Below are 57671 nucleotides of genomic sequence, written 5' to 3' on the forward strand. Positions count from 1 at the left end.
TATAAAATTTTAAAGTCTTTTGCTCCCAATGGGCATATCTGACCTCGCTATTCTTAACATATCGCATCACGTCATAAACATATTGAAATAACGACTTAAATCCCTTATAAATAGAGCTTGTAATCAATTAGAGAGGTACCTTCGTGGCAAAAAGAAAATTTAAAAAACAGATTTACAGATATGAGTGCACAATGACGGGTGAAGCTTTCAAAACAACAAGAGAAGCTCCAAATCCGAACGATCTTGTATCAGTAAAAGCTTACTACGAATTAAATCCTGACGAAGACGACAGACCAGAAGAAATTAAAAAGCAACTTCAAACGGAAGAATAGAACTTAGTACGCAGAAGGAATTGAAAATGGAAAAAAGAAAAGTCATTATCATTGGCTCTGGTCCTGCTGGTTATACAGCGGCCCTTTATACAAGTAGAGCAAACCTTGAGCCCCTAGTGATCGAAGGTCACGAGCCAGGCGGTCAGCTTACAACAACTACTGAAGTAGATAATTTCCCAGGATTCCCAGAAGGAATTATGGGCCCAGAGCTTATGGCCAATATGAAAAAACAAACGGCACGCTTTGGTACAGAGTATCTTTCAACACACGTTACAAAAGTTGACCTTTCTAAGCGTCCTTTTCATGTTGTGTGTGAAAATGGAAAAGAATTTCTTGCTGAAACACTTATTATTTCAACAGGTGCTTCTGCAAAATACCTAGGTATTCCAAATGAAAAAGAACTTATTGGTAGAGGTGTTTCGGCCTGTGCAACTTGTGATGGGTTCTTCTACAGAAACAAAGTTGTTCACGTAGTTGGTGGTGGAGACACGGCCATGGAAGAAGCAACATTTCTTACAAAATTTGCTTCAAAAGTTTATATCATTCACAGACGTGATACTCTTCGTGCAAGTAAGCCAATGCAACAACGTGCTTTTGATAATCCAAAGATCGATTTTGTATGGAACAGCGGCGTTGAAGAAATTATTCACGACCAGACAGGTGTAACGGCCATCAGAGTTAAAAACTATGAAACAGGTGAAGAAACTGTTAGACCAACAGATGGTCTATTCATGGGTATTGGTCACAAACCAAATACTGATTTCTTAGGTGGACAAATTGAGCTAGATTCTCACGGCTTTATTAAAACAAAAGCGGGAACTCCAGATACAAACGTTCCAGGTGTTTTTGCTTGTGGTGACGTTCAAGACTCTTACTATCGCCAGGCGATTTCAGCTGCCGGTAGTGGATGTATGGCGGCCATTAGAGCTGAGCGCTGGATGGAAGACCAACATTAAAAAAACAAAAAAGGTACCTTACGGTACCTTTTTTTTATCGTGGAAATGGTGAAAGTGATTCGCAATTGTATGTTTTAATTAATTCTTGAAGCTTAAGTGCTTTCTGTCTATTAGAAACGACATTCATCATCACAGGGCCCAAATAATCTTTGCGAATCCCAACGGCCCCATATTCTTCTTCAAGATATTTTTCGGCCTCATCTATAGTCATAGTCTTGCCATAAAATTTAACAGGACTACCACTTTCTCTTGCACTCATTATTCGTCTCGCAAGAATGGCAGAATCATTATGGGCCTTGATTTTCTTTCTATCTGAATTGTCGGGATCACCAAAAATATCACTGTTTGTCGATAAGAAGTCATATCCAAGTTCTGATAATTTTTGTGAATAAACCCAAATCTCACGCCCAGTATTAGCATCAACACAGGCATTTAAAATTTTATCTTCATATAGAGAATCTTTATCCGCAATAGTTCCATTTGAAAGATAATTTTCCTCTATATTCTTATAATACTCATTGAAATTTTTATTTTGCGAGCGAGATAAATCTCTCATCTTTTCAATGAACTGCTTACCATACTTTCCGTAGACAAAGTTTCTAACAGTATCAAGAGATTTAATAATTTCTCTAATACCACCATCTTTACTATCATCTGAAGTATATTCTTTCTTAGCAATAATCGCCTTTAATCGAGCGGCAATATCATCAACAACTTTTTGAGCACCTTTTAATTCTTCCTCTTTCTTTTTAAAATCCTTTCCATCAACATAATCGCGAATGTCTTTATAAGAAATAATTTGAGAGAAAACAAAAAGTTCATTGTTTTCATCAAATTTTTCTTTTACGTTTTCTTTTTTCTTCGCAATTGTATCGAGAACACGTTTAAATGAACTAGCAAGATCTTTTAAGAAGAGGTCATTGAAATCCTTGACTGAAAACTCCATCAACTCTTCTGGCGCATAAAGCTTTTCCAGTTGTTTCTTGAAAAGAATATTTAAAAACCTTTCAGGTCCACTAGAGGCCGTAATATAAGGGTTCAGTTTAGATACTAAAATATCTACAGAATATGAAAGCTCACCGATAATTTCGGCCTGCTGATAAACAGCAGACTTACCTGGCTGATCACCGATTGGAGACTTGATCTTTTCGTAAATAGGAGAGATAAGTTTTTCTAAGTCTTTATCAACTGAATTGATAGAATTCGTTTGTTCTTTAGAAATTATTTCTAGAACCTTTTTCTTATCTTCTTCAAGAGTCTTTAATTTTGTTTTGATCTGATTTGATAAATCCGACGCAATCTTTAAGTCCTCATGATGAACTCCGGTATCGATATCAAAAATCTCTAAGGACTTAACCTGATTTCTAACATCATAGTAAGCACAATTAAGCTTGATAAAAGTTTCAATGTCAGATTCGTTTTCAAACTCAAATCTCTTATCAAAAATATTACTTATAAATCTTAGAATTGAAGAAACCGCTAGACCACCATAAGCGACAATCACCCCAGAAGCAGAATAAAGTCCAAATTGTGAAAACGTCTGAATGATGTCGGCCGATCTTTCTAACAAAGGTGTTTTAGAAAGATTTGTACATTTATTATCACTAAAAAGAACATTGATACCATTCATAAACTGCGAAAAAGGAATTCCATTTACTTCGATTTGACTCTCTTCTTCAGTTGTAGAAGATGAGCTCACAGGATCCTTACCTGTTTCTTTCGCCATTTTATTCAATTCTTCTTCTAGCGTTTTTGAGCTTGTTAGGAGTTCATCAATAAGGGCCTTATTTCCATCAAAGCAATCGTCTTGAAAAACTGCGACAATTGATTTTAAGCTCTCAACTGTTTTTTGATATGTTGCTGTATTATTCAAAGGGCAAAAAGCAGGTCTTCCAGTTGCAAGTTGGTTTCTCTTGCTTAGGTCTTTGATTTCATCTTTAAGCTCTTTAGTTAAAGCATGATCATAAAGATTTTCAACTCTAGAAGTTAAAGAGTCGGCCAAAGAACTAAATGAAAGTGTTCCGAGGAGGATTAAGGACAAGGCCCTATTGTGGCCACAGTTCATAGTTGTCTCCTTTTTTTAATTTGACACTATGCAACATATCATTTTTACAAAACTGGGCCATGAAAGTGAAAAAGTTATAGAGACTGTCACTGAACTCACGAAGCAAAAAAGCACATTGATTATGTAATAACAATAACTTAAAAAGGACCCATGGGGTCCTTTAGTTAAATATATAAAATCTTTGGATTAAACTGAGAAGTTTTGCGCTTTAACGATACTTTTTAAAAAGTCTTCAAGATCAAAAGGCTTAGTGAAAACTTCATCGGCCCCGGCCTTCTTTGCCAGTTGTAAATAAAGATCGGCCGGATAGATCCTACCACCAGAGATGGCCACAATCCTAATATCTGGGTAACTGGCACGAACTTTTTGAACCAAAGAAACACCGTCTAAATTGGGCATGGCCATATCTGTAACAAGGCAGCCAATGGTTTCGTCAATCAGTCCAATGGCCTCTTCACCATCTTCTGCACAAACAACTTCCACGCCTTCATTGAGAAGAAACTCATGAAGGGCGTCGCGTAAAAATAAATCATCATCAACTAGTAATACTTTATTATTCATATTTTTATAATAAACTACAATACTCAAAAGATTAAATTTAAAATTACCTTAAGTTAAATATTTTTTATCAAAAACGAGGATAATAGTCACTTAGCCCATATAGATTAAGGTCAACTACAACAGGACGGCCGCGCTTTACTGTGATGGGAATTTCACGCTTTAAATAAGCGCCTCTAACTCGGACACTTAAGATCACGTTTCTTTGCTGCTCGTGTTTAAGCTTACCGGCCAAGATGATATCGACATGACCTTTATCATCATTTTGGGGCGCTTTGGTTTCTACGTTAAAAAAGAAGGGGTCTCCAGCGATTAGACGATTATCACCAAGAACTGGGCTCAATGTAATATCGTAATCGTCCTTATCTTTCAAAATTGTGTACCTAGAAGTTTTTGGAATATGCAGTCTTAAATGAACATAAAAACTTTCAGGTTCGTAAAAGTCGATATTAAGCCCGTCCATATTATCTGAGAAAAAATGGGACATGACTTGAAACCCTTCATGGTCACACGAAAAATCTGTAATACATTCTTTTGGCACTTTAACCAGGCCTCTTTTTGTCAAAGAGATATGAGGCCTCGCGAGCGTGAAAGTTCTTACACTGTGATGTTCAAAATGTTTCAATTTTTTATTTGGAGAAAAAGGATCAGGTAATGAGCGGTCAATATAATGATCAAAATTCAGACTCGCAGAAGGAACAGGAACTGCAAGATCGTCTTCTAGCATAAAAGACAAGCTAGAAGTTTTCGCGAGTTGAAAATTTCCTGAAACATTCAAAAGTTTGATATGTGAGATAAATTTTTTAAAATTTTCATCATAAAAAAATGTATCTCTTAGATTCGTTAGCATTTGTGAGCCAAACATCATATCGCGAAGTTCTTTTTTTCCGAAAATAAAATCTTTCAACTTCTTTAAATAAAGTGGAACACGAACAATTTGTGTTCCAAAATATGGTGTGCCGAAAGTCGCCATTTTATCCATTTGATTTTCGATAATTTCTTTGGATTTAAAAATCCCTAGTCCATCATTTGAATAATTGAACCTAAGCCAATTCATAGCAACGAGGCCGCCTTGAGAATGACAAATAAATGAAAATTTATCATTTTTTTCAAGTGGCAATTTTGCCATAAAATCTTCGAGCATTTTTGCGAAATCAAATGTGTCATACTGATCTTTACCTGTTGGATAACCAAATGAGGTCGAAACATATTGAACTTCATTTTGTATGCTATTTAAATAATTTGGTAAGGCCACTTGACCACTTGCAAACGTTCCCTCATCTGAAGCGATTCCATGAATGAAAACAAGGTAATGCTTATTTGCATATGAAGATACAGACAAAAAGACGAGCAAAAAACTCAGAGATAATGATTTCAAATTCATTATTTAAGTTTACGTAATAATTCTATGGGCCACAAGAAAAATTTAAGAGGCGAGTTTTTCAATCTCTTTTAAATCTATATCAAAATACTCTTTATAAAGTCTTTGACCATGGAAAAGAGTTTGTCTCAAACGCTCTTCACTCATTTTAAAAACTTCACTAAGATTAGAAATACTCTCCCCTTTTTCAAAGAACTTTTGAATAAGAGTGACTAAATATAAACTTTCAAGATCTTCTAATGACAGTCCTTCGAGCTTACTCGTACTGACGGATCGTAAAATATTTTGATAGATACGATATTGACCTAAATCGACATCAATAACTGGCGCAACATCGGGAGAAATGTCTTCAATATAATGAAGAGAGCCATGATAGAGAACCAGTCGATCTATTGCGGTTTTTAACTCTTGGACATTTCCTGGCCAATCGTAATCTTTAAAAAATTCTACAATTTTTGGTCCGACTCGTTTTACATAGAGACCATTGGCATAACATACTTTTTCTAAGAAAAATCTCATTAAGGGAACAATGTCTTCTTTTCTTTCTCGTAATGCAGGCACACGAACAGAGCGTTCAGAAATCAATTCAAACAAAGCTATTGAGAAGCGATTTTCGCTTACCATCAATTCTACATTGCTTGGACTCGTCGTTATAAAACGAATATCCTTTCGAGAATTCATTATTTCAAGTAATTTTAGCTGAGACTCCATTTGTAGAGAACAAACGTCTTTAATGATAATTGTGCCACCAGAGTATAACTCAAGTTTTCCAACATGATTCTCATCACCATTCAATATGAAGCTCAAATCATTAGCATTTAAAATATCATGGGAATTGACAACCCCAACCCCCATTTGTTTTCTATCACTATGATGATGAATAATTTGGGCCATAAGCTTTTTACCAATTCCGTACTCTCCAAGAATAAGAACATTATGGTTTGTGTCTTTAACTGAATTTACAAATCGTTTCAAATTTAGTGTTTCTTCGCTTACACCGATGAGTTCAAACTCACTTGTATTTAGATACTCTAATTCACTATCTTCCAAAGGCTCGCGATGGAAATCTTTCCAAATTGATGTAATTGTAAAAGAAAGGATTTCACACAAAAGCAAATCTTCATAAGTAAAAAAGTCATCACCCTTTTTATTTGCAAATTCCATAACAGCACAAATAGTCCCTTGTTCATCATACACAGGAACAAGAATAAGTGTGGTTGTTTTGATATCGAAAAGTGAAAGAAGCTCATTGTATAAAGGATCACTATCTAGGCGACCAAGTTTCGTATTTATAATTCGTCTCTGATTAAGAACCTTCTCCATCAATGTCCCCTTCAAAGAGAACTGATTTTCTGATGGGGCCTCTTTTTCAAAGTCAAAGAGATTAAGATTGTCTCTATTGCGATCTACTAAATAAAAGTGAAAACGAGATGCTTTAATGAGTCGTGATGTTTCTTTGAAAATGATTTTCAGAAATCCATGTAGTTCATCAAATTTTCTCATATCTTGATACAAATTTTTTAAAAGAGAAATCTTATCTTTAGAACTTTGTTTACTGGCAATTCCTTGATCATGGAGAAGATCAATTAAATGATCTTTAAGACGACGACTCGAAAAACTTGAAACAAATTTTTGTATGAAAGCACGAGACATTCTATGATCATCTACATCAAATTCTAGTCCGCAAAAATACTTTTCACATTCTCCATAATCGTTCACAATTTCACTCAAGCGAGTGATCCTACCTGGGATATGAAAACTTGAACCCTTAAAGGCCAGGTTGGCATAAACACTTTGACCCACTGTAATTTTCTTTCTTGTATAGAAACCTAGACCGGTTAATGACAGATTCACAAGTTCAATACTTTTGTATTGTTCAGAGTCTAAATCTTTACCCATAAATAGAGAAAACTTTATCTTATCCTCTTCAGTTACAGGGACTCTAAAGGAGCGATGTGATCTCAATTTATTAATATTATTCACGGCCAATTCCTCATATTATTAAGCCTAATTTCATTAGAAAATATCGTCATTTTTTGGGTGAAACTTTATTAATTAATCCTTCAAAAAGTCGATAAGTATTGGCAGGAGTTCATAATGGATAAAAGTTTATTAAATTATCAATTTTACAAATCTTTCAGAATGCCTATTCACAAAAATGACAAGGTATTTTTGAAAATTATAAAAGATCGTGATGGTGTCAACAAAACCATCTTTGCTGGTGATATTGTAAATATAAACCTAACTGGACTCAATTTCTCAACTAATAAAATTTTACGTGATGGTGAAGAAATTTCTATCATGATTTATACAAAAAGATTCTTCAACAACTGGGACTTTGAAGTTAAAGGAAAAATTGTTCGCTCATTCTACGAATCACCAAATTCGCGAAATATCGTTTATGGAGTTCTACTCGATTCAGTGGAAGAAGATTCCGAATTGGCCTATTTCTTAAAGGATTTCATTAATAGATTTTCATCATCTCGATTGAAAGAATATCTCTTAGAATCTGCAGTTTCAGAAAAAAAGATTTCAACTAATGAAGGAATTGAACTCTACAGCTTGATGAGCTCCCTATACATCACAAGCTCAAAAGATCCTGTCATTGAAAGTTTAACAACAGCAACAGAAATTCTAGATTGTGAATACGCAAGAGTCTACAAAATCAATCTTGATGCCCACGTATTAGAAAATACCTTTTCAAGCAATAATGAAAAAGTGAAAGATACTGATTTTAGGCATGGCCTCATCGGTAACGTTTTTACTTCTGGCTCTGTTGTAAATCTTGACCTAAGAAGGCTTGAAAAGCACCCGTACAACATTCATGATATGAAAACGGCCCTTGCCCATCCTCTTTACAATCGCCAACATAAAACAATTGGTGTTATCGAATTTGTTAATAAAAATGGTGGTAAAAAATTCACCATCAAAGACGAACGATTTATAAAACTAGTTGCAAGTTTAATTTCACATCATTTTGATGATTTTGTTCCTCATTCAAGAATAACCCAAATTGAAGAGCTAAATCCCATAGAGAAAAAAATTGAGCCACTCTATATTGGTCAAAGTCTCGAGTCCATCGAGATCAGAAAAATTATTAACTCACTCAAAACCAAGGCCGACAATATTTTAATTGTTGGCGAAGATGGAGTTGGGAAAATTGAACTAGCAAGAGGAATTCACAATCAAGGATCGACTGCACTTCAAGAAATATTTCACTTAAATTGTAATAATACACATGAGGCCAGTAAGCATATCGCTCAAAACTTAGAAGAAGCACATCTTGCGACAGAAGGTGCTCTACTCTTAGAAGAGCCTGGAAAATTAAGTATAAAAGATCAAAAAATACTTTTTGAACTTATATCGAGATCTAAAAAAAGAGTTATCACAGTTTCATCAAAAGACTTACAAAGCCTCGTTGAAAGCGGCCACTTTTTGAAAAAACTATATTTCTATATTAGTAAGGCCCACTTACATTTAAGGCCACTTAGAAATCGCAAAGATGAGCTTATGGATATTGTTCATGATCTTATCAAAAGAGAAGCTGATCGCAGAGAAATTACTCCACCTAAATTGGATGAAGAAACTGTTGATCGTATTATGAGCCATACATGGCCAGAAAATATGAAAGAACTTAAGAAAACAATTAAAAAGGCCATGATGAAATTTGACCCACAAAGTGAAATTTATATCGATGTTATGCCATTAAGCTCGCGCCACAGACCGAAGAAAAATACAAAGATGTATGACATAATTAATGAACTGGCACTGCATACTGATCGCAGTATCTATTTCAATAATCACAAGCTCATGCTAAACGATATTATTCGAAGAAAGCTTGAAAAATAGCACCAATATCCGACTAATAAATACGGAATTATTTTTTTTTTGACAGAGCAATCAAACCTTTGAAAGAATAGATTTAGGATATCAATGAATGATGTCCTATAAATTAAAATGACCAAGGAAGGTTGAATGGAACTCTTTAATTTCAATACATTAAAGACTTCACTGTGCAAAAGCACTAAGAGTCTTACTATCTCTTTAAATCGTCCAGAAAATAACCAGACAATTAATAAGGAAATGTTATTTGAACTTGAATCAATCATGAATTGGTTAAGCTCAAAAGTTGAAATTAGCTCAGTTCTTCTCACTTCAACATCTTCACAATTTTGTACAGGAATTGATCTATCTGAGTGGAAGAGTTCAACAACTGACGAACTCTTAGCTTTTCAAAAAAGAATTACAAAAATTTCAAAAAGTTTTTCTTATCTTCCACAAATCGTTATTTGTGATTTAAAACAAAATGTAAGCGCAGAAGGTATTGAGCTTGCTTGCGGTGCCGATCTAAGATTTTCAAGATCTGGTATGAAAATGAAATTCAATTTCTTAGAACGTGGCCTTATGCCTAGTAGTGCTGTTTACCAAAGTTTTTCAAATCTCTTTGGGATGCAAAATTTAAAGAACTGGCTTTATACAAACAGCATCGTTCACACAGACTCTCTCGTTCACAGTGGTGTCTTAACAGGTCTATACTTTGAACAAGAAGAGCTAACAGAGAAATTATCTCATATAGAGTCTCTTTCCCCACTTGCTCGTATGCAGAGTAAACTTGCATTTAAAGTATTTGATGTTGACCTTGAGAAAGTTCAAGACGAAAGAATTACAACAATCACTAAAGCGCTTTTATCAATTGAAGATTGGAAATCTGAAAAAGGCCAATTCACTGCTGCCAGAGAAATTGGCTCAAAATTAAAGCGTGAAGAAATGAACAGACAATTTGCTTAAAATCTAAAGAGAGGTCGTATCTCGTGTCCACTTAGCGCTTGTACGGCCTCATCAAAATCTTGAGTCATTCCCAAAAGAAATCCTCCTCCACCAGCGCCACAAAGTTTAAGATAATAATTTTCATACTTAAGACCATCGGACCAAATTTCACTAAATAGTTTTGGAATCATTGGTGTGAAATGACGAAATTGAAAGTCAGATAGTTCACGGAAAAATTCATAAAGAGAAAGATAATCTCCCTCTAAAAAAGCACTCACGCAACTGTCATTTATTGGTAGTAAAACATGATCACACAACTTAGAGAAGGCCTCAGTTTTACATTTTTCTAAGAACAAATTTACTAGTGGTTCGGTTTTACGATCCCTTCCTGTATTAAGAAGAAAGATGGCACCCTTGCCTACTTTGCTTTCAGGAATATCAGCTGCGCCAATATTGCCTTCACTATCAATAATAATAGGACGATTAATATAACTAATAAGTGGATCAATACCAGAGCTTGATCCATGAAAATGAGATTCAATTTGAGAGAAAATACTCTTTAATCTAGGAATGCTCTCATTCTCGTCAGAAATTTTGTATCGATCATATACGGCAGCTACGACGGCACCAGAACTTCCGACTCCATAGCCTTGAGGAATTGTAGAGTCAAAATAAAGTCCTTGACCAACATCGAACTCAAAGCTTGAAACATCTAGATCACAAAGTAGCTCTCCATTTTTTTTAAGGCGGGCCAAATATGTAGAAAGGGCCTTTAATTCTTGATCGACTCTCCCCTTGTCATTGGGAAAGCGAAGAGAACCATCAAAAAGCGGATATGGTATACACAGAGCATTTCCGTGTCGAACAACGGCATACTCTCCAAACAACAAAATTTTAGAGTTAAAAGTTTTTCTATTCATGCTTATAAATCAAGGGCCCCTAAACCGACTCTATCATAAATAACTTGGCCATTTTCTAAAAACGATACAAGCTCATCTTTGATAAATGTTCTTACCTCTTCTTTAATATTGGCAGGGTAAAGAAGATGGATATTTGGACCAGCATCAAGCGTGAAATATACAGGAAGCTCGGTTTGAGCTCTGAACTCTCTAATCTTCTCGATTATAACAAGTGTGTTGGGTCTCATTAAAATAAATGAAGGTGTTGAGTTCATCATCAGACCATGAAGCTCCAGCGCTTCTTGCTCAAGAATTTCACCAAAAACCTTTAAATCACCATTTTCAAGGGCCCATAGGATCTTTTCAATATTTTCTTTTGCATGATCAAAACGAACACTCGCAAAAGGATGATCTTTCATCAATGAGTGACCCACTCTTGAAGAAACGGCCTTTTCCTCAGAAGAAACAATCAAAATTGAATCTTCATATGTCTTAAAAATATCATGAATCTTAGTCAGTGGACTTGCAAAATATAAGGAGCTATTTTCATTGGAATACTCTCCCCATGTGGCCGCATAAGGGTAAACTGAGCGGCATGCACTTCCAGAGCCAAGTCTTGCGATATATGAAGCTTTTTGTAGAAATTCGGCCTCATCTTGTAAATTTCCAAATAGCTCACGCTCTAAAGAACACAAGCACAGTGCAAGGGCACTCATACTAGAAGCACTTGATGCGATCCCTGTCGAATGTGGAAAAGTATTTGATGAATTAAACTCAAGATCGAGTTGGGCCAAAAAAGGAAAAATATCGAGAATACTTGTTAGAAATTTTTCTATTTTCTCTTTAAACTTTGGAGCCTCTTTATTCTCAAAAAAATAACTTAAAGAAATATCTTTAGATTTAAAATCTTTGAATGAATAAGAAAGATCCATAACTGTTGTGCTCTCACTTAATGTTAGAGACACAGAGGGATTACAAGGAAGCTGTGTTGCAAACTTTCCCCAATATTTTACAAGAGCAATATTAGAAGGCGAACGCCATGCGAATCGCCCAGTCTCTACTTCTTCTTTGAGAAGTAGATTTTTATTAATGTAATGTTTTTCCAAGTTCAACTCCACTATTATCAACTTGAGAACCCGACATGATTAATTCGCGATAAGGAATAACAACATTGAATCCTTTGTCTTCGAAGTACTTCATGGTTTCAGACTGGTCTTTATGAGATGTAACAAGAACAAAGTCACCACCCCATGCGCCAAGAGATTTAACCTCGCCCCAATAATCTGAAAAATATTCAGTCTTTGCTGGTACTAAATCTAGAGTCTTTGAAACAAAAAGCTCGTGTGCACGAATCAAAAATTCAAATTCAGAAAGAGTCTCACATTTTACAAGATCTGTAGTGATACTTGAAAGAGTTGAAATAACTTCAGGAGCGTAAGGACGCATTTTATTATAATATTCAATCGCCTTTCTTGAGTTCTGCTTCTTTCCTAAGTGAACAAAAAATAATTGTTCTTTAAAGCTTGGATTAAATAACGTTTGAGACCACTGAGGACCTGTTGAATTCTTTTTATAAAGAATAGGGCCTTCTGACTGGGCACACGCGATGTCATAACCAGACCCGCCTTGAGTTTTAAATAATAATTCAAATGGAGAAACGTAGGCCCATTGTGCAAGATTGTAGATAAGAGTTGAACTTGATCCTAGCCCCCAATCTCTTGGAAAGTCTAAAACAGTTTCAACGTAAACATCAACATCGTCTCTTAGAAAATGTGAATTTTGAGATCTCGCCTGACGCAATAGCTTTTGCAATTCGACCATATCATCAGATGGATTTTCATCTAAAATATTAAAACGCCAAAATTCAAAATTGGCCTCAAACCACAATTTGCCATGGCAATCATATGACTTCCAATTAAGTTTAGGCTCAAATGAACTTGAATAGCGCACACTTAATGATTGCCCTAGTTTAGTAGGAAGGGCCAAAGCATCAGCACCATCAAGGACGAAATACTCACCAGAAAGAAGAAGCTTTCCATGACCAAAAAAGTATTGGTCTCTGCCCGTGCTAAGAAGCCCAGGATTGTTCCCTATATGACGAGATAGGATTTCGTTTTCAGTAAGCATGTCTATCCTTTTACTGTAAATTTCTTAATTTCGCTAAAGTCGCTCTTACACCTTGAAAAGACACAACCTGATTTTCAAACTCTCTTTTGACAACTTCTCGTTCTTCTTCGGTTGCCTCAAGTTGATTTAAAATATTGATAAGGTGCATTTTCATATGACCTTTTTGAATACCAGAAGTCACAAGAGAGCGAAGTGCTCCAAAGTTTTGCGCAAGACCTGAGGCCGCAACAATCATCATTAGCTCTTTAGCTCCAGGTCTTCCTAGCATATCGAGTGAAATTTTTGCCATTGGATGTAGGGCCGTGAGTCCGCCAACTGTTCCAAGAGCAAGAGGAATATCAATCCAAAATTTGAACATGCCATCTTTTACTTCACAGTGAGTAAGAGACTTGTACTGTCCATCTTTTGCGGCATATGTATGACCGCAGGCCTCAATCGCTCTGAAATCATTACCCGTAGCAAGAATAACAGCATCAATTCCATTGAAGATACCTTTATTGTGTGTTGTTGCGCGGTTTACATCGATATGGGCAATACGAACTGCTCTTTGAAATTTCTCAACAAAAAGCTCGGCACTCATTTCTAACCCTGAATCTTCTAGTTCTTTAACAGGACATTCAACCCATGCTTGGACACGACAATTTGGTGTGTAATTAGATAGAATGGCCATTACAACTAAAAGTTCTTTTTCTGTACCAACAAAAAGTTCACTTTCAAAAACTTGATCTCTCAGTGATTTTCCAATGGACTCAAGAACAGAGTTGATAAAATTCGCTCCCATGGCATCACAAGTTTCAAAAGTGGCCCACACTTGGTAATAACCATCTTCTTTATCTGTGTGATCACGAAGTTCGATATCTTTTAAACCGCCACCTCTTTTTTCCATATTTTGAACAAGAGGTTTAACGTATTCAAGAATTTTTGGTTTTGCAGTTTCATTGAAGAAAGAAAATAATTTTTCACTCTCACCTTTCCAGATGAAATGAACTTGGCCAACTTTTTCAGTATCAATAATTTTGGCCTTAAAACCACCACGATCTTGCCAAAACTTAGCAGACTTTGCACAAGCTGCGACAACAGAACTTTCCTCAATAACCATAGGAACACAGTAAATCTTATCATTTAAAAGGAAGTTCGGTACAACACCATAAGGGGCGTAAAAATTTGTGATGGTATTTTCAGAAAAGTCATCAAAAATTCTTTGTGCTTCAGCATCATCATGCCAAAAGCTTTTGATCGTTTCTGAATTTTTAGAAGAAGATTGAAGATAATTCTCAACAAGGAAATTAATCTTCTCAAGCTTAGTTAACTTTGAAAATCCTGATACAGTTTTCAAATCTAGCTCCTTACTCTTAAGAATTGATTGGCCATCTTTAGTCCATCAATTTGTTGTTTACAGTAATATTTTAATTTTTCGTAGTCTTCGTTTGCATAAGTCAAAAAGCTTCTCGCCTGTCCGTAAACGGCATTTGCGTTGATCTGTGACAATAGAAAATGACCGTCTAAGAAGTCCTTAACCCCACCTGAGATTATAAACTCTCGGCAAAGAATATCTTTTTCATTCTCTAAAATAGAGTTTACAAAACCAACCATCTCAAGGGCGCTGTGGCCGACAAAAGAGAGAGGGCCAAAACCTGTTTTGACATTCTCTTTATCACGCAACATTTCTAATTTTGAAAAGTTTGTGCCACCAAGAGCGCCAAATTCAATAGCACTGATGGGCATTTTCATAAGAAGCTTCAAACTCTCAGGGCCCATCCCCTGACCAACTTCTTTTACAATAATTTTGCCTTTATAAATTTCAAGAAAATCTTGAATAACTTCTAAAGACGGGCGAGGCAAAAAGTCACCTTCTGGTTGAAAGAGCTCTTGCATTGGGTTGAGATGAATAATTAATCCATCAACATCCAGGCGCCCAAGAACATCAATAAGCTTAGAAACCATGCCGTTTATTAGCAATTCATCTATTTGCACAATTCCAAGATTTGCAAAAAAAGGAAGATCCTTTCCAAGAATAGGCCTTAAATTGAAATCGTTAAAATACTCATCACTTTCTAAAAGCGGACGACACGAACCGAGCCCCATACCGAGACCAAACTCATTGGCCGCGTTCGCAAGATTGCGATTTATATGTCTCGCCTGACCCGTTCCCCCAGTCATCGAACTAATCCAAAGAGGATTTTGCATTTTCTTACCGAGAAAATTAAGTTCAAGTGAAGTGTTTGTTTGATGTGAACCAAGAAGTGGCTCGTAATAAAAACGACTATCGGCCAAAGAAGCACCAAACTGTGCCTTCTCAGTCAAAAGGATGTGATCTGTTTTTCGTTTATCTATCGTTGTCATGACGGGGTTTTTCTACCACGTCTGACGGGATTCGTCATGATTTTTTTCACCCAATATTTGTCATAAAATCAATGAGTTAAAAACAAAATCAGGTAAATAGGGCTTGTTTCCTACGGCACGGTCCTCTCATGGGGCCAAAACAAGAATAAATTCTCTTTTAAACTCTTTTAATTTTGAGCGGATCTGCTTAACAGGCCCAAAGAGAAGTTCTTCATTTTCACTATTTAAATCCATGGCCAAAAAGACATTGCGCTTTTTATCAATTTTATTTTCGAGCTCCTCAAGAAGCTTTTTTAATCGGTAAGGAGTATCCATAAGAACTGTTGTGATCTTATTTCCGACAATTTCATCCATGGCCAATGCACGTTCAGGATCTTTGATGGGAAGAAAGCCTGCAAAAAGAAACTTATTATGATCAATACCTGAAAGAGCAATGGCCAATGAAATTGAATTTTGAAATGGTGTTGCAGTGACCTTAATATTTTGCTCATGACACAACTTCACAAGATTTTGACCAGGATCGCAAAAGGCCGGTAAACCACCATCACTCATAAGATAAATATTGTGACCAGACTTTAATTTCTTTATAAGATCAGGGGCCAATTTTTCACTGGTGTGTTCATTGAAAAGAACAAAATCCTCTACAACCTCACGAGGAAGCTTCCATGACAACCATCGACGACGACCAGGCTTTAAATCCTCTATGACAAAAATAGAATTTTCTAATTCATCAGTAGCGGCCTTTAACAAAAGTGCGTGGGCGACTCCCTCTAAAGGGTTTGTTTCATCAATAGGTGTTGGAACTAAAACCAGTTTTCCACTCATGGGGCCTCTCAAAAATTTGTTTTGTAGATCATAGCTTTTTTTTTATCAGACGTTGAGGTTCATTGAGTCATGAAGACTTTTAATGAATCAATAGCGCCACTTACGCTTATGCCTTACAACGACAGGTTGTGGCAAAAGCTTACGGCCCAATTTATAGGATAAAATGGACAATGGAACGGCCGCCAACAGATCAAGGGTATAGTGATAGCGAAGAGAGACCGTAGCAATGATCATCCCTAGGCCAACAGCGAGAAAGAGATAGCGGTAATGGTTTTTAACACGAAACATCCATCCCGTTACAAGTAGGGCAATTCCTGTATGGCCTGAAGGAAAACAATCAATAAACGTGGGTTGTCCCGATCTTATTAGATTGTTAAAAAACTCTCCGACAAAAGAAAAAGGAAGAGCAGTCGTGAAAAATTCTTTTTGAAAAAACTGAGGCCCACTGACTGGAACCAAGATATACAAGAGAAAGTTGATATTAAAAAAAATCAAAATACTTGAAAGGTAGCGCCCTATTTTAGGCCTGCGATCATCTTCAAGTTGTATCCAGTAAGCAATTCCTCCAAAAAAAGGAAACAAAAAGTATGTGATATAACATGATTGGATATAGTCATAAAAAATCGTGGAAAATACACCGTGACCTGCCATAAATCTTTCAATAACAATTGCAATTGGCGCTCCATATAGAGCTTCATCAATCTGCGCAAACAAAGAGTCATATCGTCTGAGTCCTTGGGCCATTTCATCAACCATGCCACAAAAAGTGTAGTTAACGACTATAACAATCGTCATGATAAGGGCATTGAGAACAAAGATTGAAGTAGGACTTTTACGCACAATCTGATCGCGAAAATAGTAGAAGAGCATGGCCACAAAAATTGGAATGAGGGGAATAAAACTTATTTCACCATAATTAATGGCACTTAGAAAAAAAAGAAAAGTATTTAATGCACAGGTGAAAAGGATTATTCGCCCAAGGCCAAAGTCTTTGCTATAATCATCCCAAGCAAATTGGATCTTTTGTTCAAACATAAAAATAGTATGCCATATGACCGATCAAAAAATAAAGAAGACATTTCATATCATTACGCCTGTGGGTTTTGAGAATTTAGCAAAAAATGAACTCCTGCACTTGTGGCCCTGTGCACCTATTACAAAATTAGAAAAAGGTGCCCTTTGTATTGCAAGCGAGGAAATGGAATTTTTTCGCCATATCCCCTATTTAAAGATTCCGACTAAAATACTCATGGAGATCGACCAGTTTATTTGTCGTGACATAGTTAAATTCTACAACAAATTGACTAAAGTTAAATGGAATCAATTTCTTTTTGGACAAATTCCAGAATTTGCCATTAGTGCAAAAAACTCTCGTCTGTTTGATTCGAGAAAAATTGAAGATTCTGCAAAAAAGGCCATATCAAATTATTATAAGGCCCAACCGCCACAAAAAAAGTATGCAGATATTCTTGAGTCATTACCTCCAAGTACAATTCACGTTCGAATTTTAGATGATAACTGCACACTCTCAGTTGATCTCTCTGGTGAAAGATTAGATAAACGAGGACTCAAACTATTTACAAGTGAAGCCCCTGTGAGAGAAAACTTAGCGAGTGCTTGCCTCCAATTTTCTTTTGAACAGATAAAAAATCAAGGTGATGAAATAGAGAGTATCATTGACCCTATGTGCGGATCTGGAACTTTTCTTTTTGAAGCTCTCATGAAAGATTTGCCACAAAAAAGAGAATTCTATTACAAATATCTATCAAGCTATAAATTAGAAAAAAAACATGTCTATAACTACCAGGGGCGTATTACAAAATTCATTGGCAATGAAATTTCAGAAAATACCTTCAAGGGTTTAGAAAAAAATATTAAGGTCTATCAATCGCTTTTTACCCAGACACTACCAATTCAGGTCATTCATGGGGATGCGACTCATTTTGTCTCAACAGACTCTACAAGTTCTCTACTCATTACTAATCCACCTTATGGAAAAAGAGTAAAAGTCGAAGGAAGTACTAAAGATTATTTTGATGAGCTAATGGATATCTATGATAAGAACTGTGCTCCAAATTATATGGCCTTTTTAATCCCAAAAATTATTCCAAATCCTAAGAATAAAAACTATCGATTTTTAGATGCTCTAAACTTTTCAAATGGTGGGATTGATGTAAAACTTCTGTTATGGAAACGAAAATAGCAAAAGTTTTAATCACAATATTATTCTTTAATTTATCGGCCTTTGCAGGTGACAAGGATGATAAATTCCTGTGCACCATGTTCAAGGCCTATGAGTACAAAGACATAGTCGTCAATATGCCAGGTATTGATAAAACAAAACACTGCTCATTTTCATGTATCATTGCTCTTGATTGTGGTGTTGTTGAAAGCTATATCGCTGGTGTCGCCAAAGAAATATACGATATTTTCACACCAGGAACTCCTGATATAAAAGATATAGAGGCCAATGTTCATGGAATAAAACTGGCGGCAAAGAAAATTGCAACCTCAGAAGAACAATGCATGAATATTTGCCATGAAAATTATGGCCTGGTTAACGACTAAGAAGTTCGTAATTCTCTCGCTGTAGTCGATCGAGTGTACCGTCCTCGTGCATTTGAGCAACACGGGTATTGATATATTCGAGCAATTCTTGATTGGCCCACTTAGAGGCCTTAGAAATAGCAAAATACATCCCGGTTGAAACGACCCGTGTTGGAAGAATATCAATTTCATCATTGATTTTCATTTTACGAGCAATCACTAAACCAGCATTAAGGCCGGCCACAAAATAATCTGCCCTATCTTTTAACAAAAACTCAAAACACTGCGCTGTTTTCGTCAGACGAGTCATATTGAGCTTCTTTTTAGAAAAATTATCAAATTCTTGTCCAAAACTATCATTAATAATACTGACACCTTTCTTGCCAACAAGATGATCATATTTATCAAAGTAAAACGGACGACCACGTTTTACAAAGATAACTGTATCGTCCATAAGAAATGGAGCTTTTTGAAAAGCATAAACTTTTTCTCTATCTGAAGTTTTATATGGAGGTAGAAGCATATCCACTCTGCCTACACGAACTTCTTCCTGGGCCCTGCCCCAAGAGTTGACATTAACGCTCTCAACTTTAACTTCAACTTCATCAAGAATGAGACGTAGAAGATCAAGAGCGATCCCTTTCATTTTTTTATCTTTATGATCAATCCATACAACTGGAGCGTAATCGGGATGAGACGTAACTTTAAGGGTTCTATTATTAGGAAATTTTGTCTGGATTAGTTTTTGCTTCAAGGCCTCATTTGCTGAAGCTCTAGTTATGAAAGAAAATATAGAAAAAAGAAGAATCGCTATTTTCATGCGTTCATTATACTCAGTCAAGAAAACTTAATAATAGTAGAAACTGAGTCTTAAGATAAAATTGAGTTAACTCACATAAGAAACCTATTAGTTATTGAATAAATTACAGGGCCTTAGCAGTCATTAACCGAAAGACCCTTAGAGAAAACAAAGTTTAAATTTCAGATAGAAAACTCGCCACAATTGTTGCCAGTGTCGACTCTTGGTCGCATGGACCTTCAATAGCATCAATCCATTCTTTAGCATCGACCGACTTGAAGATATGATACACACATTTATTAAAAACGCGCTGGCCTGAGACTGATAGGCTGTCATGGGAATAAGTATTCATCTGCATAAAAGAACTTTGATCTTCAGTATACTGTCCACTCACAAGGGCGATGGAGACTTCCTCTTCACTAGGAATATTTCTTTGAGGTAAGTCCTTCACATGAGTAATTCTAGTGACATCTTCACCACGACATTCATCATCAGCACAGGTGAAAACCTTACGACATGAAACACCATTTTCAGTGACTGTAATGTAATCATTTTCACCACGAACAAGAATCCCCTCCACGATTCCTGTAGCGGAATCAAAAACTGGCGATCCAGAGTTGCCTCCAAATGTATCAAGATTTGCAACGAAAAAAACATCATTGTCCACACTACGAACATTGGCCCCATCGGCGACTTTAACTGGAAGGCCTGAGGGATGGCCAATGACCACAAGAGGAGCGTTATCAGAAATTTCACCCTTCGTTCTAAACTTCAAGGCCTTGCGATCAGTAACTTTCCTGTCCAGACGAATCAAAGCATAATCCATTTTTGTAGAAGAAGATAATTCACGCGAAACAATTTCCTTACAATTAAATACACTTTTGTCTTTATCAACTTTCTTTGTATCGTCAGAAAAATCAAAAACCCATGCATAACGTTCGCAATCACTTGAACCAGTAACACAATGTCCTGCTGTGACAAGGAGATCTTCTCCCACTAAAAAACCTGAACAACGAGCAGGATTAATCTGCTCTACAAAGCGCTCACTCTTACAAAGTCCCATAGATGAACCTATCGTTGATGAGCTTAATGAACCATCTGCACTAATTTTATCTTTACTAATGTGAGCGGCAACAGATTGGGCCAAATCTCGATGAAGAGGGTTAGAAACAAATTGCAGGTCAACTCTATTATCTTTGCCATAGACGACTTCAGGAGTAATCAAATTTTTCTTTTTCGCACTAGCGCTGTTGCTAACACTTATAAGAGACAAAATGCGTGTGGCCTCTTTTTTAAATTCAACAATCTTTCCAGTTTGATCTGTACAAGAGGCCAAATCTCCTGCAACAGTAGTTAACTTTTGAACACTTGTTTTAAATTGATCAATTTGAGAATGTGAAACCTCTTCTTGATGAAGAGTTTGAAACTGAGTTTCTAGGTCAGAAATCGTTTTTAATATATCTTCATGACAAGCAACTTTCTCTTCGCATGAAGTCAGTAAGAAAACAAAACTCAAGGCCAGTAATAAATTCAATCTTCCCATGATTCCCCCTTGGTGAGATCATTATAGAAAGTGAAGAGCAAAAATAAATCTCAAGTATTTAAAAAGGCCAAAAATAAGGTCTAATGTCAGAAAATATTATGAACTAGGGCCTTTGTGCCACCAAAAGGCCCATTTTATTAAAGAAATGGAGACTCAAACGCCTTGGCCGATAGAGTTTTACCCGTTTTAGGGTGGCGCACATTTCGATTGAGAACAAAATGAAATAGAAGAGGATTTACTCCATAGATTTCATCATAGGCCTTTTTCTCATCAGAACTAATAAGACCCATATTAAGCAATTGTGAAGTTCTATAAATCCAATTAATCGCAGGTAATGGATAATCTGAACCGTAACCAATGCGATGGTGAAACTCAGGATGCTCCATTAGAAAATAGAGAGGCTCTCCAACACGTGCATGGATCAATAAGCTCGACATTTCAGCGAACATATTTTTCTCATACTTTTTATCTTTGAAAAGACGCCAAAATAAGTCGTGGCAATCAACAATAATATCATTATTGTCATAATCATGACATGGTCCGCGGCTGGCAAGATGTGCAACTAAAACCTTCACCCCTAAATCAAGAGGAAGCCTCAACTTAAGTGGGTTTGCTAATTCTTGATAGCTCTCACCTTCTACGGCCTTCTCCTCTCCGGCGTGTGTAAGAAGAATCATATTATACTTCATCATCATTTTGTAAAAAGGAATAATGTCTTTATCAGAAGGATCCATGCCCATAGCATTGGGTAACCATTTTACAAAACGGATTCCTTTTTTCGCATACTCTTCGAGTTCGATTAGCGCATTTTTTTTATAAGGATGAATCGAAACGACGGCATTGAATAGCCCTGGATGTTTTAGGGCAATATCATAGACATAACTATTGGGGACATAAAACTCAGAATGTTTATAATCAATTGAACCATCTTTTTTATAGTGATAATCGAAGGCCAAAATATTGGCCTTAATCTTTTTAGGCATATTCTTTTGCAAATCGACAAGCCTGGCCACAAATTCAGCATCAGCATGATTTTTATTTTCTACACCAGATGCACTTAAATAGACATTGAAGCGATTATACTTACCAAGATGGGCCCACCACTTTTTCATATCAGGATTTAGCCACAAACCACTGTGATCTGTCCCCATACCCGCCACATGGGCATGAAGATCCACAACTTTTTCCATGTCGATACCCTGAAAACTCTTTTCAATTAGCTCATGGGCCTTAGGAGATAAACGTTCATTCCATTGATCTGGTCTAGCGTTAAATTTTCCACCAAGATTTCCATATAAAAGGCTGCATGAAGTTAGTAAAAAAACTGTAATAAAAATCGTATATTTCATTAAAATAACCTTAAACCGTTTATTAAATTATATTTAAGAAGAAATAGTGCACTACCATGAGTGTGATCTTCAATATTTCTAAATAATCCAACACCAAGACCATAGCTCCATACATTTGACGTTTTCTGCATGAGAAGACCTCTATAAGAACTGAAATCATCAGTGTTCTTACCTTTTGCATAGATTTGCAAACCACCAATCAACCATTCTTTGTAGGGCCTAAAACCAATAACAAGAGTATGAATATCTTGACGATCACTTCTTGTGAGTAGAACTCCTGAGAACTCGTCTGAAAATAATGACGCCTCATCTTTGTAGCTTATAAACTCTCGCCTAAGTTGATAAAGCATGACCCAGTCTTTGTAGGCCAGGGCCGTGTTCAAAGAGAAAATATTTTTCCCAACAGAACTGCTACAATTAGTGGCCTTACAATCACGACCTTGCACTTCTTTCAACGTACGATGACCCTGCATTCTTGTGTATGAGAATCCAAAAAATGAAATAGGAAAAAATTCGACACCTGCACTTGCACTATTTACAAGTAGGCTTGATTTGAGATGCACAAAAGGCCTGATATATCCGTAAAGAATTTTGTCTTTATCCCAAATTTTTTGGCCATAACCAAACTCTCCTTCGATGGCCGCTCCTGAAGGATATGATCTTGCGCTAGCTCCAAGTCGAGTATCAAGTTGGGCCATAACCTCGCTTCCCATAAAGAAAGCGAGCAGGGCCAATACACTAATCCAGGTAGACATTAGACTTCACACTTATACCAGAGACATGAGGAACAAAAACAACCATACCATTGGTCGCCTTATCCACATTCATGTGAGAAGAATTTTTGATTTCTGTAACTTCTAGTGTTTTTTCTTTCCCTTCCGGAGTTCTAAAGCGAATGTTTTGCCCGACGACGAGCGCCCTTTCACTATTGCGAATAAGAATACCAATATGTTTTTTCTTATTCACTTCCATGACATCACCTAAATAGCTGCCATCTTTTCTAAGAATCTTAGTATTTTTAAGCTTTGAAAAAAGAGCATCAGACTTATTCACATTGTAGTAACCACGAATAACGGGAACGCCATAAATCTTTTTACAGACATTAGCTAATTCAACATCAGGAGAAGTCGCGAGCTTTGCTATTTCTGGCAATAAAGCTGACTTATTTTCAAAAAAGCGAAGATCGATGCGAACATACTCGAGGCCCATTTCCTTTAACTCACCAAAGTTTTCAAGAAGGCAGTGGTCCTTAATATTGAACATAAATGTTCCATGCATATTTTCAACAATAGGAAATCCACTATGGGGAGATTCTTCACTTGATCCCTTAATCTCGATTGGTCTTTCATGAACACTTATAACTTCACTATCGTCGTGATCTATGAGATGCGGAGTCAAAAGTGATCTAGGAGTATAGAAAAGTAGAATTCTTCCTAATCCTAAAAATTCAATCGGAGTTTTTAATTCTTGCAAATAACTAGCAAGTTTCTCTTTTGGAAATTCGATTGAAAGGACAATCCTTTCAACTCTATCTTTTGCTAGAGAAATCCATCTTTTAATCCCAATGAGATTATGATTTCCCGTTTCTAAATTTAGTTGAATTTTATGATTTGGCAAATGTTCAATAACATAGTTGATAGCACCGGGATCTTGTACGCGAATGGCATCAAATAGAGAAAGGTCTATTTCTTTAAGCCTGCTTACGATGGCCTGAAATCTAGTTTCAACCATTAAAACATCCCACTCAAAAACTGGTCGAATACCATTTTCTTTTAATTTTTTTGCGAGCTCATTTACTTGATCTATTTTGATTCGACCAAAACGTGAAAACAAATCTACACCAACAATGGCCTCAGTGATCTTATTTTCAACAAGTACTTCAACTTCATCAATATGATTTATGTATGTGATAATCTTCATTTAAACTCCGGCAACAGCAAGACACTTTGCCCTTACAATATTCCACTGCATGGCCCCATCTACGTAAGGCACTTTTACAAGATAGCCTGGTTTCGTTTTTTCATAAGGCTCATCCATAATTGTTGTAACGAAATCAACATTAAACATACGAGCATTACCTGAGAATGGAACTAATTCAAGAGAATCATTTGGCCTAAACGCCGAGCGCACTTCTAAAACCATGTGATCATTTTTTACGACATCTAGAATAACACCGGCAACAACATACTCGTTATCATCGTGCTCTCTTTCTGTATAAATTGAATCTGCACCGGCCGGCTCGACTAATGAAGCAAGCGTATAATCTCTATGAGTGATTTTACGAAGTTCTGTTTCCCATTCTTTAATATCTTCACTCAAAAGATGGCCATGTTCTTTATAAAAGTTAAGAGCATCTGAATAGACTTTTGAAATCGTCCCGACATAGTGGTGTGACTTCATTCTTCCTTCAACTTTAAGTGAATCAATTTCACCTTCAATGAATTCCTCTAGAACGCGAATCCCTTCTAAATCCTTTGAACTCATAAAATAGGCCTTAATATCTTGGGCCTTAGCTCTTTGGTCGTCAGAAAAATCCAGACCATATTCAAAACGACATGAGTGAGCACAACCGCCGCGATTACTGTCTCGCCCTTGCGTATAATTAGAAATGACACAATTTCCAGAGTAGGCCATGCACATTGATCCGTGGATGAACATTTCAACTTCAAGACCAGATTCTTTTTTAATTTTTGCTGCTTCTTTAACAGAAACTTCACGCCCTAGAACAACTCTTTTAACACCCATCTTTGCCCACAGCTTTGCGGCCTCAACATTTAGGCAACTTGCTTGAGTCGATAAGTGAACTTCTAGATTCGAATTTTCAGTTACCGTACTGATGACACCCAAGTCTGATACGATAACAGCATCTACATTTACTTCATCAAGAAATTTTAAGAACTCAGGCAGCTCATCAATTTCTTTGTCATGTAAAAAACTATTTAAAACAACATATACTTTTGCATTTCTTGCGTGGGCAAATTCAACCCCTTCAACAAGCTCTTCAAGTGTAAAATTATCGGCCGCAGATCTTAGGCCAAATTTTTGACCACCAAGATAGACAGCATTCGCACCATAAAGGATGGCGACTTTTAATTTCTCTAAATTTCCGGCCGGCGCCAGAAGTTCTGGGACCCAACGATCACTCATAAAATACCTCAAAAATAGGACAGAAAAACCCGTCTTTTAACTACCAGATTTTTCAAATACAATAAAGGTATTCGTTCATTTTTTATAGTTAAGTAGCTGGATTAGTATTTAGATGTTTAAAAAAATTAAATATATTATCTTGATAACATTACTGGCCGGTGCTGCCTACGGTGCCTATACTGTTTATATCACACCAAAACAGATTATCCCGCTTCCGTACAAGATGTCATACAGACCCCTCGCCAATGAAATTGAAGCGGCCCAAAACGCCGATATTTTGGTTATTGGCGACGCGATGGGACGCACTTTGGACGCCTATTTGCCAGAAATTATCGACAAGGCCAGTGTTAAGCTTAGAAACCCGCTTACAATTTATAATTGGTCCAAAGAGCATGAGGGCCTTCATAGGACTCTCTACAAAATGCGCTATTTAAAAAAGTGGCCAAAACTAGTCCTCTACTTTGGAGGTTCAGAAGAAAATTATGAACTGGCAGCGTGGCCAGGTGATTTTGATAAAATCAAAATCAATATTGAACGCTATAGCGATAAAAGAATCCTTTCAACGATAATGACATTTCCGTGGTTATCAAAGTTCGTCTATAAAGCAGTTAAGCAAATAACAATCAGAGATGAAGTTAAGCCGTTTGAAAAAGAGACTAATTTCTTTTTGCGCCAACGAATGAATGAGCTGGCCTTTAGTTTATTTAAAATTGAATTCGATTATCTCTTGACTCTAGGTCGTGAACACAATTCACGCTTTATCGTCATTACCCCGCCAATTAAATTAGATCAGACGCCAAAAGAAGTCTGTGACAACGCAACTTCAAATTCAGTAATTATCGAGCAAAATGATATTAAAAATCTTATTGAAGCAGGTCTAGATAAAGACGCTCACCAAAAAGCATTGGAACTGCTCTCTGTAACTAAAGGCAACGCTTTTTCTCACTATCTTGTTGGAAAAACGGCCCTGAATTTGGGTAATTACAAAAAGGCCCGTGACGAGTTAACCATGGCCCATGCCTTCGATTGTCAAATGTGGCGCGCCCATCCGGTTATCAATAGTATTATTAGAAAAAGTGCTGAAAGAGAAAATATTAGATTAATTGATTTTGATCAAACCATGGCCCTCTTATTAGGTCGAGAACTTCTCTTTTTTGATGAGAAAACTCCTCAGCACATTTACTTTAAAGACTTGCAGCGAAGCATCTTATTGCAAGTAAAAGAAGTTTTTAAATTATAAACCTATTGAGGACTAGAGCATGAATTACGAAACAATCAAATATCCAAAAGATCATATAGTTTGCCGCCAAGGTGATGTGGACAACGACCTCTATCAGGTGATTGATGGAGAATTACTTGTCTTTGTTGTAGAAGGTACAAAAGTTCATCCAGTGGCCACTTTAAAGAAAAATGAATTCTTAGGTGAACTCTCTTACTTTGATCACCAAAAGCGCTCTGCCTTTGTTGTGGCAACGACAGAAGTAGAACTTTTAAAAATCCCAGTGGCAAATAGTTCAGAGATATTTCCAAAGTGGCTCTACCACATGGCCTGTGACATTACGGCCAGAATTAGAAAGGCCGATGAGCTTATTCAAAAGCATGGGCTTAAACGCAAGAAAGTCGATACGATCAACTCACTTTCCATTGATGAACAACGATATTTCTATAACTTAACGAAATAAAACTATTTCACTCAAGTATTTTGCAGAAATGACGATAGGGTATGTGCAAACAAAGGATGCCTTATGAAAAAAGTAATTTTTTGCACGATTCTTGCTGGAATTTTTGTCTCTTGCTCATCTTCAAACTTTAGAATGCCACTAAGTGTTTTAGAAAAACATGATGAAAAACAGGCCAATCTTACAGAAAGACAATTTCGTCAGATTGAATATTTCAATCGAGAGCACAAAGAAAAAAAATAGGCCCAAGCGGGCCTTTTTTTTTAAAAGAAATCACTTTGTTTTAATCAAGAAGTGAAGAGAAATCAAAAAGATCAATCACATCAATGGCCGGTTCTTCATAAGGATGGGCCTCAATAAGAGCTTTTAAGGCCAATTTTAGTACATCATCTTTACAAATCATCTCCACTCTTAGTTCATCAACATACTCAACTTCATTAACTTTTCCGATAAAAGGATTGGCCCCAGAAAGTGCGCGAAATTGACCTCGTCCTCTTGCTTCAAACGAGCATTGATCGTAGTTTCCAATGACCCCTGCACCTGAGTCAAACAACGCTTTTTTCACTTTAGGGGCCTCATTTACCGGAACATAAAAAACAATTTTCTTTGCCACAGTGCACCTCATAAATTAACAAATTCTTACAACTAACAAAAAACTAACAAACTGATTAGACAAACTAAACAAACAGTAACAAACTTTTAACATTAGGAAATAAAAATCTACGGAAAGAGATATTCTCATTCAGGGAGGAACAGATGAGAAAAATGATCATGATGACGATCCTTGCAAGTCTTTTGGGAACACCAGCATTTGCATGCGACATGGACGGAAAAACTGGTATCGTTGAGAAAAACGATCTTTACATTCCAGTTGGTGAAAAATCAAATGGTGGGATAACTGAAGCAGAATTCAACGAAATTATCGAAAAAGTTGAAGGTATCTACGCTCCAATTATCGAAGCAAAAGGTAAAACTCTTCAGATCGTAAGAAACTGGACAGATGGAACTGTTAACGCTTACGCTCGTCAGATCGGGAACACTTGGGAAGTTCAAATGTTCGGTGGTCTTGCTCGTCACGAAACAATCACAAGAGATGGTTTCGCAACTGTTGTTTGTCACGAAATTGGTCACCACCTAGGTGGAGCACCTAAGAAAGCTTCATGGTGGGGTTCTTCTTGGGCGTCAAACGAAGGTCAAGCTGACTACTTCGGTACTTCAAAATGTCTAAGAAAATTCATGGAAAAAGATAACAACGAAGAAATCGTTGCTAATCTTGAAGTTCCTGCTTTCGCTACAGAAAAATGTGCTGCTAACTTTAAAGATGCTGCTGACCTAGCTATGTGCCAAAGAGGTGCAATGGCAGGTATGTCACTAGCTAACCTTTTCAGAGCTCTAAGAAATATGTCTTCAGAACTTAAATTCGAAACTCCAGACTCAAAAGTTGTTTCGAAAACTGATGACAACCACCCAGCTCCACAATGTCGTCTTGATACTTACTTCCAAGGTGCACTTTGTGACCAAGATCACTACTCAGATGTAGATGAATCAGATGCTACAATCGGTACTTGTAACAGATCACAAGACTATGTAGACGGTGTTAGACCACTTTGTTGGTACAAGCCTGCTAGAATCTAATTGAAAAATTGTTTCTATAAAAAGAAAGGCCTCCAATTGGAGGCCTTTTTTATTCTTAATTTCCGTGGATGTACCAACGATATAACTTATCTTTCAGAGTTCTCTTACGTTTTCCAGACTTTAAACATTTTTTATAGTCTTTGTCATTATCTGTTTCTTCGCGACAAGCATCTTCTTTTTCTTTCTGCTTAGCTTTTACAAGATCAGAAATACTGTAATTGAACATATCATGATAATCATCAGCAGGATGATCTTGTAGTTCTTCGTGTGGAGCTACACCATTCCAATTCTTACCAGTTTGAACAAGATTATCTCTATCAAGTGTCCAATCAGGCTCAGCTTTAGAGCCAACGTTTACGACTCTTTGGTACGGCTTATTTTGCTTTGGAAATGGGTGATCATCTAGATCGCCAGTTCTGTAGCTAACTTCGATTGGCATGTTAGTCGTTGGAGACTTATCTACGAGATAATATAGTGTATAAAGATCATCTAGTGGCATTCTCATACAACCATGGCTATCGAAGGCCCTAACAAATGTGTCAAGATTTGGTTGAACGTGAAAACCAATTCCTGTCCATCCCTCACCAACGTTTTCACTTGTAAGAATTCTAATGAATGGTTTTTTCTTAAAATAGCGTGGCATTTTACGAGAAAACTCTGCAACTCTCTTATCAAGATAAGCTTTTTTGAATCTTGGAGTTAAAAGAGAATACTCATCAAAAAGAACGCCTTCATCAAATGAACCAACACCTAATGGAAAAATCATTTTAGTGTTATTCTTACGATCATAAGCAGTAAGTTTTCTGTCCACAAGTGAAACAGCAAACTCGAAATTCGTGTTGTTTATAGAATACGAAGATGCATATACCTGAAGATCAGCGGCATTTGCACTATTGTAACGAACATCTAAAACTTTAAATTCAACAGCACCACTTTTTAGGCGTACCATTGCACGAAGATTAAGCTTAATATCACTCCCACTTCTTTCGGGAACTTTATCGAAATAAAGATTATGAATTTCCTTAATGCTCGTTTCTTGCATATAGCGTTCAGCATTTTTAAGAAGCTCAGAATTTACAGAAGAAAGTGATGGAACAATATTTCCAAGATAATTAACGACATCGCCTACGCGAACACCAACGACCTTACCTTCGGCCTTATCTGCAAGATCAATCGTCTTGTAACTTGCAAAACTCGAAGACAGGGCAACGCTAGCTACAACAAATAGCTTTGCTAAGTTTTTGTACATATTTCCCCCCGGTATAGTAAAAAACCTTTAAGGGACTAAATACATGAGGGAATGAATATTTGATAGGAGTGTGGAAATAATTATAGAACAACGGGTCATAAGGAGTTAAAAATACAGACGCATTGCGTCACACTGCTAGTAACCCACTAAAAACAAAGGGCCACATAGTGGCCCCTCATTAAAACTTATTTCTTAGCAGCTGGTGCTTTTTGAATATCTAGAAGTTCAACTTCAAAGATAAGTGTCGATCCACCAGGGATCTTAGGAGGTGCACCTTGGTCACCGTAAGCAAGCTCAGATGGGATTACAAGTTTAATCTTTCCACCCTTACCTACTAATTGAAGACCTTCTGTCCAACCTTTGATTACTCTATTTAGAGGAAAGCTAGTTGGATTATTTCTTGCGTATGAAGAGTCGAACTCAGTTCCGTCAATAAGAGTACCTTTATAGTGTACTGTTACTGTGTCTTCAGCTGCTGGTTTATCATTAGATCCTGCAGTAAGAACTTTATAAGCTAAACCTGAAGCTGTTTTTTGAGCTTGCTCAGAAGATACAAATGAATCAAGGAACTTCATCCCTTTATCTTTGTTTCCTTTTGCCATATCTTCAGTTCTCTTAGTTAAAAGCTCTCTGAACTTCATAGCATACTCTTGTGAGTTTACTTGCTCAGGCTTTCCATCTAGAGAATCTTTAATCCCAGCAATGAAAGCTACTTTTTCTGTTTCAGACATTTCAAGAGTCTTGAAACGAGCACCGTGCATAGTACCTACTGAATAGAAAATTTTATTTTCTTCTTTTGAAAGATCAGCTTTTTGCTCACCTTTCATACAACCTGTTAGCATAGCTGCTGACATAAGTGTAAGTGCGAACATCTTTTTCATGTATCCATCCTTTGTATTAAATGAAATCCTTTTCTCTTATATTTTAGTAACATAATCCAAAATGCGCAACTAGGGAATTTTAAACAAATCCTAAGGGTACAAATACTTCTGACGCTCTTGTTCACGCTCTTTATTTTCCTTACTGTAATCGTACTCATGTAAGGCCCATTCCCAATCCCCGTACATTGGATTCGGGAGCACAATAAACTTACGCCCGAATTCCTTTCTAAAATGATCAACTAAAATATTGCGCTCATTTGAATTTTTCTCATCAAACTCCGTCGCAAAATCGGCAAGAGTGTCACCAAACAAAAGTACGATGTTATGAGTTTGGAATACAACTTTTCTTCTCTTATCTTTTGAGTTTGAATGAGTTTTCAAAAAGAGATTTTCTTTTTTCACGGGAAGACCAACTTTTTTCATATTTTCATAAGTCGCTTCAAAGCTCTTAACTTTTCTATTTGAGATATAGAAAATATCTACACCTTTAGATTCAGCATAATTTAAAAACTCAACAGCACCGGCCAAAGGTCTCGCTCTTTTTTCGTCAATCCACTCACTCCAATTCTCATCATTATATGTACGACCTTCTAAAATATTTTTGGCCTGATAAGGAGAATTATCCAAAACTGTTTCATCGATATCCAAAACAATTCCCAATGGTTTTTTGTGTCTTTTTCTAAGCTCACTATCTAAAGATAATTTTGCAGCATTAAACGCTTGGTATGTAAGGGCCCTAACTTCAGCAGCATTTTGCATCCAAAGTGTTGCCGCTTCCATATAAGAAATATCTTCTTTTTTAGAAGAAGAACATCCAACTAAAAGAAGTACCATAGGTACAATCGCGACCATTTTCTTAAACATCATTACTCCTATAATCCAGCTTCATCTAAGGCCAAATTGGCCAGACGATCACAATATTCATTTTGAGGGTGTCCAGCATGGCCTTTTACCCATATAAATTTTAAATTATTAAAACTCTCTGTAATATGATCTAGCTTTTGCCACAGCTCCACATTCTCAGGTGCCTTATTATCGGCCTTACGCCAACCACGGGCCTTCCAGCCAGTAATCCACTTCTCAATACCGTCTACGACATATCGTGAGTCACTATAGACAAACACAGGCGTAGATGCGACTTCAATCTCATTTTCAATAAGAAACTCATAGCTTTGAATTAAACCATTAATGGCCCCTTCAAGCTCCATACGATTATTAGTCGTTTTCATTTCGACACCTGAGGCCTCGAAAATAACTTCACCAGATTGAGTTTGCGCCATTGCTCCCCAGGCCCCTGGTCCGGGGTTTCCACGACAAGCACCATCAGAAAAAACAACCAACGCCCTTTGGAAATCTTTTATTTCGTTAGGTAGCGGAAAACCACCTGGAGTTGTTTCTTGTCTTTCAATTACCGGCCAATCATGATGATCAACTTTATCCATTAAAAAAGAGATGGCCTCTTGAGAGTCACTATCTGAGAACAAACTCTTCATTTCTCTCAATACTTGTAAATACTTTTTTTTCACGAAATATCCTCTGGCGATATTTTTACTTATTAAAGAGCAATCATACTTAAGTAAATCTAATATGATAAGCCAAATATGACATCGACTATACGCACAAACGTTGCGGAATCCTTTGCAACGAGATACCAGTATGATAAAGATGTGAATTCAAAATCAAATTGAAGAGGTCAACTTGAATACGGAATACTCCATTAGAGTTTATAAACAATACTTTAATTTTGCGTCTTCTCACTTCATGCTTTTTAAAGATGGAACACGTGAACCCCTTCACGGTCATAATTACCGCGTTACCCTAAAGGCCGACGCAATTGACCTAGAAGGCGACATGGTTTTCGATTTCCTAGATATTAAGCCGATCGTGAGAGAAGTATGTGATTCACTTGATCACAAACTGTTAATTCCAGGCGAATCAACAATGATTGAAATCTTGGATAAAGACACAAATTACGAAATGAAAACTCTCGATGGAAGTTTCTTTTCTATGCCAAAGACAGATGTTCTCATTCTGCCAATTTTAAATACAAGCGCAGAGAGAATTGCCATCTACATTACTCATGAAATTAAAAGACTAGTTTCAGAACGCTTTAGTTTTCAGTTTAAAAATATTGAAGTTGAAGTTGAAGAAACTCCAGGTCAATGTGCAGTATATCGCTCAGAATAAAGGTGAATCATGAATTTTATTGAACTAAGATCAGGCACAAGCGTTGAAGGTGCAGACATTCACGCTTACAGATCAGACGTTAAAGGTGACAATTATCTTTATCTCCTTGGAGGTGTCCATGGTGATGAAGTTGAGGGTGTTTATGTTTTAAACCACCTCTTCGAATGGCTAAAAACAGATGAGGCCCAAGAGCTACCTATTGTTGTCGTGCCAATTTTAAACGTTGATGGTTACCGTCAAGGCACAAGAACAAATGCCCACGGAGTGGATCTAAACAGAAATTTAGAAACGACAAATTGGAGTGCTGAAGTTCGCCAGGCGAAATACCATCCTGGTACAGGGCCAATGAGCGAGCCAGAAAATAAATATTTAGACAAGCTCTTTAACAAGTTTCCACCAAAGCAGATTATTACATTCCACTCGTGGAAACCACTTCTTAACTACAATGGTGATTGCAAAGAGATTGCTGAGTTTATTGAACAATTCAATAAATACCCAAGTGAACCGGACGTTGGTTATCCGACTCCTGGATCGTTAGGAAATTATGCACCGGAGAAGTATAAGTGTCCCGTACTTACATACGAGTGTCCACTTATAGCAGAAGGAAAAACTCTAAAAGAAATCTGGGATGAAAATGAGCAAGGCCTTAAGGCGATCATGAACTCAGATATGATCAAAAATAAAATCAAATACTAAAATTAAAAGTCCGGCCTGGCCGGACTTTTTTATGCAACTTTTCTTCCCTCTTCTCTATGGGCACGACTATTTAAATAATCCATTATTTCACTTTCGTGTCGAAGGTGAGGAAATGAAACTCTAAAGCCCAACCATAATAGAAATAGGCCACCAATAATCACAATAAATTCATTAAATGCAATCACGCCAGGATGGCCTTGAATCGAATAGAAAGACAGAGATGTAAAATAGGCTCCATAGAAGCAAAACAGATATTGAATATGATTATTGTGAAGCTTCTTATAGGTTAAAAAAGTGTCTATTTCTTTTCTAAATCTTACAGTTTCCGATTTATTCTCAGCATCCATTTGTTCCATTATGGCATTAAAAAACTCTGTTTCGTCAGTTGTTTTTTTAGATTGAGATTGATGTGGTCTTGGTAATACTGCTGGCATAAGTGCCCCCTTATAAATTCCCAGTTTTAGTTTATTTAAAGACTTATAAGAAAGGACAAAAGAATAAAAAGATATATTAAAAGTCGAAAGATTATAGACAAATAAAAAGGCCCTCCGAAGAGGGCCATTTATTAGATAGACATTAGAATTTTAGTTAAAGCATCTAGTTTAGCATCTAGTTCTTTAGAGTTCATTCTGTACTCTTTCGCCACTCTTACAAACTCTTGAAGCACTTGTTCCTTAGGTGTTGCTTGTGCAATGAAAGCACTAAGAATATTCAATTGTTTTTGCTCAACAAATGGCATTAACACTTCATTCAACTTCTTGTCTGCAACAGTTGCATCTTGCTCTACGAATCCTTCTAAAAGAGCGCCAAGATTTGCGTTTGAATTGATGAATGGTGAAAGATATTTTTGAATACCATAACCCACTCTTGGCACTAGTTGTTGCACAATTTGAGATAATATTACTTCATTATGCTTAATACGTTCAATCGCTTCTTTTACAGTAATGATTGATTGTGCATCATCGGCCAAGTGTTCCGATATACTTGCATCTAGCGGAAAATTGATCTTATCTAAGGCCTCTTGAAGTTCCGATCTTACAATTGATACCTTTGAACTCACATCAAGAAGTTTCTCATCTAAAGTCTTCACTATTGCAGCAACAAGATTGTCTGACAATTCTGTCTTTGAAAGGTCTCTAAGAAAATTCAAATCATTTCTTTCGTTAATCAGCTCTCCAGTTGGAGATTGAGCTGGAGCGGCAACATAGTTACTTCCAACAGTAGTCTTTACGAAACCTTGTGGAATAACTCTTTCATCTCTAGTTCTTAATAGATAATATGCAGATGCCCTCTCCATACTAGCTTCAGTATCGCCTGGAATATATAGAGACTCAGCAACCGCAGCATAGTTAGATACAATCAGATCTTTTTCTGTAGCAAAAAACTCAAGAGATTCTGCTGCTAATGAGTTCTTAGCAAATGCTTCTCCAAGTGACTTTTTATCAACACCATTGATGACACGATTTTGAACCATGGCCATGATTTCATTTCTCCAAACTGGATTATCCATGAAGTTTGGATAGAAACCTTCGTAGTTGTGCGAAATAATCATTGGAATTCTGATTACTAATCCTAGCATTGCGAATTGTCTTGCGGCCTCTAGACCAGCAATTTGATTTCTTAAGTAGTCATCTTTGTTTCCAGGATTATTCGAAACTTTAATATCGTTAAGAATATATCCACCTTCAGCAACTAACTTTTGTCCAATGATTGAAGCAATGTCAGAACATGCATATACGTTCTTTGAATACATACCCCAAATTCTTTGTCTTGCTTGTTCAAAGTCTAAAACAGTTCTTGAACCATCAGATTTTTCAAGTTCACAAGTCTTAGCAGAGTGAAAAGCAACTTCTTTAAGGAATTCATACGCTTTAGTTGCAGCATTTAAATACCTTTGGTGTCCCTTAGCAATGTCAGAGTCTGATGCATTTAAATTCTTAACAAGAGCTTGGAAAGACTTTCCATCAAAACCTTGAAGGTACTTATTTGACTCTCCTAACTCTTTTGCAACATAGTATCTCCACTGATCGTGAATAGCTTTCAGAGAGAATACAGAGTTTAACATCTTATTAGCTAAAATATTTTGTGAAGGACTAAAAGCTCTGTCATACTTACGCCCATAAAGAGCTACGAATGACTTAAAGTCAGCAATAATGTGATCTACAACTTCTTCAGGGTTTGAACCTTGGTCCCATCTAGTACACAGTGGATCAGTTAGAGACACGTGCTCATCTGTACAGAATTTGTATGGCTTCGCAACTAGACCAGCAGAGGCCGTAGCTTCTTCGATACTCTTATTTGCAACTGAAAGTTCCTGACCTTCAACAGTATCAATTTTTTCAGCGTAACCAAACTTAATCGCCGCTACATCATACTTACCAGGAGCAACAAGCTCTGCTACGTCATTAGCAAGATAGTCCATAATTGACGAAGTCATCGCATGAACTTTATCAGATTTATCTTTCGAAAAGTTCTCAGGATCATTTGATCCAGAAAAATTATGTCTTAAACCAAAGTTGTGTCCAAGTTCGTGTACAACAGTTGATAGAACGTTCTCTTCTAGCAGCTTATTCGCACATTTTTCAACAACTTCAATTTCACGAGCATCGTATGTTGGCTTACCTGGTAAAGAAGCAAGTTCTTTAACGTAATCATTTACTTCACTACACTGCTCAGCAATTCTTTGATAAGAATCATTATCAACTACTGCGTAAGAGCAATTTGTTCCATGGCTAAAGAGTTGATCTAGAGAGCTATTTTCGTGATTATGCTTTTCTTTTTCTTCAGACTTTTTGATATTTAAAAGTTTATAGATAGCATTCGTTTGCTTCTCTAGTGTCTTTGCATTAAGTCCAAGCTCTTCTGCATTTGAAGTGAGCTTGCTTGAGTTTTCAAGAAGAACTTTAAATTCTGTACTATTTGTTAAAGAAGAGCTAATCATTGAAGCACTAGAACTTCCCGAAACTCCACCAATCGTAGAATTCAATCTATTAGAAGGAGCACTCGTTACAAGAAGTTCTTGTTTAGTCGTTTCATACTTTCCAAGTTCTTTTTTAATATAATTACGAACATTTGCAATAAGCCCTTCTCTAAATGGGTTTGCATAGATATTCGTTGTCGCTGAAATAATTTCTCCAGACTCAGAGTCAGAGATTGATGGACCATAGCCTAAAAGACCTGAACCATCTTTTGTATCAACGATATTTAGAATATTGTAACGGATATCTCCTAACTCAACGTCACGAGATTCATTAAGCACAACTTTAATACCAGTTCCGGCCTCTTCAAAAGCATGATTCCAGGCCTCAATACCTTTGCGCCCAACTTCTCTCATCTCTTTAGATGTATTTGTTGAGAAATAGTATTCAATAACTTTATTCTCAGGATTGAAACGGTTAAGAAGAACTAGCTTATCAAAGTCCTCATCACGGTATTGTCTATGGTTTTTAATATAGTGCTTATATGTTTTGAAAAATCCAAAATTGTTAAAATCTGATTTTCTATAAACTCTACCCGCGATCGGCTTATGAGCACGACGAAGAGCAAACTTTACACGAATTTCTTCTGAAGGATACCAAATTGTCCAACTGATAAAATCTTTGGCAACTTCAAGTTTTTGAAGAACACCATCTCTAACACCATCAGTAATTAAAGAAGAAACGTTCTTGAAATCAATTTTCATGAAACGTCTATCTTCCCAATTTTTTGCTTCTTTATTGTTATTATCAAGAGCAACTTCTTTCATTGAAACTTGACCATTAATAGTCTCACGCTTGTAATCAATCCAATTTACAGGCACCTTAAATGCTTTTTTCAAGTTGATATCATCTTCTCTTGAAATGATCTGGTCTAAGTTTAAGTTATAGGCAAGTACTGAATCTTTATATTTTTTAAATTCAATTCTAGAAACACTATCGGCCTCAGCATCAACAGAAAGGTCACGACCAATTGAAGTGGCATTTTTTGTAGAAGCAGAAACAATTGTTGCAGCATAGAACCACTGTCCATCAAAGAAATCAGCAGGGAAAACATCAATCTTTTGTTGAGCAGCAAATAGTTCATAAGAAGACGTGCTAGCAATTTCAAAATGAGATGAATTGGCCACAGACTTCTGAGACATTTCCATTAACTTTCTTGAATCTTCACCGTAAGAGTTCTGAATATTCTCAACACTTACTAGTCTTATTGGATAACCAAGAAGAGGAACTTTATAACGGCCATCATTTAACTGAGTTGCATATGTTAACTCATCAAATGGAATAGCATCTTTACTCGCAACTTTGTTAACAACAAGATACTTATCAGTTACTTCATACTGAATTTCGTATTTGTGATTTGGAAGACCTCTAAAAGTGAAGCCTTGAAATAATGGAGCATCTGTTGTGTACTCCACGATCATCATATTGTTCATTCCATCATAATTTCCTACATCTAACGATCTTGTCGCAGAAGATGCAGTACTTTCTGATTGAACACTCGAAGTCGTCGTTAGTTCAAACGTTTTTCCATTGTACTCACTTACATTAAGTAAGTTGCGACCTTGGCCTTGAGAAAACTCTTCTTGTCTCTCTTTGGCACATCCAAACGCCAGAAGCGATAGTGCGACGAAACTTGAATTGATGATTTTTTTCTTAGTCATTTTCTTTCCCTTGTTTGCTGCTTCAGTTCGAAAATTAATATCTGTAATCAAAACCTGTATAAATTTGCGATTCGTTTTTATCAAAAAGCTTCACATTACTATCCACTCCGTTTGAATGAAGAGCATACCCTCCAATAGAGTGACCAAATGAAACCGAAAGATCTGGTCTTACTTGGTATGCAACTGATTGATCAAAACTAAAAACGTCTGTAGTCGTTCCCGCAAAAGTCCAATTTCTGTAATAGATATTGTCGAAACTTAGCGAAAACTTATCGGCAAGTGCGTACTCAAAAATGAGTCTTTGTAGCACTCTATATTGAACATTTGATTCACCTGAAAAACGTCCCGTTTCATACTTATAGAACGACGTTTTTACATCTGGTAAATAGTAAAAATTTAGACCTTTAATAATATGATCCAGCCCCATTCCAAAAGTCACTCCCAGTGATAGTCCTGCAATCAATTCACTATCTTTACGTGACGCTTTTGACATAGGCGCTGTTAGAGATGATTTCACTCTTAAAAATGATCCTGTGACAGGGGCCTCAAACTTTCTTGTTAGCGTAAAAAGTAAATCACGGGCCTTTAATTCGCGATCGTTTGTAAACTCTTTATCAAAAGTTAAAGTATTGCTTATTGAATAAATACTATTGATCCTATATGAGCTCAATACGCTCAATGTATTAACGACATCATTCTCATTGCCCTTTTTAAGTGAGCTGCTTATAGAGTTTGATACCGTCACAGACAGATCTTTTGTCTTAGTGTTTAAATCTTGGACAACTGTATTGTTTCCTGCAGCTAGAGCACTTAATGAAACAGAAGACAAAATTAGTACATTTCCTAGTTTATTCAGCATGTTACTCCCAAAAGTAGAGATCTTTTACAAACTTGTTTGGGATTATTATTGCAACCGAGATGCCAAAAAACTGTAATTTATGATTGTTGAATTTTAATGACTTAGGATTAGATACTTTAGAAAATTGAATAAAAAAAGGGCCCTTGTTAGGACCCTTATCTTATCTTTTTGGCGTAAGTGTAATTAGCCGGCCTTAGTGAATTTAATAACTTCAGTAGGACAGGCCTCTGCAGCTTCAAGAATCTTCAAACCATCATCAAGTGGAGCACCTGATCTAATGAGACATGTTGTGTCTGTTACTTCAAATACTTCTGGGAAAATACCTTCACAAGCATTACAAACGATACAACCATCTTCAATCCAAACTTTTGAAACAGCAAAATTCTCTTGTGTAGCAGCTCCTGCACCAGCACCAGCATCTGCAAATTGCCCAGCAAACTCAGGGTTTGTTGAAATTTTCAGAGACTTATTTGAAGCTGGAAATGGCTCAGCAATAAAAGTGCGGTTTACAGATGTATAAACTGGCTTTGTAGCAGCTTTTACATTTACTTCATTAAATTGCTTAGCTGTTTGACTAGCAGCTTGTCTTGCTTCTAGAAACTTTCTCGCTTTCATTTCAAAGTGGTGAGTTACACTGTCTTTAGTAGACATAACTTCAAGTTGAATTAATGAATCATCAAGTCTATTTGTCTCAATGATTTGCTTCATTCCTGGACCCATATCTAGATCTTCAGCAAAGATATCATTTTTTGCAGAAAATTCCTTCGCCACATCAACTTGCGTTGGTGAGCCAAATGGGTTGAATAGCCTTACTTTAATGCGATCAAATTTAGCTGGCTCTCTGGCCGCATTCCATTTGAAAGAAAAAGCAAAACCTGTATCTCCAAGTTCTGTTTTTAAAATTGAAATTTTTGGTTTCGCAAACAGAAAGTGAAGAGCGCCAGATAGTAGGGACAATGCTCCTAGGGTAACTACAAGTCCAATCCCAGCTAGGGCAGCAATACCCATGGCGATCATAGTCGTATTCACTCACAACTCCTTAGTTCTAAATCTCTATATATCGTTTAAAATTATAATTATCAGTTATAGGGCCATTCTAACCTAAAAGTGTACAATTCGTCTAAATTATTTCGAGAGTTTAGAATCGAAAATGTACATTTTTTTCAGGGAATGAGCCTCACATTAATCTTCAAGCGTCCTTTGAGCACATGACACTGCCCCAAAAGCCTGTCTTCATCAAATAACCAGTATTGACCGTCTTCATACGGACATTGAACATCGGCCCCATTGAGTACTAATTTCAACTTCCCCTCAGGTACCTGAACTTTCTCATAAGGTAATAGCGTAAAAAATGGTGTCGCTAATTTTTCAACATCAATCTCTACCCCACGCTCTGGCCAAAACTCTTTAACAAGTGAGCTCTCACAAGAGACATTTCCAATGGCCTCACGCTTTAACTCTTTTAGGGCCCCTGCCGTTTTAAGTTCAAAGGCCATATCTTCAAATAACGTTCTAATATATGTTCCACTACTGACCATTGCGCGAAAAGTAACTTTTGGAAATTCATAATTCAAAATTTCCAGAGAGATAACCTCTCTTTGAACGGCGTCTTTTTTAATAAAAACACCTTTTCTTGCCCACTCATATAATGAGCGACCTTCATGCTTAGTTGCTGAAAACTGCGGAGGCACTTGCATATAAGGTCCTTGAAATTTCTTTTCAAGAAGATTTTTTAGCTCCTCTAATGTGGCACTCTCTAGATGAGAAGCATCTACAGCTTCACTTTCGCTATTCTCACTTAAATCCCCTGTATTGGAATGAATCCCGAGAATACCTTCAGCGACATAAGTTTTCGGCCCTTCATGAACAAGGTCAGTAAGTTTAGTGGCATTTCCAATAGCAATAAGAAGAACACCTTCAGCAAAAGGATCAAGTGTTCCAAAGTGACCAATTTTTCCAAAACCTTTTGGAAGATGGTACTTGAAGTGCCTTACGACATCGAATGAACTGACATCTTTAGGTTTGTAGACATTAAATACAAAAGGGCCATAAGCTGGCCCTTCATTTTTATTTTTTCGACCCATGATGAATTATTCCTCATCCTCGTTTGAATCGTCGTCAGAAAAACTCTTTCCTAGCTCCTTCTCACTATTAAGAAGATCACTAATTTTTTGCTCTTCAACAAATTGAGAGTCATAAACAAAACGAAGTTCAGGAACTTGTCTTACTTGAAGGACTTTCGCAAGTTGTGAACGAATTTTTGGAGCTGCGGCCTCGATGGCCTTTTTGCAATCTCCACGACGAGAAATATCAAATGTATCCCAGTAGATGTCTGCGTATGAATAATCAACAGACATTTCCACTTTAGTTACACTTAAAAAAGAGAGGCGTGGATCAGACGCCCCTGTTCTTAGAAAAGAGTTAATCTCTAGAACTAATCTCTCAGTGTACTTTTCTTTTTTAAAAGATTTCTTGGCCACAAATAATCCTTAAATACTCATTGAGTCAGATGAATTGTTAGCAGCTTTCTTAGCTTCTTTTTCAAGATCTTCAAGAGTTCTCTTCTTTTGAATCATCATATAAGCTTCGAATGTATCGCCAGTTCTGATGTCATTAAATCCTTCAAGACCAACACCACACTCGTAACCATCTTTAACTTCTTTAACATCATCTTTAAATCTCTTAAGTGATGACATTTTTCCATCAAAAATAATTTTTCCGTTACGAAGAAGTCTAACATTACATCCAGACTGAATCTTACCATCAACAACGTAAGAACCAGCAATAACACCAACTTTTGGTACAGAGAATGTATCGCGAACTTCCGCGCGTCCAATGAATTCTTCAACTGTATCTGGATCAAGAAGACCTTCGATAGCAAGCTTAATGTCATTGATTAGCTCATAAATAATTGAGTAAGTTTTAACATCAACACCATTTTGTTCAGCTAATCTTCTTGCTGAAGTTAGAGGTCTCATATTGAAACCAAGAATGAACGCACCTGATGAAGTTGCAAGAACAACGTCACTATCAGTAATTGGACCAGCTCCACCTGCGATTACACGAACTGTAACTTCCGCATTTGAAAGAGGTTCAACCGATTGTTTAATAGCTTCAAATGATCCTTGAACGTCAGTTCTAACGATAAGGCAAAGCTCTTTCTTAGGAGTCTCAGCACCGCCAGCAGCAGCAAAGAAGTCTTCAAGAGAAAGTTTTTGCTTAACAGGAGCAGCTTCAAGTTTCTTTCTCTCAAGCATTCTGTTTTCTGCTACTTTTTTAGCTTCTCTTTCGTTTTTAGCTACGTTCATAACATCACCTGGTGTTGGTGCTTCACCAAGACCAAGGATCTGAACAGGAACTGAAGGGCCTGCAGAATTCAACTGCGCTCCCGTACTATCAATTAATGTTCTAGCGCGACCAAAAGTCTCGCCAACAACAATTGAATCACCTTTTTTCAGTGTTCCTTTTTGAACTAGGATAGTCGCAACCGCTCCACGTCCTTGTTCAACCTTAGATTCAATAACCACACCTTCAGCATCTCCTTTAGGATCAGCTCTTAGTTCAAGAATTTCGGCCTGAAGAGCAATTGCTTCTAGAAGACCATCAACACCATCACCTTTAAGTGCAGAAATTGGACAGAATTGAGTTTCACCACCCCATTCTTCAGGAGTAATGTTGAACTCTGTAAGTTCTTGCTTAATTCTATCAGGGTTAACACCCTCTTTATCCATTTTGTTTACAGCAACGATAATTGGCTTATTTGCTGTCTGACAGAAACGAATTGATTCTTTTGTTTGTGGCATTACACCATCGTCAGCTGCAACGACAAGAACAACAATATCCGTTACATCAGCTCCACGCTGTCTCATTGAAGCGAACGCGGCGTGACCTGGAGTATCTAGGAAAGTTAGTTTCTTACCGTTAACATCCACAGAGTAAGCACCAATATGCTGAGTGATACCACCGGCTTCACCAGCAGCAACTTTTTCAGATCTAATATAATCTAGAAGAGTTGTCTTACCGTGGTCAACGTGACCCATAATTGTAATGATCGGGTTTCTTAGTGGAAGATCAGATGTATCAACATCTTTATCAGTTCCTAGAACCTTGCTCTCATCAAAAGAAACGTCTTCAACTCTATATTGGTAAAGAGCTGCAATTTGAGAAGCAAGCTTCATTCCAACGTAGTCTCCGGCCTTAATCAATAGATTTAGGTCAAGACACGCATCAATCATATCTTTTAATTTAACAGAAAGCTTCTTCGCTAATTGTTCAACATCAGCACCTTTGTGGAGTTTAACAATACGTTTAGATTCTTTTACTTCTGTAATTAATGTATTTTTACTTGGACCTGAGTACATCTTTTTCTTCTTTACTGTGCTGTAAAGTGGTCTACCAGCGACACCCAAAGCAGTGTATGACTTCAATTCTTCGTCGGCCTTAGTTTGTACAAGAACTTGTGAACGACTAACTGGCGCCCCCACTTTCTTGCCTGAAACCATAGTTGCAAGACCACCTAAGCGCTTCTTGCTTGCCTCACGTTTCTTTTCGTCATCTTCTTCGCCTTCACCGCTCGATTCTTCTGTCTGATCATCAGTTGTAGTAGCTGCGAAAACTTTCTTCTTTGGACGATCTTCAGTTTCTTCTTCCTCTTGAGTAGCTTTCTTTCTGACTTCTACTTTAGGTTTAGAAACAACTCTTAGACCAAATTTCTTTGTATTTAAAAGCTCTTCTGGAGATTTTTCATCTTCTGTCTCAGAAGTTTCTTCTTCTACCACTTCTTCCGTTGCTTCTTCAGCAGCTGCTTCAAGAACTGGTTCAGATTCTTCTTCATCAGAAATTTCTTCACTCTCTTCAGATACTTCGTTAATTTCTTCGTCATCAGAATTTGACTTCATTTCAACAGGAGATTGAGTTGCTTCAGCGCTTACAGCGCTTTCTTCTTCTTCCTCATTGCTAGACGACTTTCTTACAACAACAGTTTTCTTACGACGAGTAACTGTCTTTGCTTTTTGATCGTCTTCTTCAGAAGATTCTTCTCCCTCTGCACTCGCAGCAACTTTTTTCACCACTTTTTTCTTAGCTGCTTTTTTTACAACTTTTTTCTTCTCAGTTGGTTTCTTGTCTTGATCTGCACTTGAGTACTCTGCCAGAACCTTCTCGACCTCGTCGTCAGACAAAGACGTCATGTGGTTTCTAACGGCGTAACCTTTAGCTTTAAGACTCTCCACTAGATCCAATGCGCCAATATCTAATTCTTTGGCCAATTCAAATATTTTCTTAGGCATTCATTTCTCCGTTTAATCTGAATATCTAAATTCCATTATTTAATTTTAAATGCAGCAAGCTCTTCACGAAGCCTTTTCTCTGCTTCAGAGAACTTACTCTCTCCCTCATCTTCTTCTCTTTCATTATTTTCAAGAAGACCTTTATAAGCTGGTACAGCAGAAGCTGAAACCAAATCTTCATCTTCACTTGGTTGAAGTTGAATATTTCCAGCAGCGATTGCATCTGTAGCGGCAGAAACTAGTTTTGCACACTCATCAGTTGACATTGCTAAAAGAACAGCTAATTCAGAAGCATCGGCAGCAGCTAGGTCACCAACGGCCATAAAACCATTTTGAACAAGCACCTGAGCGATTGCATCTGTAACACCATCAATTTGAATAAGGTTGGCAACAGACTTATTAACTCTCTCTTGAAGTTTAGACTTAGAGATGATGTTAATTTTGAAGCCTGTAAGCATCGCTGCAAGTCTTACGTTTTGACCTCTACGACCAATTGCAAGTGATAGTTGATCTTCATCAACAACAACGTCCATTGAATTCTCTTCACCGTTGATTTGGATATTAGAAATTTCAGATGGCGCAAGAGCAGCTCTAGCAAAAGAATCTACATCATCAGAGTATTTAACGATATCGATCTTCTCACCTTGAAGTTCATTAACAATATTTTGAACTCTTGAACCTTTCATACCAACACAAGCACCAACTGGGTCAATTTCTCTGTCTACAGAAGTAACCGCAATTTTAGCGCGTTGACCTGGCTCACGAGCAGCAGATTTAATTTCAATTGTTCCCTCTTGAATTTCTGGAACTTCCATTTCAAAAAGTTTAACAAGAAATAGTGGAGACGTTCTAGAAAGACGAATCTCAGGTCCTCTATTAGTCATAACTACATCTGTTAGGTAAGCTTGAATTCTATCGCCTGGCTTAAAGTTCTCACCTGGGATAATTTCTCTACGAGAAAGAACAGCATCGGCCTTACCAAGGTCAACGATGATATTTCCTCTTTCATATCTTCTAGCGATACCTGTAACAAGATCACCTTCTTTGTGCTTGAATTCAGAAAAGAGAATTTCTCTTTCAGCATCACGCACTTTTTGGAAAATGATTTGACGAGCTGTTTGCACATCAACTCTTGTAAAATTAGGGTTTTCAATTTTTATCCCTAATTGGTCACCAACTTCTACATCTTCATCTAATTCTTTAGCGTCATTTAATGAGATTTCAACAATAGCATCTCTCACTGTTTCAACAACGTTTTTATATTGATAGATTTCGATATCGTCATCAGCTTCATTATAACGAGTCTCATATTCACCTTGGATTCCAAACTTCTTTCTTGCTGTTACAAGAAAAGCCTGCTCAATGGCCTTAACAATAATGGCCCTGTCGATTCCACGATCTTTTCCAAGCGTTTCAATTACTCTTCCTAGTTCTGAAAAGTTCATACTAACCTTCCTTAATCAATTTAATTCTCTAATTTTCGAGAATGGGTTCTAAATTTGCTTTTTTAATATCTGAATACTTAAGTTCTATTTCATTGCCTTCAACATCGACCAAGATCCCTTGCTCATCTGCATTTTTTAGGACACCAATAAACTTCTTAGAGTTCTTTAGTGACCTTGGTAAATCAACCTTGGCATACTCATTCAATTTACCAAAAACTGTGAGTTGTACACGCTCATTCACTCCACCAACAAAATGTTCAACTGAAGTTAAGTTTCTAAAAATCCCAGGACTAGAAACTTCAAGAGTCAACTCACTTGGCATCCACTCTAGCGTATCAATATGAGGAGACAGAGCTCTATCCACGGCAGCACAATCATCTAGAACAGCTGTTTTTGTCTCTGGGTTCATAATGTAGACACGCAATGTGTAGCTACCGTAAATATATTCAAGGTCATAGAGTTTATACTCAAGCTCTTCTACAACTTGTGTACACAGCTCAAAAAACTTTTTCTCTAAACCTTTACGTTCTTCTTTTAATACCATCTCATTCCAACCAAAAATTTTTTGGTCCCTAATAAAAAAAAAGGGCAGATCTTAAATCTACCCAAAAAGCAAACTGCTTAATGTCTTAGAACACTCAATAAATAAAAAATTGAAGTGTAGTACACTTTTATCAATAATTTACTAGTTTTGCAAGAACTGAAACGATCAGATTTATATTAGTAATTATACATAATATACGCATCATCACCATTTGAATAAAAATTCTTTACGCGACGCTGCACTTCTATACCGCATTTTTCATACAACTTTATGGCAGCTTCATTCTTGGTGGCCACTTCTAAATAGATTCCAGATAGGCCGCGCTCCAACAAATCTCTTACACAGGCCATCATAAAATTATATCCTATTTTTTGTTTACGGGCCGACTGATCAACGGCAATCTTGTGCAAATGGCCTACTTCACCATCATTTATCTCTTCAAATAGAGCGCTGGCCTGCAATTGACCATTTTGACGATAAAGGAATAAATGAAATTTTCGAGTGCGACAAAAATCTTTCCAAGAGTTCAATGTCCAGGCATATGGGAAGTTTAGCTCATCAAAGTGCACAAGCTCTTGGAAAAGGGCCTCATCTGGCATTTTGGTTTCATCGAAATAATCAGTAATATAATTCATAATTCACCTTTTTTAGCACTGTTTCTAAAAAGGAGTTCAAAGATTCTGTTTGACGATTTTTTGATCGAGATATGAAGCGATTTCTTAAATAAACTTCTAAATATAGCAGCTCTTTTTCAATTTCATTTAAATCTGAAACAGCTTTGTAGCAAGACTTGAAGTTAAGAGAAACTAATAATTCAGGATTAAAAGAAACTGACGTTCCTGGAATAAAATTTCGAATTTTTAATAATGTGAGAAGTAATTGAACTTCACTCTCACGTTTTCGAAGCTCTTCCAAATCCAATGGCAGTGCTCCAAAATCAAGGGGTGCCTGATTTGGCAAATTATTCTTTTCCATATGGCCCACAAGAAATGATTTCTTGAGGCATCTAAAGCGGCCATAAGAATTTAAAATGGGATTTAGTTCAGAGACAAAGTAAGGTCTCGTTTCAACGCGAAAAACAGCTCTGTCTTGGACGAGAATTGTTCCCGACTTTTCAGCAAAGCCTGCCATAGAGCAGGCCAAGAGCAATGAAACAAGCGCGATCCTTCGCACCATGATTTCCCCTTGTGATTAAACTGGTGAAGCTAAATCAACGTTGGCAATCGGTGCTTCTGGATGAGATTTTGCTTCCATGTGGAATCTGATCTTCACAAGTGGATTAAAAGTATAACCGTCTTTTCCACGGATAATATACTTTCTCTTGTCATCAGTTTCACCTTTAGGCTCAATCAACTTTCTTAGACGTGACACACTTGTATAGATCAATTTGTCATGAATAAGAGGATTGTATTCATCTTTCCAAATAGCTTTTGCCAACTGTTCTTTATCATAATAGGTTCCAGCATTTTTTGAAAGAAGAAATAAAATCTCAAGAAGAACAAAACGGTGCTTGAAGTCAATGATTCCAAGATGTCTCTCTTTAATTAGACGATTTGTCTTATCAAGATAAAGATCAACACTGGCATCATTTACATCTTCAATTTCAGAAAGAATAAGTTGTTCTAAACGCTTAAATACTTTTGGATCATTAACCTCTTTTGATAGCTCAAAATATAGTAGCGCACGAGAGAAGTCTCCAGAAAGCTTATAGGCCTTACCTTTAAGAAGAAGAATATAACCGTGAAGGTTCCAACACTTCTTATCTTGAAGGGTATTATTAGCAAGAGTTAAGTAATCAAGGGCCTTATTGCTATCACCAATTTCAACAAAAACTTTTGCAAAAAGGTTGTACATAGCACCACGAAGGTATGATTTATCAACAATCTCTAAAAGATCACTTAGTTGTTTAAGATAAACGAGAGATTCATTTAATGAATTTCTGTGAAAGGCATTTTGCGCGAGCGCAAGTAAACATTTAGCTAGTAAATCTGGCTCATTTTCTTCACGGGCCTTTTTACAAGCTAATTCGTAATTTTCTCTAGCAGTAATAAAGTCACCGCTATAATTTTTTACGATCCCTACGTTGTAGAAGTATTCTGCATGCAGACTTCCCAGAACAGTCGCAAGGTTTTCAACAAGAATTTCAGCTTGCTGAATATATGTTTTCGCTTTGTGATTTTCTAATTTTTCAGAAGCAATACGAATCAAAAACCCGTAAATTTTGAACATTGAATATGTATCACGAGGCTCAGTCGCAAGACTTAAGGCCTTGATAAAATTCACTTCTGCGTTTGTTAAGTCGGCCTTATCGTAATAAATCTTACCCAATTGGTAGTAAGATCGACCTACTTCTAAATCGTTAACTGCTTCCTGAGGCGGTATTAAGCTTTCTTTGTTCGCTAAAAAAGCCAGTGTTCCAATAGTCGCTTCAGTGTTTATGCTGCTGGTTTCGTGCATAGAGTTCCCTTGTCAAAATTCCCATCTATGTTTCCCAAAGATGCGAATACTTACCACATTTTCACGCTGATAGTCAAAATCTATTCATAAATATGTAAAAATTATGTTCAACTCGTTGATTTAATAGGTACGCATTGCTATTGTGTGAAGATATAAATTTAGAGTATTTTTAGCGACTTAGACTCGGAGCACAAACAAATGGCAAAATTTGACCTCGATACTATTAGACACTCGTCGGCCCACCTTATGGCCCAAGCTATCAACAGGCTCTACCCTGATGCTCATGTGCAATTTGGTGTTGGACCCGTAATCGATTACGGCTTTTACTATGATGTAGACATGGACCACAAGCTTACCGATGAAGACCTCGTTAAAATTGAAGAGACCATGCAACAGATCATTAAAGAAGATCTGAAGATAGAAAGAAAAGTAATGTCTCGTGATGAGGCCGTAAAATTTTTCGCAGATATGGGACAAACTTTAAAAGTAGAACTTATTAAAGATATTCCCGCTACTGAAGAAATTTCTTGCTACCAACAAGGTGAGTTTATCGACCTGTGCCGTGGACCACACGTTGAGAGTACAAAACAACTTTCTACAAGTTTTAAGCTTCTTAACATTGCCGGTGCTTACTGGCGTGGTAATGAAAAAAATAAAATGCTTCAAAGAATTTACGCTGCAAGCTTTCTAGATAAGAAAGATCTAAAAAAATACTTGAGTGATCTTGAAGAAGCTAAAAAACGCGACCACAGAAAACTTGGTAAAGAGTTAGAGCTTTTTCACTTTGAACCAATGATTGCTCCAGGGTCACCATTTTTTATGCCAAAAGGTGCTTTCGTTTATAATGAACTTATCGAGTTCATGAGAAGAATTTACAGAAAGTTTGGATACTCAGAAGTTATTACGCCGCAAGTTCTGGACAGTGAACTATGGCATACTTCAGGACACTACGCTCACTACAAAGAAAATATGTACTTCTCTAGCATTGATGAAAGAGAATACGCAGTGAAGCCAATGAACTGTCCATGTCACATGCTTATGTTCAAGCATTACAAGTACAGCTACCGCGACCTACCTCTAAGATATGCAGACTTTGGACGTCTTCACCGTTATGAAAAAGCTGGTGCTGTCGCAGGTCTAACTCGTGTTAGAACTTTCTGCCAAGATGATGCCCACATCTTTATTGCTCTTGATGAAATTCAAGGGGAAATTCAAAGCTTAATGGAGATGTTCTTCACTTGTTACGAACACTTCGGCTTCCAAGGTATCAAAGTTAATCTTTCAACTCGTCCAGAAGAAAAAGCGGGAGACGATGCGACTTGGGATAAAGCTGAAAATGCCCTTAAGCAAGCTCTAGAAAGTTCAGGATATGAATATTTTGTAAAAGAAGGAGATGGTGCATTTTACGGTCCAAAAATTGACGTAGAAATCGCCGATGCCCTTGGAAGATACTTCCAACTTGGAACAATCCAACTAGATTTCCAACTTCCAGAGAGATTTGATCTTACTTTCACAAATAAAGAAGGTGCCGACGAAAGACCTGTAGTTCTTCACCGTGCCCTACTTGGATCTCTTGAAAGATTCTTCGGTGTTTACCTTGAGCACGTTGCAGGAGCATTCCCATTCTGGTTGGCCCCTGAACAGGCCATTATCGTACCAGTTAACAATGATATTCATCTTGCTTATGCAAATGAACTCGCTCGCACACTGAATAACAAAGGTCTGCGCGTAAAAGTTGACGATAGAAATGAATCAATGGGTTACAAAACTCGCCAAATTCAAAAGGCGAAGGTTCCTTATATGATCGTTATCGGAGATCGCGAAATGGAGACAAATTCAGTCAGTCTTCGTGGTTACGGAGAAAAAGGATCAAAAACTTTAACTAACGATGAACTTTTCTCTCTTTTTGCTGAACTAGATGCCGATAAAGTACCTAAGAAACTAAGAAATTAAATGATATAATGGGGCAACCATAGGTTGCCCCTTTTTTGATACAAGGATAAGTGTCATGAAAAAAAATATTCTCCTCATCTGTGGCGGGGGAAGCACAGAACACGAAATTTCCCTCATCTCTGCCGAATATATCTACGAAAATCTCAAATCGAATCCAGACTTTAATATCTTTCATGTCACTATTCAAAAAGATGGTGTCCGCATAGATCGCGATGGTCTTGAAGTAGAACTTCGTCGTGCGGGAGAAATTGTCTGGAAGGAAAGTGGCAAGAGTGAAAGGCTTCACTTTGCAGTTCCTTGCATTCATGGGCCTCCTGGAGAAACAGGTGAAATTCAAGCCGTTTTTGAAATGATGGGACTTCCCTATCTGGGTTGTGGCCCAGAAGCAAGTCAAATTTGTTTTAATAAGATTACAACCAAACTTTGGTTTAATGCTCTAGAAATCAATAATACACCTTATATTTTCCTAAGTGAAAATAGCGCGGAATCAGTTAAAAAGGCGCAGGATTTTTACGACAAAAATAAAAGTGGCTTCATCAAGGCCGCTCGTCAAGGTTCAAGCGTTGGATGCTATCTTGTAAAAGAGAAGAGCGAAATTGAACAGCATTTAGATAATGCTTTTAAACTTTCAGAACAAGTTCTAATGGAAGTAACAGTAAATGCGAGAGAGCTAGAAATCGCCGCTTATGAATATGATGGCAAAATCCATGTCACAATTCCTGGTGAGATTAGTTGTCCATCAAAGTTCTACACTTATGAAGAAAAATATTCTAATGCCTCACATACAACAACTGAAGTTGTCGCGCCAAATCTTACAAGCGATCAAGTTAAAGTTATGCAAAACTTTGCACGCAAGGCCTTTACAGGACTGAAGCTTAAGCACTTGTCGAGAATTGATTTCTTCTTAACTGATGATGGCAAGATTTATCTTAACGAAATTAATACATTCCCAGGAATGACTCCCATTTCGATGTTTCCAAAAATGATGGAACACAATGGTCATAAATTCAAAGATTACTTAACTCAAATCATTACAAAGAATGCGAGAAGCTAATGAAACTAATTAACAAGAACGATGAAATTTTTGCAAAAAAAGAATTAGATAAACTCTACGACAATAAAAAGGCCCCGGCCGAAAAGAAAGAATATCTTACAGATTTGAAAAATGGTCGTGGTCCTTATTTTGCTGTAGAAACAAGTGATGGAAGTCCCCATTACTTTATGGATGCAGCCTCACAAATTGCAACTCTCGGTCTTGGTTTCAATCCTTCTTCTTTCTTTGGTACAAATCATTTAGAAGAATGCTGGACAAATGAACAGCATACACAAAATTTTCTGAATCTAAAAAAATCACTCAACGACTTTTTTCAAAGAAAATTAGGTTGGAATAATGTTCACATGAGCTTCACAAATTCAGGAGCTGAATCAAATGAAGTGGCACTAGGACTTGCTTATAAAAATAGGGCCAATAAAAATGCCAAAAAAGTCCTGTGCTTTGAAGGCTCTTTTCATGGCCGTATGATGGTTGCCCTGATGAGCACTTGGAATCAATCAAAAAGAGCGCCATTCGAATGGCCTGGTTTTGAATCAATCTATGCTCCTTTTCCAGAAGATAAATCAGGTCAGGCACTTATTAAGGCCGATAAAGAATGGCTTAAAACTTGGGAAAATGCCGTATCGAGAAGTTTCACGGCCCCAAAAAGTAATGATGAACTTGTTCAAAAAGAAATTGATTCACTAACATATGTTCGTGACCACATTAAAAATGGCGAGATCTTCGCCGTTATCATTGAACCAATGCAATGTGAAGGCGGAGATCGTTATGCTACGAACCGCTTCTTTCAAGCTTTAACAGTTTTATGTAAATCTTACGGTGTGGCCATTATTTTTGATGAAGTTCAAACAGGTTTTCACTTAGGTCGTGAATTTTTCTGGCACAAAGAATTTCAACTTCAAAACTCGAAAGGAGAAGAAATTCTACCCGACTATGTAACATGTGCAAAAAAAGCACAAACTGGAATTGTCCTCTCTCCAATTGATGGAATCGAAAACCAAGAAGTTTCAGTTGCAAGTATATATCGCGGATACATCCATGCCCTCATGATGGATCAATTGAGCGATGATATTGTTGATCTTGAAAAAAGAACAGAGAAAAAACTCTATGATTTTTGTCGCAAGCACGCTGACTATGTCACAAATCCGAGAGTTCATGGAATGGCCTTTGGATTCGATTTAAAAGACAAGGCCAATGTAAATGAATTTATTAAACACAGATTTGAATTTGGTCTTCTCTATTATCCGGCGGGTGATGAAACGCTTCGCTTTAGATTAAATACGGCCTATAGAGATAGTGATATAGACTTCTTATTTCAGCACATGGACTTGATTGCCAGAAGAGTCTTTAAGAATGAAGACGTGTCACCACTAGAGTGTGCTCCGGAGTTTTCTAATAAAGTTGAAGATACTTATTTTTGGCAAGAAATCTTTATTGAGGCCAGACTTTTAAAGCTCGCCGACAAAAGTGCTTCAACGCTTGTAAAGATGGCCAAGGAATGGATTGAAGAGAGAACTCAATTTACTTTGACTGAAATAACTCTTTCAAATTTTGCACAATACAAAGATAAAATTATCGCTCTTGAAAAAGAGGTCTATGAGCCCGCACGCCAAACAGAAATTGAAAAGTTCGAAAAAACTGTAACTCACAAAAACTCATTGGCCTATGCTTTAGAAAAAGAGGGAAAGATTTTGGCCATCTCCTTTGCCGGTCCAATGAAGCTCTATCCACTTGAGCGTGGTCTTAGAAAAGATCCAAACTTTGAAAATGAAAATTGCCTGTATATGCTTGACACAACGGCATCGAACAATATGCAAGGAAAAGGTCTAGGAACATATCTTAAAAACTATCTATTTTTAAATGGTATTGAAAAAGATATTAAAAAAATCAACGGAAGAAACAGAGACCATATGGCCAGGGCCATGTTCTCTATAAACCTTTCTCTCGGTGCTGTGTTAACAGACTACATGAGAGAGGACTACCCTGATTTCGAACAATATAGAGATGTCCTTTACTATAACTCTACGACAGAGTGGAATAAAACGACGAACTTTCTAAGTAGCGCCATCAATGCCCCAATGGGACTTGGCAATCTTGATGTAAATTACTGCAAAGAACAACTTCCTTCTTTGATTAATAAAATTTGCCTCTCAAATTTTATCAGTAAAAGATTTTCAAATTTCATTACTAAAATGCTTTCGTCTTTACCGGCACAGCTTAGACATAGTTATACGGCCAGTGGGCAAAGTGAATGTGTAGATAAAATCGCACGCTCTATTTGGTTTAACCAAGATGAGAACAAAAAGAGTTTTAAAAATATCACTTTTGATGGTCATTATTTTGGGAAAGGAAGTTTTGTCTCACGCTCATTATCGTATGGAGATGAATTCTTTCCAGTAACGAAAATCACCTGTCCAACTGTTGATAAGGATCGTTCACTTAAGGAACTTGAAACGGCACTAAAAAATGAAAAATTCTTGGCCTTATGGCTAGAGCCTCTTATAAGTAAAAAAATGGAGAGGATCTCAAAAGATACGCTCAGAGAAATTTTAATGATTGCAAAAAAATACAACACTCCAGTTGTTTATAATGAAACAGCATCTTCTCTATACCGCTATGATATGGACTCATACAGTGTATCAAATATTGAAGAACTTAGACCAAATGCTGTGATGATCTTCATGGGAGGACAGGCCGCTCTGTGTGCAATGGAAGAGCAGTTTTTCATCGATAAGCCTCTCATGGTGATTAGTACTTGGGATGGTGATGAATTCTCATTTGGAACTTATCTTAAAGCAAAAGAGGCCATTGAAAATGATATGGCCTTGTACAAAAAAACAGTTACACAATTTCAAAATGAACTTGGAGCGCTTTTAAATCACTACCCTATTTCAAAAATTGATATAGACTCAGGTGTTGGGCATTTCACAGGACATATTCCTCTAACGACACAAGCTCTTTTTGAAAAAAATGGTGAGAACTTTATCGTTTGTCCGAGTTATGAACAAATGAAGAAGTTTTTAAAATACTAATTAAGAGCTAAAAGAGTAGCATTATGACAGATTTAAATTTCCCTCATATAATCTATAAAGATGGTGCCTCATTCAAAGAATGGGGCCTTCATCATGGAAAGAGTTTCAAAGGGGCCATTGCTGAGCTTGCGGCCATAAGAAAAGATCTGATGTTAAAGAAAAACCCTTCTTTAAAATCAAAACTCTCCGAGCTTGCTATGGAACAATTTAACTGTACTAAGCTCTTTGCTCCTCATCTAGCACAAGAACTTGAAGGGATTGCCCAAGGGGCCGAAGTCGATCTCGTTGATATAGTAATCCTCAATAATTATACCGATTTTCGTGATATCGAGCTACCAGAAGAAGGATGCTCAACAATTCACCTCCATTCACAAAACCAACAAGTCTCAGGACAAACTTGGGATATGCATCAAAGTGCTAAGAATTATCTGTGCACCATCGAAATTCCAGCAAGTAAAGAAGGACCGAAAATGCACGTCCTCTCTCTTGTTGGTTGCTTAGGTCTCATGGGGGTCAGTGATACAGGTCTTTTTATTGGCGTTAATAATATTAATACAGAAAACGCTCGTGCAGGTCTCATATGGCCCGCACTTGTTCGTCGCACTCTTGAGCATCCATGCTTTAATAGTATGAGAGAAACACTAGTAAACGCCCCTGTAACCTCAGGTCACAACTATCTCATTAGTAGTGTTGGGCAAAGTGAGCACTGGGAAATTGCCCCAAGTGCAAAGGCCATGGTTGGAAAAACCAATGATTCTTCATTGGGCAAGACATTTCATACTAATCATTGCCTAGGTGATGAACTTAAACTAATCGAACAAAAAACGGCTCAAAGTTCAACGACATTTAACCGATATTCTTTGTTAGAAAAAAAGATTGGCCAATGTGAGACTTATGAAGATTTAATTAATCTCCTAGGGGATCATGATGGCCATCCAAAATCAATTTGTTCGCACTTTGCATCAGGGGCCCAAGACCCATCCATGACTTGTGGAGGTGGAGTTTACGACCATTTGACAAAAAGGTTGTTTTTTTGGCGCGGCTGCAAGGTGTATGATGATAACTACGAAGAAAGAGAGCTAACTTTCTAGCTCCTCTTCCCAAGCTAAGGAGTTCGCTATGGGAAATCGTCCATTCTTTATTACTTGGCAATCCCAAGACTCCGATCATTTTTTCCAATACGAAAAGGCAAATGGAGCGACTTTTATTTTAAAAGACGGTAAAAAAATTATGGATCTCTCGTCCATAAGTTATCACGCGGCCTTTGGCTCAAATAACCCTGAAATTATCAAGGCCATCGCCAAGCAATCGGTTCGCTTTAGCGTTTCAAATCCAAAAGCAATGTTCTCTTTAAAAGACGAAGTTTCATTCGAACTTCTTGAACATCTAAAAAAGAAAACGGGAAAAATCCTCTACACGGTCTCTGGGGCAGAATCTGTAGAGAATGCTTTGAAACTGGCCCGCTATACAACGAAGAAAAAAATTATTCTCGCCAGAGAGCGCTCTTATCACGGGGCCAGTCTTGGAGCTCTCTCTGTGACAGGAGATTGGCGCAATAAGGCCCATGCGACTCCAAAAGATTGGACAGTTCGCATACCTGAACCCAGTGAACCTAATGCCATAGAAAAAACCAGGGCCATTATCAAAAAAGTTGGTCCAGATAAAATTGCGGCCTTTTGTCTCGAAACAATCACTGGTGGTAATGGTGTGATCATTGCCAGCAAAGAATGGTGGCAAGGTATCCAAAAAATTTGCGATGAATATGGAATACTTCTTATTCTAGATGAAGTCGTTTGTGGTTTTGGAAGAACAGGAAAAAACTTTGGTTTTCACCACTACCCTATAAAACCCGATATGGTTTGCATGGCCAAGGCCATTACAGGTGGGCATATTCCGTTTGGTGCTGTTTGGGTTAGTGAGAAAATTTCTAAGACTTTTGACCATGAAGTTTTTAGCTTCGGTCTAACAAATTACGCTCACCCGCTAGGTCTTGCTGCAACAAAAAAAGTCCTACAAATCCTAGAAAGGCCAAAATTTAAGCAACATTTAAAGGCCCTAGAAATTGTCTTTAAAAAATATATGAAAAGCTTTGCTAAATTCCAATGTGTAAAAGAAGTCAGACAAGTTGGTCTTCTTGCTGCCGTTGAGTTAAAAGAAAAAGACGACTACTTTTTTAAATTACTAAAAAAAGAAATATTCGTATCACAAATTGGGAATTCATTTATTTTCTGCCCCGCCTACATCTTGTCACCAAAACAATTGGAGCTAGGGCTTAAAAAGTTTGAATCACTTCTTATGGAGATTGAACATGAGTTCAAAGGTATACAAAAACGCAACAGAAGCGCTTAAAGATATTCACAACGGGGCCAGCATCATGAGTGGTGGCTTTGGACTGTGTGGAATTCCTGAAAATAGTATCGATGCCCTTACAAAAA

General features: G+C 37.1%; 52 protein-coding genes (1 of these 52 cut by a window edge). 18 read left to right on the plus strand and 34 right to left on the minus strand.

What is annotated here, in order from left to right:
• Positions 1-143 precede the first annotated feature (143 nt).
• Both M899_RS18320 and trxB read left to right on the plus strand, forming a co-directional pair.
• A complete protein-coding gene (locus M899_RS18320) occupies positions 144-332 on the plus strand; it encodes a hypothetical protein (protein ID WP_155897074.1) in 189 nt (62 codons plus the stop codon).
• Between the two features lie 26 nt (positions 333-358).
• Positions 359-1288, plus strand: a complete 930-nt coding sequence (gene trxB / locus M899_RS03815; RefSeq protein WP_021270045.1) for a thioredoxin-disulfide reductase — start codon at positions 359-361, stop codon at positions 1286-1288.
• A 34-nt stretch (positions 1289-1322) separates the two neighbouring features.
• Here trxB and M899_RS03820 read toward each other — a convergent pair whose 3' ends face one another.
• From M899_RS03820 to M899_RS03835, 4 genes are all read right to left on the minus strand, one after another.
• Positions 1323-3353, minus strand: coding sequence for a hypothetical protein (locus M899_RS03820; protein ID WP_021270159.1), 2031 nt, complete (start codon positions 3351-3353; stop codon positions 1323-1325).
• A 186-nt stretch (positions 3354-3539) separates the two neighbouring features.
• Positions 3540-3914, minus strand: a complete 375-nt coding sequence (locus tag M899_RS03825; RefSeq protein ID WP_021270134.1) for a response regulator — start codon at positions 3912-3914, stop codon at positions 3540-3542.
• Between the two features lie 67 nt (positions 3915-3981).
• Positions 3982-5295, minus strand: coding sequence for an esterase/lipase family protein (locus M899_RS03830; protein WP_021270088.1), 1314 nt, complete (start codon positions 5293-5295; stop codon positions 3982-3984).
• A 42-nt stretch (positions 5296-5337) separates the two neighbouring features.
• Positions 5338-7275, minus strand: coding sequence for a sigma-54-dependent Fis family transcriptional regulator (locus tag M899_RS03835; protein ID WP_021269972.1), 1938 nt, complete (start codon positions 7273-7275; stop codon positions 5338-5340).
• 114 nt (positions 7276-7389) lie between these two features.
• Between M899_RS03835 and M899_RS03840 the strand changes: the two genes are divergently transcribed.
• Together M899_RS03840 and M899_RS03845 are read left to right on the plus strand one after the other, a co-directional pair.
• Positions 7390-9141 (plus strand): sigma 54-interacting transcriptional regulator, encoded by a 1752-nt coding sequence (locus M899_RS03840; protein WP_021269986.1) that lies wholly within the window; start codon positions 7390-7392, stop codon positions 9139-9141.
• A 126-nt stretch (positions 9142-9267) separates the two neighbouring features.
• Positions 9268-10080 (plus strand): enoyl-CoA hydratase/isomerase family protein, encoded by an 813-nt coding sequence (locus M899_RS03845; RefSeq protein WP_021270021.1) that lies wholly within the window; start codon positions 9268-9270, stop codon positions 10078-10080.
• Here the strand turns inward: M899_RS03845 and M899_RS03850 are convergent.
• The 7 genes from M899_RS03850 to M899_RS03880 all read right to left on the minus strand — a co-directional run bounded on the left by M899_RS03850 (position 10077) and on the right by M899_RS03880 (position 17288).
• Positions 10077-10979: a mevalonate kinase family protein gene (locus M899_RS03850; RefSeq protein WP_021270108.1), complete on the minus strand. Its 903-nt coding sequence runs from the start codon at positions 10977-10979 to the stop codon at positions 10077-10079. The genes M899_RS03845 and M899_RS03850 overlap by 4 nt on opposite strands.
• Before the next feature lie 2 nt (positions 10980-10981).
• Positions 10982-12064, minus strand: coding sequence for a diphosphomevalonate/mevalonate 3,5-bisphosphate decarboxylase family protein (locus M899_RS03855; protein WP_021270051.1), 1083 nt, complete (start codon positions 12062-12064; stop codon positions 10982-10984).
• Complete coding sequence (locus M899_RS03860) at positions 12045-13085, minus strand: GYDIA family GHMP kinase (RefSeq protein ID WP_021270062.1); 1041 nt, start codon at positions 13083-13085, stop codon at positions 12045-12047. The genes M899_RS03855 and M899_RS03860 overlap by 20 nt, the downstream gene beginning before the upstream one ends.
• A 10-nt stretch (positions 13086-13095) precedes the next feature.
• Complete coding sequence (locus tag M899_RS03865) at positions 13096-14421, minus strand: hydroxymethylglutaryl-CoA reductase, degradative (protein ID WP_021270155.1); 1326 nt, start codon at positions 14419-14421, stop codon at positions 13096-13098.
• Between the two features lie 2 nt (positions 14422-14423).
• A complete protein-coding gene (locus tag M899_RS03870) occupies positions 14424-15428 on the minus strand; it encodes a type 2 isopentenyl-diphosphate Delta-isomerase (RefSeq protein WP_021270047.1) in 1005 nt (334 codons plus the stop codon).
• A gap of 126 nt (positions 15429-15554) precedes the next feature.
• Positions 15555-16253: an SAM-dependent methyltransferase gene (locus M899_RS03875; RefSeq protein WP_021269982.1), complete on the minus strand. Its 699-nt coding sequence runs from the start codon at positions 16251-16253 to the stop codon at positions 15555-15557.
• A gap of 87 nt (positions 16254-16340) precedes the next feature.
• Positions 16341-17288 carry a phosphatase PAP2 family protein gene (locus M899_RS03880; RefSeq protein WP_021270126.1) on the minus strand — a complete coding sequence of 316 codons (948 nt, stop codon included), beginning with the start codon at positions 17286-17288 and terminating at the stop codon, positions 16341-16343.
• A gap of 16 nt (positions 17289-17304) precedes the next feature.
• On the opposite strand from M899_RS03880, the gene M899_RS03885 reads away from it, so the two are divergent.
• Together M899_RS03885 and M899_RS03890 are read left to right on the plus strand one after the other, a co-directional pair.
• Complete coding sequence (locus M899_RS03885) at positions 17305-18456, plus strand: THUMP domain-containing protein (protein ID WP_021270020.1); 1152 nt, start codon at positions 17305-17307, stop codon at positions 18454-18456.
• Complete coding sequence (locus M899_RS03890; protein ID WP_021270018.1) at positions 18441-18821, plus strand: hypothetical protein; 381 nt, start codon at positions 18441-18443, stop codon at positions 18819-18821. The genes M899_RS03885 and M899_RS03890 overlap by 16 nt, the downstream gene beginning before the upstream one ends.
• Here M899_RS03890 and M899_RS03895 read toward each other — a convergent pair.
• From M899_RS03895 to M899_RS03920, 6 genes are all read right to left on the minus strand, one after another.
• Positions 18811-19620 (minus strand): substrate-binding periplasmic protein, encoded by an 810-nt coding sequence (locus M899_RS03895; RefSeq protein WP_021270157.1) that lies wholly within the window; start codon positions 19618-19620, stop codon positions 18811-18813. The genes M899_RS03890 and M899_RS03895 overlap by 11 nt on opposite strands.
• Before the next feature lie 154 nt (positions 19621-19774).
• The gene (locus M899_RS17455; protein WP_021270063.1) at positions 19775-21142 is read right to left on the minus strand and encodes a trypsin-like serine peptidase; all 1368 of its coding nucleotides are present in this window, start codon (positions 21140-21142) and stop codon (positions 19775-19777) included.
• A gap of 137 nt (positions 21143-21279) precedes the next feature.
• Positions 21280-22491 (minus strand): amidohydrolase family protein, encoded by a 1212-nt coding sequence (locus M899_RS03905; protein ID WP_021270024.1) that lies wholly within the window; start codon positions 22489-22491, stop codon positions 21280-21282.
• Positions 22491-23246, minus strand: a complete 756-nt coding sequence (locus tag M899_RS03910; RefSeq protein ID WP_021270044.1) for a hypothetical protein — start codon at positions 23244-23246, stop codon at positions 22491-22493. Before M899_RS03910 ends, M899_RS03905 begins: the two co-directional genes overlap by 1 nt.
• Positions 23230-24411, minus strand: a complete 1182-nt coding sequence (locus tag M899_RS03915; protein ID WP_021270131.1) for a U32 family peptidase — start codon at positions 24409-24411, stop codon at positions 23230-23232. The genes M899_RS03910 and M899_RS03915 overlap by 17 nt, the downstream gene beginning before the upstream one ends.
• Positions 24412-25638 carry a U32 family peptidase gene (locus tag M899_RS03920; RefSeq protein WP_021270000.1) on the minus strand — a complete coding sequence of 409 codons (1227 nt, stop codon included), beginning with the start codon at positions 25636-25638 and terminating at the stop codon, positions 24412-24414.
• A 112-nt stretch (positions 25639-25750) separates the two neighbouring features.
• On the opposite strand from M899_RS03920, the gene M899_RS03925 reads away from it, so the two are divergent.
• The 3 genes from M899_RS03925 (at position 25751) to M899_RS18325 (ending at position 27560) form a co-directional block, all read left to right on the plus strand.
• On the plus strand, positions 25751-26878 hold the full coding sequence (locus M899_RS03925; RefSeq protein ID WP_021270142.1) for a hypothetical protein: 1128 nt from the start codon (positions 25751-25753) through the stop codon (positions 26876-26878).
• A 19-nt stretch (positions 26879-26897) separates the two neighbouring features.
• Entirely contained in the window at positions 26898-27320 is a 423-nt protein-coding gene (locus tag M899_RS03930) for a cyclic nucleotide-binding domain-containing protein (protein WP_021270132.1), read from the plus strand.
• Between the two features lie 63 nt (positions 27321-27383).
• The gene (locus M899_RS18325; protein WP_021270028.1) at positions 27384-27560 is read left to right on the plus strand and encodes a hypothetical protein; all 177 of its coding nucleotides are present in this window, start codon (positions 27384-27386) and stop codon (positions 27558-27560) included.
• 40 nt (positions 27561-27600) lie between these two features.
• On the opposite strand, the gene M899_RS03935 is transcribed toward M899_RS18325, so the two are convergent.
• Positions 27601-27930, minus strand: a complete 330-nt coding sequence (locus tag M899_RS03935; protein ID WP_021270140.1) for a hypothetical protein — start codon at positions 27928-27930, stop codon at positions 27601-27603.
• Positions 27931-28073: 143 nt separating this feature from the next.
• On the opposite strand from M899_RS03935, the gene M899_RS03940 reads away from it, so the two are divergent.
• Positions 28074-28952, plus strand: a complete 879-nt coding sequence (locus tag M899_RS03940) for a M48 family metalloprotease (protein WP_021270072.1) — start codon at positions 28074-28076, stop codon at positions 28950-28952.
• Between the two features lie 55 nt (positions 28953-29007).
• On the opposite strand, the gene M899_RS03945 is transcribed toward M899_RS03940, so the two are convergent.
• The 4 genes from M899_RS03945 to M899_RS03960 form a co-directional block, all read right to left on the minus strand.
• Positions 29008-30201, minus strand: coding sequence for a L,D-transpeptidase (locus tag M899_RS03945; protein ID WP_021269937.1), 1194 nt, complete (start codon positions 30199-30201; stop codon positions 29008-29010).
• Between the two features lie 185 nt (positions 30202-30386).
• On the minus strand, positions 30387-31082 hold the full coding sequence (locus M899_RS03950) for an FKBP-type peptidyl-prolyl cis-trans isomerase (protein WP_021270154.1): 696 nt from the start codon (positions 31080-31082) through the stop codon (positions 30387-30389).
• Between the two features lie 90 nt (positions 31083-31172).
• Positions 31173-31946, minus strand: a complete 774-nt coding sequence (locus M899_RS03955) for a 5'-nucleotidase, lipoprotein e(P4) family (RefSeq protein ID WP_021269985.1) — start codon at positions 31944-31946, stop codon at positions 31173-31175.
• 8 nt (positions 31947-31954) lie between these two features.
• Positions 31955-32422: a ribonuclease H family protein gene (locus M899_RS03960; RefSeq protein ID WP_369795315.1), complete on the minus strand. Its 468-nt coding sequence runs from the start codon at positions 32420-32422 to the stop codon at positions 31955-31957.
• Positions 32423-32780: 358 nt separating this feature from the next.
• Between M899_RS03960 and M899_RS03965 the strand changes: the two genes are divergently transcribed.
• Positions 32781-33269 carry a 6-pyruvoyl trahydropterin synthase family protein gene (locus M899_RS03965; protein ID WP_034727710.1) on the plus strand — a complete coding sequence of 163 codons (489 nt, stop codon included), beginning with the start codon at positions 32781-32783 and terminating at the stop codon, positions 33267-33269.
• 9 nt (positions 33270-33278) lie between these two features.
• Positions 33279-33965, plus strand: a complete 687-nt coding sequence (locus M899_RS03970; RefSeq protein WP_021270026.1) for a M14 family murein peptide amidase A — start codon at positions 33279-33281, stop codon at positions 33963-33965.
• Positions 33966-33994: 29 nt separating this feature from the next.
• On the opposite strand, the gene M899_RS03975 is transcribed toward M899_RS03970, so the two are convergent.
• The 12 genes from M899_RS03975 to M899_RS04030 all read right to left on the minus strand — a co-directional run bounded on the left by M899_RS03975 (position 33995) and on the right by M899_RS04030 (position 49197).
• Positions 33995-34399: a hypothetical protein gene (locus tag M899_RS03975; protein ID WP_021270151.1), complete on the minus strand. Its 405-nt coding sequence runs from the start codon at positions 34397-34399 to the stop codon at positions 33995-33997.
• A 131-nt stretch (positions 34400-34530) separates the two neighbouring features.
• Positions 34531-38604 carry a zinc-dependent metalloprotease gene (locus tag M899_RS03980; RefSeq protein ID WP_021270046.1) on the minus strand — a complete coding sequence of 1358 codons (4074 nt, stop codon included), beginning with the start codon at positions 38602-38604 and terminating at the stop codon, positions 34531-34533.
• Between the two features lie 34 nt (positions 38605-38638).
• Entirely contained in the window at positions 38639-39463 is an 825-nt protein-coding gene (locus M899_RS03985) for a hypothetical protein (protein WP_021269961.1), read from the minus strand.
• Between the two features lie 183 nt (positions 39464-39646).
• Positions 39647-40492, minus strand: coding sequence for a ferredoxin (locus M899_RS18515; protein WP_021270038.1), 846 nt, complete (start codon positions 40490-40492; stop codon positions 39647-39649).
• A gap of 134 nt (positions 40493-40626) precedes the next feature.
• Positions 40627-41547, minus strand: coding sequence for a tRNA pseudouridine synthase B (locus M899_RS03995; RefSeq protein WP_021270057.1), 921 nt, complete (start codon positions 41545-41547; stop codon positions 40627-40629).
• Between the two features lie 6 nt (positions 41548-41553).
• Positions 41554-41943, minus strand: a complete 390-nt coding sequence (gene rbfA, locus M899_RS04000; protein WP_021269946.1) for a 30S ribosome-binding factor RbfA — start codon at positions 41941-41943, stop codon at positions 41554-41556.
• A 9-nt stretch (positions 41944-41952) separates the two neighbouring features.
• Positions 41953-44751: a translation initiation factor IF-2 gene (infB, locus tag M899_RS04005; protein WP_021270085.1), complete on the minus strand. Its 2799-nt coding sequence runs from the start codon at positions 44749-44751 to the stop codon at positions 41953-41955.
• A gap of 35 nt (positions 44752-44786) precedes the next feature.
• Positions 44787-46196, minus strand: a complete 1410-nt coding sequence (gene nusA, locus M899_RS04010) for a transcription termination factor NusA (protein ID WP_021269944.1) — start codon at positions 46194-46196, stop codon at positions 44787-44789.
• Positions 46197-46224: 28 nt separating this feature from the next.
• The gene (gene rimP / locus M899_RS04015; RefSeq protein ID WP_021270055.1) at positions 46225-46740 is read right to left on the minus strand and encodes a ribosome maturation factor RimP; all 516 of its coding nucleotides are present in this window, start codon (positions 46738-46740) and stop codon (positions 46225-46227) included.
• A 176-nt stretch (positions 46741-46916) separates the two neighbouring features.
• Complete coding sequence (locus tag M899_RS17460) at positions 46917-47375, minus strand: GNAT family N-acetyltransferase (RefSeq protein WP_021270139.1); 459 nt, start codon at positions 47373-47375, stop codon at positions 46917-46919.
• The gene (locus M899_RS04025; RefSeq protein WP_021270066.1) at positions 47359-47916 is read right to left on the minus strand and encodes a hypothetical protein; all 558 of its coding nucleotides are present in this window, start codon (positions 47914-47916) and stop codon (positions 47359-47361) included. The genes M899_RS17460 and M899_RS04025 overlap by 17 nt, the downstream gene beginning before the upstream one ends.
• Before the next feature lie 15 nt (positions 47917-47931).
• Positions 47932-49197 (minus strand): winged helix-turn-helix domain-containing protein, encoded by a 1266-nt coding sequence (locus M899_RS04030; protein ID WP_021269975.1) that lies wholly within the window; start codon positions 49195-49197, stop codon positions 47932-47934.
• 198 nt (positions 49198-49395) lie between these two features.
• Here M899_RS04030 and thrS point away from each other — a divergent pair, with 198 nt between their 5' ends.
• The 6 genes in view from thrS to M899_RS04060 are tightly spaced (at most 55 nt apart) and all read left to right on the plus strand, a layout consistent with a single transcriptional unit that may run on beyond the window.
• Positions 49396-51150, plus strand: coding sequence for a threonine--tRNA ligase (gene thrS, locus M899_RS04035; protein ID WP_021270110.1), 1755 nt, complete (start codon positions 49396-49398; stop codon positions 51148-51150).
• A 55-nt stretch (positions 51151-51205) separates the two neighbouring features.
• Entirely contained in the window at positions 51206-52204 is a 999-nt protein-coding gene (locus M899_RS04040; RefSeq protein WP_021270035.1) for a D-alanine--D-alanine ligase, read from the plus strand.
• A complete protein-coding gene (locus M899_RS04045) occupies positions 52204-55236 on the plus strand; it encodes an aminotransferase class III-fold pyridoxal phosphate-dependent enzyme (RefSeq protein WP_021270120.1) in 3033 nt (1010 codons plus the stop codon). The genes M899_RS04040 and M899_RS04045 overlap by 1 nt, the downstream gene beginning before the upstream one ends.
• Before the next feature lie 23 nt (positions 55237-55259).
• Positions 55260-56327 carry an acyl-CoA--6-aminopenicillanic acid acyltransferase gene (locus M899_RS04050; RefSeq protein ID WP_021269997.1) on the plus strand — a complete coding sequence of 356 codons (1068 nt, stop codon included), beginning with the start codon at positions 55260-55262 and terminating at the stop codon, positions 56325-56327.
• A gap of 28 nt (positions 56328-56355) precedes the next feature.
• Positions 56356-57585: an aminotransferase family protein gene (locus M899_RS17465; RefSeq protein ID WP_021269991.1), complete on the plus strand. Its 1230-nt coding sequence runs from the start codon at positions 56356-56358 to the stop codon at positions 57583-57585.
• Positions 57545-57671 carry the start of a CoA transferase subunit A gene (locus tag M899_RS04060; protein ID WP_021269974.1) on the plus strand. 569 nt of this gene lie beyond the right edge of the window, so the window shows 127 of its 696 coding nt (coding positions 1-127); the start codon lies at positions 57545-57547; its stop codon lies beyond the right edge, outside the window. The genes M899_RS17465 and M899_RS04060 overlap by 41 nt, the downstream gene beginning before the upstream one ends.

Source organism: Bacteriovorax sp. BSW11_IV (assembly GCF_000447755.1).
Lineage (GTDB): Bacteria > Bdellovibrionota > Bacteriovoracia > Bacteriovoracales > Bacteriovoracaceae > BSW11-IV.

Coding starts and splice junctions, on each gene's coding strand:
- trxB (WP_021270045.1), top strand. CDS start 359: ATGGAAAAAAGAAAAGTCATTATCATTGGCTCTGGTCCTGCTGGTTAT.
- M899_RS03820 (WP_021270159.1), bottom strand. CDS start 3,353: ATGAACTGTGGCCACAATAGGGCCTTGTCCTTAATCCTCCTCGGAACA.
- M899_RS03825 (WP_021270134.1), bottom strand. CDS start 3,914: ATGAATAATAAAGTATTACTAGTTGATGATGATTTATTTTTACGCGAC.
- M899_RS03830 (WP_021270088.1), bottom strand. CDS start 5,295: ATGAATTTGAAATCATTATCTCTGAGTTTTTTGCTCGTCTTTTTGTCT.
- M899_RS03840 (WP_021269986.1), top strand. CDS start 7,390: ATGGATAAAAGTTTATTAAATTATCAATTTTACAAATCTTTCAGAATG.
- M899_RS03845 (WP_021270021.1), top strand. CDS start 9,268: ATGGAACTCTTTAATTTCAATACATTAAAGACTTCACTGTGCAAAAGC.
- M899_RS03850 (WP_021270108.1), bottom strand. CDS start 10,979: ATGAATAGAAAAACTTTTAACTCTAAAATTTTGTTGTTTGGAGAGTAT.
- M899_RS03860 (WP_021270062.1), bottom strand. CDS start 13,085: ATGCTTACTGAAAACGAAATCCTATCTCGTCATATAGGGAACAATCCT.
- M899_RS03870 (WP_021270047.1), bottom strand. CDS start 15,428: ATGACAACGATAGATAAACGAAAAACAGATCACATCCTTTTGACTGAG.
- M899_RS03875 (WP_021269982.1), bottom strand. CDS start 16,253: ATGAGTGGAAAACTGGTTTTAGTTCCAACACCTATTGATGAAACAAAC.
- M899_RS03880 (WP_021270126.1), bottom strand. CDS start 17,288: ATGTTTGAACAAAAGATCCAATTTGCTTGGGATGATTATAGCAAAGAC.
- M899_RS03885 (WP_021270020.1), top strand. CDS start 17,305: ATGACCGATCAAAAAATAAAGAAGACATTTCATATCATTACGCCTGTG.
- M899_RS03890 (WP_021270018.1), top strand. CDS start 18,441: ATGGAAACGAAAATAGCAAAAGTTTTAATCACAATATTATTCTTTAAT.
- M899_RS03895 (WP_021270157.1), bottom strand. CDS start 19,620: ATGAAAATAGCGATTCTTCTTTTTTCTATATTTTCTTTCATAACTAGA.
- M899_RS17455 (WP_021270063.1), bottom strand. CDS start 21,142: ATGGGAAGATTGAATTTATTACTGGCCTTGAGTTTTGTTTTCTTACTG.
- M899_RS03905 (WP_021270024.1), bottom strand. CDS start 22,491: ATGAAATATACGATTTTTATTACAGTTTTTTTACTAACTTCATGCAGC.
- M899_RS03910 (WP_021270044.1), bottom strand. CDS start 23,246: ATGTCTACCTGGATTAGTGTATTGGCCCTGCTCGCTTTCTTTATGGGA.
- M899_RS03915 (WP_021270131.1), bottom strand. CDS start 24,411: ATGAAGATTATCACATACATAAATCATATTGATGAAGTTGAAGTACTT.
- M899_RS03920 (WP_021270000.1), bottom strand. CDS start 25,638: ATGAGTGATCGTTGGGTCCCAGAACTTCTGGCGCCGGCCGGAAATTTA.
- M899_RS03925 (WP_021270142.1), top strand. CDS start 25,751: ATGTTTAAAAAAATTAAATATATTATCTTGATAACATTACTGGCCGGT.
- M899_RS03930 (WP_021270132.1), top strand. CDS start 26,898: ATGAATTACGAAACAATCAAATATCCAAAAGATCATATAGTTTGCCGC.
- M899_RS18325 (WP_021270028.1), top strand. CDS start 27,384: ATGAAAAAAGTAATTTTTTGCACGATTCTTGCTGGAATTTTTGTCTCT.
- M899_RS03940 (WP_021270072.1), top strand. CDS start 28,074: ATGAGAAAAATGATCATGATGACGATCCTTGCAAGTCTTTTGGGAACA.
- M899_RS03945 (WP_021269937.1), bottom strand. CDS start 30,201: ATGTACAAAAACTTAGCAAAGCTATTTGTTGTAGCTAGCGTTGCCCTG.
- M899_RS03950 (WP_021270154.1), bottom strand. CDS start 31,082: ATGAAAAAGATGTTCGCACTTACACTTATGTCAGCAGCTATGCTAACA.
- M899_RS03955 (WP_021269985.1), bottom strand. CDS start 31,946: ATGTTTAAGAAAATGGTCGCGATTGTACCTATGGTACTTCTTTTAGTT.
- M899_RS03970 (WP_021270026.1), top strand. CDS start 33,279: ATGAATTTTATTGAACTAAGATCAGGCACAAGCGTTGAAGGTGCAGAC.
- M899_RS03975 (WP_021270151.1), bottom strand. CDS start 34,399: ATGCCAGCAGTATTACCAAGACCACATCAATCTCAATCTAAAAAAACA.
- M899_RS03980 (WP_021270046.1), bottom strand. CDS start 38,604: ATGACTAAGAAAAAAATCATCAATTCAAGTTTCGTCGCACTATCGCTT.
- M899_RS03985 (WP_021269961.1), bottom strand. CDS start 39,463: ATGCTGAATAAACTAGGAAATGTACTAATTTTGTCTTCTGTTTCATTA.
- M899_RS03995 (WP_021270057.1), bottom strand. CDS start 41,547: ATGGGTCGAAAAAATAAAAATGAAGGGCCAGCTTATGGCCCTTTTGTA.
- infB (WP_021270085.1), bottom strand. CDS start 44,751: ATGCCTAAGAAAATATTTGAATTGGCCAAAGAATTAGATATTGGCGCA.
- nusA (WP_021269944.1), bottom strand. CDS start 46,196: ATGAACTTTTCAGAACTAGGAAGAGTAATTGAAACGCTTGGAAAAGAT.
- rimP (WP_021270055.1), bottom strand. CDS start 46,740: ATGGTATTAAAAGAAGAACGTAAAGGTTTAGAGAAAAAGTTTTTTGAG.
- M899_RS17460 (WP_021270139.1), bottom strand. CDS start 47,375: ATGAATTATATTACTGATTATTTCGATGAAACCAAAATGCCAGATGAG.
- M899_RS04025 (WP_021270066.1), bottom strand. CDS start 47,916: ATGGTGCGAAGGATCGCGCTTGTTTCATTGCTCTTGGCCTGCTCTATG.
- M899_RS04030 (WP_021269975.1), bottom strand. CDS start 49,197: ATGCACGAAACCAGCAGCATAAACACTGAAGCGACTATTGGAACACTG.
- thrS (WP_021270110.1), top strand. CDS start 49,396: ATGGCAAAATTTGACCTCGATACTATTAGACACTCGTCGGCCCACCTT.
- M899_RS04040 (WP_021270035.1), top strand. CDS start 51,206: ATGAAAAAAAATATTCTCCTCATCTGTGGCGGGGGAAGCACAGAACAC.
- M899_RS04045 (WP_021270120.1), top strand. CDS start 52,204: ATGAAACTAATTAACAAGAACGATGAAATTTTTGCAAAAAAAGAATTA.
- M899_RS04050 (WP_021269997.1), top strand. CDS start 55,260: ATGACAGATTTAAATTTCCCTCATATAATCTATAAAGATGGTGCCTCA.
- M899_RS17465 (WP_021269991.1), top strand. CDS start 56,356: ATGGGAAATCGTCCATTCTTTATTACTTGGCAATCCCAAGACTCCGAT.